This window comes from Alkalilimnicola sp. S0819 (assembly GCF_009295635.1).
In the GTDB taxonomy this organism is placed as follows: domain Bacteria; phylum Pseudomonadota; class Gammaproteobacteria; order Nitrococcales; family WHIW01; genus S0819.
This window is the reverse complement of record NZ_WHIW01000002.1, coordinates 115,344-171,776: the sequence shown is the minus strand read 5'-3', so window position 1 is coordinate 171,776 and position 56,433 is coordinate 115,344. Positions and strand designations below refer to the sequence as shown.

At 66.9% G+C, this 56,433-nt stretch carries 49 protein-coding genes and 2 pseudogenes (2 of these 51 running past the window's edge); 31 read left to right on the top strand and 20 right to left on the bottom strand.

Features of this window, described 5'->3' with window-relative positions:
• Together aroC and prmB are read right to left on the bottom strand one after the other, a co-directional pair.
• Positions 1-966, bottom strand: the 5' portion of a protein-coding gene (gene aroC / locus GBG68_RS02380; protein ID WP_152144723.1) for a chorismate synthase. It extends 138 nt beyond the left edge of the window; only the first 966 of its 1,104 coding nucleotides appear in the window; it begins with the start codon at positions 964-966; its stop codon lies off the left edge, out of view.
• 79 nt (positions 967-1,045) lie between these two features.
• Positions 1,046-1,960 (bottom strand): 50S ribosomal protein L3 N(5)-glutamine methyltransferase, encoded by a 915-nt coding sequence (prmB, locus tag GBG68_RS02375; RefSeq protein WP_152144720.1) that lies wholly within the window; start codon positions 1,958-1,960, stop codon positions 1,046-1,048.
• Between the two features lie 87 nt (positions 1,961-2,047).
• On the opposite strand from prmB, the gene GBG68_RS02370 reads away from it, so the two are divergent.
• A complete protein-coding gene (locus tag GBG68_RS02370; protein ID WP_152144718.1) occupies positions 2,048-2,704 on the top strand; it encodes an SCO family protein in 657 nt (218 codons plus the stop codon).
• A 5-nt stretch (positions 2,705-2,709) separates the two neighbouring features.
• On the top strand, positions 2,710-3,624 hold the full coding sequence (asd, locus tag GBG68_RS02365) for an archaetidylserine decarboxylase (RefSeq protein WP_319020488.1): 915 nt from the start codon (positions 2,710-2,712) through the stop codon (positions 3,622-3,624).
• Positions 3,625-3,656: 32 nt separating this feature from the next.
• Here the strand turns inward: asd and GBG68_RS02360 are convergent, their stop codons facing one another.
• The 3 genes and pseudogenes from GBG68_RS02360 to wrbA all read right to left on the bottom strand — a co-directional run bounded on the left by GBG68_RS02360 (position 3,657) and on the right by wrbA (position 5,627).
• Positions 3,657-3,911, bottom strand: coding sequence for a helix-turn-helix domain-containing protein (locus tag GBG68_RS02360; RefSeq protein ID WP_152144716.1), 255 nt, complete (start codon positions 3,909-3,911; stop codon positions 3,657-3,659).
• A gap of 174 nt (positions 3,912-4,085) precedes the next feature.
• Positions 4,086-5,023: pseudogene (locus GBG68_RS02355) on the bottom strand (glutathione S-transferase family protein).
• A 1-nt stretch (position 5,024) separates the two neighbouring features.
• The gene (wrbA, locus tag GBG68_RS02350) at positions 5,025-5,627 is read right to left on the bottom strand and encodes an NAD(P)H:quinone oxidoreductase (RefSeq protein ID WP_152144713.1); all 603 of its coding nucleotides are present in this window, start codon (positions 5,625-5,627) and stop codon (positions 5,025-5,027) included.
• Between the two features lie 120 nt (positions 5,628-5,747).
• On the opposite strand from wrbA, the gene GBG68_RS02345 reads away from it, so the two are divergent.
• Positions 5,748-6,662, top strand: a complete 915-nt coding sequence (locus tag GBG68_RS02345; RefSeq protein ID WP_152144711.1) for a LysR family transcriptional regulator — start codon at positions 5,748-5,750, stop codon at positions 6,660-6,662.
• A gap of 122 nt (positions 6,663-6,784) precedes the next feature.
• Here the strand turns inward: GBG68_RS02345 and GBG68_RS02340 are convergent, their stop codons facing one another.
• From GBG68_RS02340 to efp, 3 genes are all read right to left on the bottom strand, one after another.
• Positions 6,785-7,612 carry a M23 family metallopeptidase gene (locus tag GBG68_RS02340; protein ID WP_152144710.1) on the bottom strand — a complete coding sequence of 276 codons (828 nt, stop codon included), beginning with the start codon at positions 7,610-7,612 and terminating at the stop codon, positions 6,785-6,787.
• Between the two features lie 71 nt (positions 7,613-7,683).
• Entirely contained in the window at positions 7,684-8,652 is a 969-nt protein-coding gene (gene epmA / locus GBG68_RS02335) for an EF-P lysine aminoacylase EpmA (protein WP_152144708.1), read from the bottom strand.
• Positions 8,653-8,660: 8 nt separating this feature from the next.
• On the bottom strand, positions 8,661-9,230 hold the full coding sequence (gene efp / locus GBG68_RS02330) for an elongation factor P (protein WP_152144706.1): 570 nt from the start codon (positions 9,228-9,230) through the stop codon (positions 8,661-8,663).
• Between the two features lie 77 nt (positions 9,231-9,307).
• Here efp and epmB point away from each other — a divergent pair, with 77 nt between their 5' ends.
• The 5 genes and pseudogenes from epmB to GBG68_RS14270 form a co-directional block, all read left to right on the top strand.
• Positions 9,308-10,339, top strand: coding sequence for an EF-P beta-lysylation protein EpmB (epmB, locus tag GBG68_RS02325; RefSeq protein WP_152144704.1), 1,032 nt, complete (start codon positions 9,308-9,310; stop codon positions 10,337-10,339).
• A gap of 68 nt (positions 10,340-10,407) precedes the next feature.
• On the top strand, positions 10,408-12,141 hold the full coding sequence (locus GBG68_RS02320; RefSeq protein ID WP_152144702.1) for a hypothetical protein: 1,734 nt from the start codon (positions 10,408-10,410) through the stop codon (positions 12,139-12,141).
• Between the two features lie 10 nt (positions 12,142-12,151).
• The gene (locus GBG68_RS02315) at positions 12,152-14,233 is read left to right on the top strand and encodes an EAL domain-containing protein (protein ID WP_152144700.1); all 2,082 of its coding nucleotides are present in this window, start codon (positions 12,152-12,154) and stop codon (positions 14,231-14,233) included.
• Between the two features lie 47 nt (positions 14,234-14,280).
• Positions 14,281-16,161: a hypothetical protein gene (locus tag GBG68_RS02310; protein ID WP_152144697.1), complete on the top strand. Its 1,881-nt coding sequence runs from the start codon at positions 14,281-14,283 to the stop codon at positions 16,159-16,161.
• A gap of 165 nt (positions 16,162-16,326) precedes the next feature.
• A pseudogene (locus GBG68_RS14270) lies at positions 16,327-16,580 on the top strand (IS5/IS1182 family transposase); the annotation flags it as partial.
• Positions 16,581-16,633: 53 nt separating this feature from the next.
• Here GBG68_RS14270 and htpX read toward each other — a convergent pair.
• The 3 genes from htpX to parE form a co-directional block, all read right to left on the bottom strand.
• Positions 16,634-17,512: a protease HtpX gene (htpX, locus tag GBG68_RS02305; protein ID WP_152144695.1), complete on the bottom strand. Its 879-nt coding sequence runs from the start codon at positions 17,510-17,512 to the stop codon at positions 16,634-16,636.
• Positions 17,513-17,723: 211 nt separating this feature from the next.
• Positions 17,724-19,973, bottom strand: a complete 2,250-nt coding sequence (gene parC, locus GBG68_RS02300; RefSeq protein WP_152144693.1) for a DNA topoisomerase IV subunit A — start codon at positions 19,971-19,973, stop codon at positions 17,724-17,726.
• A gap of 227 nt (positions 19,974-20,200) precedes the next feature.
• On the bottom strand, positions 20,201-22,093 hold the full coding sequence (gene parE / locus GBG68_RS02295; protein ID WP_152144691.1) for a DNA topoisomerase IV subunit B: 1,893 nt from the start codon (positions 22,091-22,093) through the stop codon (positions 20,201-20,203).
• A 216-nt stretch (positions 22,094-22,309) separates the two neighbouring features.
• Here parE and GBG68_RS02290 point away from each other — a divergent pair, with 216 nt between their 5' ends.
• From GBG68_RS02290 to folE2, 3 genes are all read left to right on the top strand, one after another.
• Positions 22,310-22,549 (top strand): exodeoxyribonuclease VII small subunit, encoded by a 240-nt coding sequence (locus GBG68_RS02290; protein ID WP_152144689.1) that lies wholly within the window; start codon positions 22,310-22,312, stop codon positions 22,547-22,549.
• Complete coding sequence (gene ispA / locus GBG68_RS02285; RefSeq protein WP_226801553.1) at positions 22,518-23,438, top strand: (2E,6E)-farnesyl diphosphate synthase; 921 nt, start codon at positions 22,518-22,520, stop codon at positions 23,436-23,438. The genes GBG68_RS02290 and ispA overlap by 32 nt, the downstream gene beginning before the upstream one ends.
• Before the next feature lie 104 nt (positions 23,439-23,542).
• Entirely contained in the window at positions 23,543-24,343 is an 801-nt protein-coding gene (gene folE2 / locus GBG68_RS02280) for a GTP cyclohydrolase FolE2 (protein ID WP_152144687.1), read from the top strand.
• A 60-nt stretch (positions 24,344-24,403) separates the two neighbouring features.
• Here the strand turns inward: folE2 and GBG68_RS02275 are convergent, their stop codons facing one another.
• A complete protein-coding gene (locus tag GBG68_RS02275) occupies positions 24,404-25,030 on the bottom strand; it encodes a TIGR02281 family clan AA aspartic protease (protein ID WP_226801551.1) in 627 nt (208 codons plus the stop codon).
• A gap of 112 nt (positions 25,031-25,142) precedes the next feature.
• On the opposite strand from GBG68_RS02275, the gene GBG68_RS02270 reads away from it, so the two are divergent.
• The 9 genes from GBG68_RS02270 to GBG68_RS02235 all read left to right on the top strand — a co-directional run bounded on the left by GBG68_RS02270 (position 25,143) and on the right by GBG68_RS02235 (position 34,620).
• Positions 25,143-25,532: a BON domain-containing protein gene (locus GBG68_RS02270; protein ID WP_193222183.1), complete on the top strand. Its 390-nt coding sequence runs from the start codon at positions 25,143-25,145 to the stop codon at positions 25,530-25,532.
• 151 nt (positions 25,533-25,683) lie between these two features.
• The gene (locus GBG68_RS02265) at positions 25,684-26,310 is read left to right on the top strand and encodes a TetR/AcrR family transcriptional regulator (RefSeq protein ID WP_152144683.1); all 627 of its coding nucleotides are present in this window, start codon (positions 25,684-25,686) and stop codon (positions 26,308-26,310) included.
• A gap of 19 nt (positions 26,311-26,329) precedes the next feature.
• Entirely contained in the window at positions 26,330-27,412 is a 1,083-nt protein-coding gene (locus GBG68_RS02260; protein WP_152144681.1) for an efflux RND transporter periplasmic adaptor subunit, read from the top strand.
• The gene (locus tag GBG68_RS02255; RefSeq protein WP_152144679.1) at positions 27,409-30,489 is read left to right on the top strand and encodes an efflux RND transporter permease subunit; all 3,081 of its coding nucleotides are present in this window, start codon (positions 27,409-27,411) and stop codon (positions 30,487-30,489) included. Before GBG68_RS02260 ends, GBG68_RS02255 begins: the two co-directional genes overlap by 4 nt.
• Positions 30,486-31,829 (top strand): TolC family outer membrane protein, encoded by a 1,344-nt coding sequence (locus GBG68_RS02250; protein ID WP_152144677.1) that lies wholly within the window; start codon positions 30,486-30,488, stop codon positions 31,827-31,829. The genes GBG68_RS02255 and GBG68_RS02250 overlap by 4 nt, the downstream gene beginning before the upstream one ends.
• On the top strand, positions 31,826-32,239 hold the full coding sequence (locus tag GBG68_RS02245; protein WP_152144675.1) for an acyl-CoA thioesterase: 414 nt from the start codon (positions 31,826-31,828) through the stop codon (positions 32,237-32,239). Before GBG68_RS02250 ends, GBG68_RS02245 begins: the two co-directional genes overlap by 4 nt.
• A 234-nt stretch (positions 32,240-32,473) precedes the next feature.
• A complete protein-coding gene (locus GBG68_RS14520) occupies positions 32,474-32,599 on the top strand; it encodes a hypothetical protein (protein WP_264297972.1) in 126 nt (41 codons plus the stop codon).
• Between the two features lie 103 nt (positions 32,600-32,702).
• The gene (gene rimO, locus GBG68_RS02240; RefSeq protein WP_152144673.1) at positions 32,703-34,037 is read left to right on the top strand and encodes a 30S ribosomal protein S12 methylthiotransferase RimO; all 1,335 of its coding nucleotides are present in this window, start codon (positions 32,703-32,705) and stop codon (positions 34,035-34,037) included.
• Position 34,038: 1 nt separating this feature from the next.
• A complete protein-coding gene (locus tag GBG68_RS02235; RefSeq protein ID WP_152144671.1) occupies positions 34,039-34,620 on the top strand; it encodes a GNAT family N-acetyltransferase in 582 nt (193 codons plus the stop codon).
• Positions 34,621-34,742: 122 nt separating this feature from the next.
• Here the strand turns inward: GBG68_RS02235 and GBG68_RS02230 are convergent, their stop codons facing one another.
• The 3 genes from GBG68_RS02230 to GBG68_RS02220 form a co-directional block, all read right to left on the bottom strand.
• Complete coding sequence (locus tag GBG68_RS02230; protein WP_152144669.1) at positions 34,743-35,462, bottom strand: uracil-DNA glycosylase family protein; 720 nt, start codon at positions 35,460-35,462, stop codon at positions 34,743-34,745.
• Positions 35,463-35,473: 11 nt separating this feature from the next.
• Positions 35,474-35,851, bottom strand: a complete 378-nt coding sequence (locus tag GBG68_RS02225; protein ID WP_152144667.1) for a DUF423 domain-containing protein — start codon at positions 35,849-35,851, stop codon at positions 35,474-35,476.
• A 65-nt stretch (positions 35,852-35,916) separates the two neighbouring features.
• Positions 35,917-36,558 carry an MBL fold metallo-hydrolase gene (locus GBG68_RS02220; protein ID WP_152144665.1) on the bottom strand — a complete coding sequence of 214 codons (642 nt, stop codon included), beginning with the start codon at positions 36,556-36,558 and terminating at the stop codon, positions 35,917-35,919.
• 271 nt (positions 36,559-36,829) lie between these two features.
• Between GBG68_RS02220 and GBG68_RS02215 the strand changes: the two genes are divergently transcribed.
• The 4 genes from GBG68_RS02215 to GBG68_RS02200 all read left to right on the top strand — a co-directional run bounded on the left by GBG68_RS02215 (position 36,830) and on the right by GBG68_RS02200 (position 44,742).
• Positions 36,830-37,195, top strand: coding sequence for a phasin family protein (locus GBG68_RS02215; RefSeq protein WP_152144663.1), 366 nt, complete (start codon positions 36,830-36,832; stop codon positions 37,193-37,195).
• Positions 37,196-37,587: 392 nt separating this feature from the next.
• The gene (gene uvrA / locus GBG68_RS02210) at positions 37,588-43,110 is read left to right on the top strand and encodes an excinuclease ABC subunit UvrA (RefSeq protein WP_152144661.1); all 5,523 of its coding nucleotides are present in this window, start codon (positions 37,588-37,590) and stop codon (positions 43,108-43,110) included.
• Between the two features lie 152 nt (positions 43,111-43,262).
• Positions 43,263-43,670 carry a hypothetical protein gene (locus GBG68_RS02205; RefSeq protein WP_152144659.1) on the top strand — a complete coding sequence of 136 codons (408 nt, stop codon included), beginning with the start codon at positions 43,263-43,265 and terminating at the stop codon, positions 43,668-43,670.
• 85 nt (positions 43,671-43,755) lie between these two features.
• Positions 43,756-44,742 (top strand): calcium/sodium antiporter, encoded by a 987-nt coding sequence (locus tag GBG68_RS02200; RefSeq protein ID WP_152765383.1) that lies wholly within the window; start codon positions 43,756-43,758, stop codon positions 44,740-44,742.
• A 41-nt stretch (positions 44,743-44,783) separates the two neighbouring features.
• On the opposite strand, the gene GBG68_RS02195 is transcribed toward GBG68_RS02200, so the two are convergent.
• Positions 44,784-45,317, bottom strand: a complete 534-nt coding sequence (locus tag GBG68_RS02195; protein WP_152144657.1) for an elongation factor P hydroxylase — start codon at positions 45,315-45,317, stop codon at positions 44,784-44,786.
• Positions 45,318-45,655: 338 nt separating this feature from the next.
• On the opposite strand from GBG68_RS02195, the gene GBG68_RS02190 reads away from it, so the two are divergent.
• From GBG68_RS02190 to GBG68_RS02165, 6 genes are all read left to right on the top strand, one after another.
• On the top strand, positions 45,656-46,267 hold the full coding sequence (locus GBG68_RS02190; RefSeq protein ID WP_152144655.1) for a hypothetical protein: 612 nt from the start codon (positions 45,656-45,658) through the stop codon (positions 46,265-46,267).
• 406 nt (positions 46,268-46,673) lie between these two features.
• Complete coding sequence (leuA, locus tag GBG68_RS02185) at positions 46,674-48,380, top strand: 2-isopropylmalate synthase (RefSeq protein ID WP_152144653.1); 1,707 nt, start codon at positions 46,674-46,676, stop codon at positions 48,378-48,380.
• Between the two features lie 176 nt (positions 48,381-48,556).
• Positions 48,557-49,033 carry a hypothetical protein gene (locus tag GBG68_RS02180; protein ID WP_152144651.1) on the top strand — a complete coding sequence of 159 codons (477 nt, stop codon included), beginning with the start codon at positions 48,557-48,559 and terminating at the stop codon, positions 49,031-49,033.
• Positions 49,034-49,423: 390 nt separating this feature from the next.
• Entirely contained in the window at positions 49,424-49,702 is a 279-nt protein-coding gene (locus tag GBG68_RS02175) for a type II toxin-antitoxin system RelE/ParE family toxin (RefSeq protein WP_152144649.1), read from the top strand.
• Positions 49,702-50,019, top strand: a complete 318-nt coding sequence (locus GBG68_RS02170) for a HigA family addiction module antitoxin (protein WP_152144646.1) — start codon at positions 49,702-49,704, stop codon at positions 50,017-50,019. Before GBG68_RS02175 ends, GBG68_RS02170 begins: the two co-directional genes overlap by 1 nt.
• A 254-nt stretch (positions 50,020-50,273) precedes the next feature.
• Positions 50,274-52,538, top strand: a complete 2,265-nt coding sequence (locus GBG68_RS02165; protein WP_152144644.1) for a LemA family protein — start codon at positions 50,274-50,276, stop codon at positions 52,536-52,538.
• A gap of 32 nt (positions 52,539-52,570) precedes the next feature.
• Here GBG68_RS02165 and GBG68_RS02160 read toward each other — a convergent pair whose 3' ends face one another.
• Together GBG68_RS02160 and GBG68_RS02155 are read right to left on the bottom strand one after the other, a co-directional pair.
• On the bottom strand, positions 52,571-53,053 hold the full coding sequence (locus tag GBG68_RS02160) for an FKBP-type peptidyl-prolyl cis-trans isomerase (RefSeq protein WP_152144642.1): 483 nt from the start codon (positions 53,051-53,053) through the stop codon (positions 52,571-52,573).
• Positions 53,054-53,495: 442 nt separating this feature from the next.
• On the bottom strand, positions 53,496-54,728 hold the full coding sequence (locus GBG68_RS02155) for a DEAD/DEAH box helicase (RefSeq protein ID WP_152144640.1): 1,233 nt from the start codon (positions 54,726-54,728) through the stop codon (positions 53,496-53,498).
• Positions 54,729-55,047: 319 nt separating this feature from the next.
• Between GBG68_RS02155 and GBG68_RS02150 the strand changes: the two genes are divergently transcribed.
• Positions 55,048-55,329 (top strand): DUF3634 family protein, encoded by a 282-nt coding sequence (locus GBG68_RS02150; RefSeq protein ID WP_152144638.1) that lies wholly within the window; start codon positions 55,048-55,050, stop codon positions 55,327-55,329.
• A 100-nt stretch (positions 55,330-55,429) separates the two neighbouring features.
• Here the strand turns inward: GBG68_RS02150 and GBG68_RS02145 are convergent, their stop codons facing one another.
• Both GBG68_RS02145 and GBG68_RS02140 read right to left on the bottom strand, forming a co-directional pair.
• A complete protein-coding gene (locus GBG68_RS02145; RefSeq protein ID WP_152144636.1) occupies positions 55,430-56,221 on the bottom strand; it encodes a hydroxypyruvate isomerase family protein in 792 nt (263 codons plus the stop codon).
• Positions 56,222-56,362: 141 nt separating this feature from the next.
• Positions 56,363-56,433: the final stretch of a DEAD/DEAH box helicase gene (locus tag GBG68_RS02140; RefSeq protein WP_152144634.1), read on the bottom strand. The gene runs 1,951 nt beyond the window's last position; the window shows 71 of its 2,022 coding nt (coding positions 1,952-2,022); its start codon lies beyond the right edge, outside the window — the gene reads right to left on this strand; its stop codon occupies positions 56,363-56,365.

The window sequence follows — 56,433 nt, the reverse complement described above, 5'->3', positions numbered from 1 at the left end:
GGGATCGTGGCGCCCGGTGGTGATCACCTCGGTGGGCTCGCCCCGCAGATTCACCGAACGCCCCGGCGTGGTAATGCTGGAGGTGGGTTTCAGGGCCAGATGGGCCACCAGATCCTGCCCGGTGGAGATCCCGCCCAGCACGCCGCCGGCGTTATTGGAGAGAAAGCCCTCCGGGGTGATCTCGTCCCGGTGCTCGGTGCCCCGCTGGCGCGCCGACGCGAAGCCCGCGCCGATCTCGACCCCCTTGACCGCGTTGATGCTCATCAGCGCCTTGGCGATGTCCGCATCCAGCCGATCGAACACCGGCTCGCCCCAGCCGGGCGGCAGCCCCTCGGCGATCACGCTGACCTTCGCACCCACCGAGTCGCCGTCCCGGCGCAGCTGGGTGATCATCGCCTCCAGCTCCGGCACCCGCTCGGCATCCGCGCAGAAGAAGGGATTGGTCTCCACCACGGCCCAGTCCTTGAGCGCCAGCTCCAGCTCGCCCATCTGCGAGAGCCAGGCGCGGATACGCAGCCCGTAGCGCTCGGCCAGCCACTTCTTGGCGATGGCCCCGGCGGCCACCCGCATGGCGGTCTCCCGGGCCGAGGAGCGCCCGCCGCCGCGGTAGTCCCGCAGCCCGAACTTCTGCTGGTAGCTGTAATCGGCATGGCCCGGGCGGAAGGTTTCGGCGATCTTGCCGTAATCCCGGGAGCGCTGGTCGGTGTTCTCGATCAGCAGACCGATGGGGGTGCCGGTGGTGCGCCCCTCGAAAACGCCGGAGAGGATGCGCACCTGGTCCGGCTCCTTGCGCTGGGTGGCATATTTGGAAGTGCCCGGGCGGCGGCGGTCCAGATCGTGCTGCAGATCGGCCTCGGTGAGCGCCAGGCCCGGGGGGCAGCCGTCGACAATGGCGCCCAGCGCCGGGCCGTGGCTCTCGCCGAAGGTGGTGACGGTGAAGAGGGTGCCGAAGGTGTTACCGGACATGGGCTTGCAGGTCCTGAATGTTGGAAGCGCGAAAGAACGCAGTTTAACTCGTATGCCACCGCCCCTGCAGGAGGCGCTCCTACAGGGAAGGAAGGCTGCGCAGTTGCTCGGCGCTGAGTACGCACACGCCGTCGCCGCCGCGCTCGAATTCCAGCCAGGTGAAGGCAAGCCGCGGATAGGCGGCCTCCAGGGCGGGCATGCTGTTGCCCACCTCCAGCACCAGCACGCCGTGCTCGGTGAGGCGCTCGGCGGCGCCGGCGAGAATGCGCCGGGCACAGTCCAGGCCGTCGTCCCCGGAGGCCAGGCCCAGTTCCGGCTCGCGGCGGAACTCCTCGGCCAGCACCGCCATGTCCTCGGCATCCACATAGGGCGGGTTGCTGACGATCAGATCGTAACGCCGCTCCGCGGGCAACCCCTGGTAGATATCCCCTTGGTGCAGCTGCACCTGCGCCTGCAGGCCGTGGCGTTCCACATTGATGCGCGCGACCTCCAGGGCATCGGCCGATATATCCACCGCGTCCACCTCGGCCTGGGGGAAGGCGTGGGCGCAGGCAATGGCGATGCACGCACTGCCGGTGCCTATGTCCAGCACCCGCTCCACCCGCTGCGGGTCCAGCCAGGGCTGGAAGCCCTGCTCGATCAGCTCGGCGATGGGCGAGCGCGGCACCAGCACCCGTTCGTCCACGTAGAAGGACAGGCCGCAGAACCAGGCTTCGTGGATGAGGTAACTGAGCGGCAAGCGCTCTTCGATCCGCCGGCGCACCCGGGCGAACAGGGCCTCGGCCTCGGGCCGGGTCAGACGCGCCTCCCAGTACTGGGGGTGCAGGTCCAGCGGCAGGTGCAGGGTGTGCAAGGCCAGCGCGGCGGCCTCGTCCAGGGCGTTGTCGGTGCCGTGGCCGAAGACCAGACCGGCCTGGTTGAAGCGGCTGGCGGACCAGCGTATCCAGTCCCGCAGGGTAAGCAGTTCTTCGGGCAGCTGCTGCAGCGCGTCCATGGTGTTCCTTAGAAGACGTGGCTGGTTCGAGGCGGCCCATGATACCCAATTCCCCGCCCGCTGCCTGCTGTGCGATACTCCGGCACCATGAACATGCAAGGCAAGTCTTCCCTCTCCCTCGTGCTCGGTATCCTGGCCCTGGGGCTGCTCGCCCTGCTCACCGGGCTGTGGACGGGCGGCGCGCTGCGTGGTGGCCCCAGCGGCAGCCCGGCGGGCCTGGACGCCACCTACATCCCCGGCGGCAAGCCCATCGCCGATTTCCGCCTGGTGGATCACCACGGCAAGCCCTACACCCCCGAGCGGCTGCGGGGCCAGTGGACGCTGATCTTCTTCGGCTACACCTATTGCCCGGACATCTGCCCCACCACCCTGCTGGAACTGGGCGGCGCCTGGCCCCAGTGGCAGGCCGAGGGGCTCACCGAGGACACCCAGGTGGTCTTCGTCTCGGTGGACCCGGCGCGGGACACCCCCGAGCGGCTCGCCGAGTACGTGCCCTACTTCCACCCGGACTTTCTCGGCGTGACCGGGCCGGATGCACAGCTGGAACCGTTCACCCGCAGCATGGGCATTCTCTACGTGCGTCATGAGCCGAAGACAGGGAACGATGCTTACCTGGTGGATCACAGCTCCGCGGTGCTGCTGATCAACCCGCAGGGCCAGCTGCAGGCCCTCTTCGGCGGCCCGCACAAGGCCGATACCCTGGCGCGGGATTACCGCCTGATACGCGAACACCACGGACACTGAAACTCTTGGCCGAACACCCCGATATCCACCCCGCCGAAGGGGCCTGCGCCGCCGACCGGCGCAAGTACCGGCTGCTCGCCGCCCTGCCCCATCACGCCATCTCGCGCCTGGTGGGCGCGGCCACCCGCTGGCGCTGGGCGCCGTGGAAAAATGGCCTTATCCGCTGGTTCATCAGCCGCTACGGCGTGGACATGAGCGAGGCGCTGGAGACCGCTCCGGAGCATTACGAGCACTTCAACGCCTTCTTCACCCGCGCGCTCAAGCACGACGCCCGCCCCCTGCCCCCGGCCCCCGAGGCGGTGCTCTGCCCGGCGGACGGCTACATCAGCGCCCTGGGCCCGATCCGCGAAGGCCGGACCCTGATCCAGGCCAAGGGCCATGCCTACGACGTGGGCGAGCTGCTGGGCGACCAGGCCGAGGCCGCCGCCTTCGAGCGGGGCCGCTACACCACGGTGTATCTCTCGCCCAGCGACTATCACCGGGTGCACATGCCCGTGGCGGGCAGCCTGCGGCGCATGATCCACGTGCCCGGGCGCCTGTTCAGCGTGCAGCCCGCCACCGTGCGCTCGGTGCCGAATCTGTTCGCCCGCAACGAGCGGGTGGTCTGCCTGTTCGACACCGCCCACGGCCCCATGGCGCTGGTGCTGGTGGGCGCGATCAACGTGGCCAGCATCGAAACCCGCTGGGCCGGCGTGATCACCCCGCCCCGGGGCCGCGCGATACGCCATTGGGACTACCCCCCCTCCGAGGCGCCGCGCTTCGAGCGGGGCGAGGAGATGGGCCGTTTCAACATGGGCTCCACCGCCATCGTGCTGTTCGGCGAGGCGCAGATGGAATGGGACGCGGGCTTCAAGGTGGAACAGAAAGTGCGCATGGGCCAGCGTCTGGGGCGACTGCTGGAACCCGCCGACCCGGCCTGAGCGCGCGACCGGGGGCTCCGTACTGTGGCCGCTCAGGCCACCTGGCGCCGCGCGGCCGGGGCCTGCGCGCGCCGGCGCTCGGGCTCCCAATAGACCACCGTGCCCCAGGCGGAAAGGTACATGCCCTCGCTGCCCTCGTAGAGCAGCCGTACGCCCAGCCGGCGCTCCAGGTGCCGGACGTACTCACGCACCGACTCTTCCGCCATCCCCAGACGCTGGGCGGCGTGGGCAAAACTGCCCACGCTGACGACGGCGGCGAAGACTTCTTGCTGGTTCACGGGCTTCATGGCGTTGCCTCCTGCCTGATGACTGGCGCCATGTTAGAGCCTGTTTATTGCTGGACCATGACGCCGCTTCCCCCTCCCCCAGGGGAAGCAGCGACCCCTGGGGGAGTGGGAAGCCAGGCGAGCGGCAACGCCCCCTGCTCCCACGGGCGGCCGGGGCCGCCCTCATCGCCGCTCTCAGACCGGCTGGTCGAAATCCACCACCGGCCCGGCCGGAATCACCCCGGTGGGGTTGATCTGCGGATGACTGGTGAAGTAGTGCCGCTTGATGTGGTCCAGATTCACCGTCTCGGCCACGCCGGGCACCTGATACAGCCGCCGGGTGTAGGCCCAGAGCCGCGGGTAATCCACCAGCCGGCGCAGATTGCACTTGAAGTGGCTCACGTACACCGGGTCGAAGCGCACCAGGGTGGTGAACAAGCGCCAATCGGCCTCGGTGATCCGCTCACCGGCCAGCCAGGGCTGCTTCCCCAGTCGCGCCTCCAGTTCATCCAGCGCCTCGAACAAGGCCGTCACCGCCTCCTCGTAGGCGTCCTGGCTGGTGGCGAAACCGGCCTTGTACACGCCGTTGTTCACCCGGTCGTAGACGAAGGCGTTGACCCGGTCGATCTCCTCGCGCAGAGGCTCGGGGTACAGGTCCACGTCCGCATTGCCCCATGGGTCGAAGGCGCTGTTGAGGATGCGCAGCAACTCGGAGGACTCGTTATTGACGATGCTCCGCGTCTGCTTGTCCCAGAGCACCGGCACCGTCACCCGCCCGGTGTAATCGGGTTTCGCCAGGGTATAGAGCTGGTGCATGTAGTCCATGCCGTTGACCGGGTCGCCGGTGGCGCCGGGGTACGCCGCGAAGGACCAGCCCTGCTCGCCCATGTAGGGATGCACCACGGACACGCCGATCACATCCTCCAGCCCCTTCAACTTGCGCGCGATCAGCGTGCGGTGGGCCCAGGGGCAGGCGAGCGAAACGTAGAGGTGATAGCGCCCCGGTTGGGCGGAAAACGCGCTTCCTCCCCCACCCGGCCGTGGAAGGCGGTGTCCGGTCGGACGAAACGCCCGCCGGTGCTCTCGGTGTCATACCACTGGTCGCGCCAGCGGCCTTCTACCAGCAGGCCCATCTCAGCGCACCAGCCTGGCGGCGATCTGGGCCACGTGCCTGCCCTGGAAGCGGGCAATGCGCAGCTCCAGCTCGCTGGGCCGGCGGCTGCCGTCACCCGCGGCGATGGTGCTGGCGCCATAGGGCGTGCCGCCGGCCACTTCGCCCAACTCGGTCAGATCCGGCGTGGTGTAGGGCACGCCGACGATGACCATGCCGTGGTGCAGCAGCGTGGTGTGGAACGAGGTAAGGGTGGTCTCCTGGCCGCCATGCTGACTGGCGGTGGAGGTGAACACGCTGCCCACCTTGCCCACCAGTTTGCCGCCGGCCCAGAGCGCGCCGGTCTGGTCGAGGAAGTTGCGCATCTGGGCGGCCATGTTGCCGAAGCGGGTCGGGGTGCCGAAGATGATGGCGTCGTAGTTTTCCAGCTCCTCGGGGCTCGCCAGGGGGGCCGCCTGGTCCAGTTTCACACCGGCCCGCTTCGCCACGTCCTCCGGCATCAGCTCGGGCACCCGCTTGATATCCACCTGGGCGCCCTCCACCTCGCGCACGCCCTCCGCCACGGCCTGGGCCATGGTCTCCACGTGCCCGTAAGTGCTGTAGTAAAGAACGAGAACCTTGCTCATGGAAATTGCTCCTGTTTTGACGGGACTGCGATAAAGAAGACACTAGGCCCCCAGGACGTGGGAAACAATCCGCAATCAGATAAACTCATTGTTTCCATTTAAAGAACGAGGGCCAGGACCATGGATCGCATCGCCGCCATGCAGAGCTTCGTACAGGTGGTCAACCAGGGCAGCTTTTCGGCGGCGGCGCGCCAGCTGGGGATCTCCAAGTCCATGATCAGCAAGCAGGTGGCCGGGCTGGAGCAACACCTGCAGGCGCGCCTGCTCAACCGCAGCACTCGCCGACTCGCGCTCACCCAGGCGGGCAGCGAGTACTACGAGCGTTGTCAGGGCATTCTGGAGGAAGTGGCCGCGGCGGAAGCCTCGGTGAGCCGTCTGCAGCTAAGCCCCCGGGGCAAGCTGCGGCTGAACGCGCCGCTCTCTTTCGGGCTGCGGCATGTGGCGCCACGGCTGAGCGAGTTCCTGCATCGCTATCCGGAGCTGGAACTGGACGTGGACTACAACGACCGCTTCGTGGACCTGGTGGAGGAAGGCTATGATCTGGCCATCCGCGTCAGCCGCCAGCAGGATTCCAGCCTGCATGCGCGCCCCCTGGCCCGCACCCGCATCCTGCTCTGCGCCAGCCCCGAGTACCTGCGCCGCGCGGGCACACCGGCCACGCTGGCGGAGCTCAGCGAGCACAGCTGCCTGTGCTACAGCTACCAGCCCTACCAAAACCACTGGCGGCTCACCGACAGCCGCGGCGAGCAGCGACAGATCCCGGTCAGCGGGCGCATGCGCGCCAACAACGGCGGCGCGCTGCTCAGCGCCGCCATCGCCGGGGAAGGCATCATCCTGGCACCGGACTTCCTCGCCGCCGAGGCACTGGCCAGCGGGGAGTTGCTGAGCTTCATGCAGGACCACCGGCCGGAGGAGCTCGTGGTGCAGGCGGTGTATCCGCGCACCCGCCACGTGCCGGCCAAGGTGCGCGCCTTCGTGGATTTTCTGGTGGAGGTGTTCAAGGAACCGGAGTGGACGAGGACGAAGGCCCCGTAGCCGCGGCTCATGGCCGCGAGCCTCCCCTGGCAGAGCAGGTCCCTGGCAGAGCGGGAATCGCGGCTATCATCCGCGCCCTCGGGCCTGCTGCCGGTACGACCCGGTGCCGGGCCAGCGGGCGCTTACAGGGCCGGGGGCTCGCCTTCCACCAGTAGCCGCGGATCCAGCCGCCGGTCGAACCAGTTGATGCGCCAGTCCAGGTGCGGCCCGGTTACCCGCCCCGTGGCGCCCACGTCGGCGATGCGCTCGCCCTGCTCCACCCGCTGCCCCACTGCCACGTGCAGCTTGTCCAGATGCAGGAACGCGGAGCTCACCCCATGCCCATGGTCGATGAGCAGGGTGCCACCAGAGAAGAACATGTCCGGATGCGCCACGGTGACGATGCCCGCCGCCGGGGCCACCACCGGCGTGCCCGTGGGCGCGGCGATGTCGATGCCGTAATGGGGTCGGCGCGGCTCGCCGTTGAGAATCCGCTGGCTGCCGTAGACCCCGCTGATGCGCCCGGGCGCGGGCCAGACGAACTGTGCCGTGAAGTCCGTGCGCGCATCATCCCGCTGGCGCGCCTCGCGCACCAGCGCGCCATCGGCGCGAATCCGCCGCAGGTCCGACTCTTTCGGGGTCACCTTGCGCGGCGGCAGACCGTCGATGCGCTGAATTTGATACGCCCGCGGCGCCACCGCCAGCACCCGCCGCTCGCGCTCGCCGTTCGGGTAACGTAGTTCCAGCACCGCCTCCGGCCCATGATCGCGGCCCAGACCGAAGACAAAATGGCCGTCCTCGGACAGGCGCAGCGATTCGCCATCGAGCAGCACCTGGCTGCCCGCCGGCACCTGGCCGCGCAGCAGGCTGCCCTGGCTGAGTTCGCCGCGCAGTGTCAGGGAGCCGGCCTGGGCGGTGAGCAGGGGCAGCAGGCAGCAGGCGAAGAGCAGGCGGCGGGCGAAGCGGCGCATGTTGGCGATTACCTTTGGGTGCAGCGGTTGAACAGGGGCATCGCGGCCCTGAGCCGCGCCGACGCCGAAGTTCAGGCGTTCGGGAGGGTGAAGCTCATGACCTGGGCCAGACTATCGCCCCCCAAGGCCAGGGCAATCAAGCGATCCAGTCCCAGCGCGACGCCGGAGCAGTCCGGCAGGCCGTGCGCCAGCGCCGCCAGCAGGCGCTCATCCACCGCCGGGCAGTCCTCGCCGCGATCGATGCGCGCCGCGGCCTCGGCGCGAAACCGCCGTGCCTGCTCGGCGCTGTCGGCCAGCTCCTCGAAGCCGTTGGCGATCTCCAGCCCCTCGATGAACAACTCGAAGCGCCGGGCGGTGCGGGTATCCTCCGGGTCCAGCCGGGCGAGCGCGGCCTGGCTTGCCGGGAAGCCGTGCAGAAAGCAAAGCTCCCCGCGCCCCAGCGCCGGGCTGATGCACTGGGAAATGATCAGATCCAGCCAGCCGTCGCGCGCGAGCGTGAAGGCCTCATCCACCAGGCCCCTGCCCAGCGCATAGGCGCGCAACTCGTCCGTGCCCGCCTCCAGCGGGTCCGGGGCACCCGCCTCGGCGAAAGCCTCGCGGTAGCTCAGATGCCGCACCGGCCGCTCGCCGAGCAGCGCACAGGCCAGCGCGGCCACTTCGTCCATCAGCCGCCACTGATCGAAGCCGGGCCGATACCACTCCACCAGGGTGAATTCCGGGTTGTGCCAGCGGCCGCACTCATCGCGGCGAAAGGCCTTGCCGATCTGATAGATGCTGCCCGCCCCCGCGGCCAGCAGGCGCTTCATGTGGAACTCGGGAGAGGTCTGCAGCCACAGCCGCCCGGCGGCGGGCGCGCCGGGGCCGTCGTAGTGCACGACCAGGGATTCGACCTGGGGGTCGGTGCTGCCGGCGGCGGCGAGCAGGGGGGTTTCCACCTCCCACACGCCGCGCTCGGCGAAGAACGCCCGTATCCGGGCCAGCGCATCGGCCCGGCGGCGCAGGGCCTCCAGCGAGGCTTGCGGCCGCCAGTCCACCGCCACGGGGCCGCTCAGCCCTTGGCGCGGGAGACGTAGTCGCCGGTGCGGGTATCCACCCGGATGACCTCGCCCTCCTGGACGAACAGCGGCACACGCACCACCGCACCGGTCTCCAGGGTAGCCGGCTTGTTGCCGCCGCTGCTGGTATCACCCTTGAGGCCGGGATCGGTCTCGGTGATGGTCAGCTCCACGAAATTCGGCGCATCCACCGACAGCGGCGCCCCGTTCCACAGGATCACGGTGCAGAGGTCCTGCTCCTTGATCCACTTGCCGGCATCGGCCAGCGCCGCCGCCGGGGCGGCCACCTGCTCGAAGGAGGCCGGGTCCATGAAATGCCAGAACTCGCCGTCGTTGTAGAGATACTGCAGCTCGGTCTCCACCACGTCGGCGGCTTCCACCGAATCGCCGGACTTGAAGGTGCGGTCGATGACCTTGCCGGTCTTCAGGTTGCGGACCTTGACCCGGTTGAAGGCCTGGCCCTTGCCGGGCTTGACGAACTCGTTCTCGACGATGCTGTACGGGTCGCCGTCCAGCATGATCTTCAGGCCGCCCTTGAACTCGTTGGTGCTGAAAGTCGCCATTGATTTCCTCGATGCAGTGCGCAGACGCGGAATGCTAACGGAAATACCGCGCCGTTAGAACGGTTAGAATGCGCCCCATGAGTGTACATGCCAAAACCACCAGCCCCGCCCCCGCCTCCTGGCAGCGGCAATATGCCGAAGCCGTGCGCGACCCGCGGGAATTGCTGCAGCTGCTCGACCTGCCCGCCGATCTGCTGCCCGCCGCACGCCGCGCCGCCGGCCTCTTTCCCCTGCGCGTGCCGCGGGCCTTCATCGCCCGCATGCAGCCGGGCCGCAGCGACGACCCGCTGCTGCGCCAGGTGCTGCCCCTGGATGCGGAGTTCGACGAAGCACCGGGCTTCGTCGCCGACCCCGTGGGCGACCTGGCCGCCCACGGTGGCGCGGGGGTGCTGCACAAATACCACGGCCGCGCCCTGCTGATCACCACCGGTGCCTGCGCGGTGCACTGCCGCTACTGCTTTCGCCGCCACTACCCCTACCCCGAGGCCCAGAGCAGCCGCAGCCAGTGGCAGCCGGCGCTGGATTACCTGCGCACCCATCCGGAAATCCAGGAAATCATCCTCAGCGGCGGCGACCCCTTGAGCCTGAGCGATCAACGCTTCGGCGAACTGCTGCGGGAACTGGAGGCCCTGCCCCAGCTGCGCCGCCTGCGCATCCACAGCCGCCTGCCGGTGGTACTGCCCGATCGGGTCAACGAAACGCTGCTCGGGCAATTGCGCGAATCCCGCCTGCGCAGCGTGGTGGTCATCCACGCCAACCACGCGGCCGAACTGGACCCCAGCGTCGCCCGGGCCGTGGCGGCGCTGGGCGAGGCCGGGGCGATGCTGCTCAACCAGGCGGTCCTGCTGCAAGGCGTGAACGACACCCTGGAGGCCCAGTGCGCCTTGAGTGAAAGGCTCTTCGACATCGGCGTGCTGCCCTACTACCTGCACCTGCTGGACCGGGTGCGCGGCGCGCGCCATTTCGACCTGCCCGAGGCCCGTGCTGTCGCCCTCTGGCGACAGATGGCCGCAAGACTGCCGGGCTATCTGCTGCCCCGCCTGGTGCGGGAAATTTCCGGCGAGCCCAACAAAACCCTTCTCGCACCGACGCCTACGCCGCAAAGCTGAATTGGTTTTCAAACAACGCCTGTTATACTCGAACGATCCCCAGCCAAAATGAAAAAAACGATTCGGCCATGGACGATTACATCGGCGTAGACTGGGCCCTGCCCGCCCAGCACAAGGCGACACGCGAGAGCTTCGATTTCCGGCCCAAGGCAATGGAGGCCTGGCGCGCCAGCCTGCCCATGGCCAATGTCCGGGAAACCAGCCGTCTGCTCTATCAGGCGCTGGACGAAACCAACCATCTGCAGATCAAGCCACCGGCCCGCGCCGCGCTGCTGGAGCAACTTGCCGAGACCCTGAACTACATCAGCGAGGGGCTGCGGCGGGAGTATCTGGGCAGCGAGTTCCCCCTGCGCGAGGCCGCGCGCAAGCAGGCGGAGCTGGTGGCGGGCCTGCATGAACAGGCGGCCACCGCCTGGCGCATCGTCCTGCAGGACTGCCTGCGCGGTCACGGCCGCCTGGGCAGGAAGGCCCTGGCCCGGGCCGTGGAGCAGGCCCTGCACCACACGGCCACCGCCATCACCGAGCACTTCCTCGTCTATCAGCCGCCGACCCCGGGCAGCTGGCAGACCGTGCACGAACTCTATCGGCTGGCCGCGGCCCGCCAACTGCTGGACCTGGAAGTGGCCGCCCCCGGCGCCAAGAACCAGCAGACCGTGGCCCGGCGCTATTTGCGACTGGTGCTGCTGGCCGCCGCCGGCCCCTACCGCATGCGCCAGGACGAGATCCAGCACCTGGACCGGCTGCTGGAGCGTTGGGCGGGCCATGCCCGCCTGCGCCCCGGCGATGCCGGCATCGAGGCCATGTTCCGGGTGAATCTGCACGGCGACCAGGGCCCCCTGCCCGGCAGCCAGCGCGGCGAGCAACAGGCCAACACCCACCTTCTGGACACCACCGGCATGATGGAGGCCATGCAGCAGGAGCTCAGCCCTCCGCGTCGCTGGTGGCGCTTCTGGGCCCGGCCCCAGCCCCACCCGCAGGCGGCGCTGATCCAGCGGGCCATGCTGGCGCTGGGGGTGGTGCCGCGGCGCCAGTACAGCCGCAGCCACAGCAGCGGCCGCGCCGAAGTGGTGGCGGGCCTGTCGGCGGTGCATCGCGCGCTAGCCCACGAGCAGGGTGTGAGCGGGGAACAGCAGGCCTCGCGTTTCGTCGCCCGGGACGTCGCCCCGGCCGGCCAGGAAGAGGGCGAACGGAGCGATGTCTGGGAGCTGGTCTACCCCTCCGAACTGGAGCAAGCCCAAGCCGCCGACACCGGCAAGCCCGCCCCGGTGGCGCGCGCCAGCACCGCCCAGGCGCCGCGCTGGCGGCTGGTGAACATCAGCGCGGGCGGCTACTGCCTGCTCTCGGACCCCAGCCAATCCGCTCGGGTACAGGTGGGCGAGCTGATCGGCATCCGCGAACTGGGCGAGCACCAGGCCGCCAGTCTCTGGCATGTGGGCGTGGTGCGCTGGATGAAGCAGATCAAGGGCGAAGGGCTGCAGGTGGGCGTGCAGGTCATCGCCCCCAGCCCCGCCCCGGTGATGCTCAGCCCCGAACTGGACGATGGCCGCTTCGGCCCGGAAGAGCGCGGCCTGCTGCTGCCCGAGGTGCTGCCGCTGGATCAACCGGTAAGCCTCGCCACCCCCGGGCTGCATTTCCAGAGCGGGCGACGTGCGCGGATTCGCGGCATGGGCAGCGAAAGCACGGTACGCTTGGGCAAGGCCCTGGAATCCACCGACAACTTCAGCCAGTTCGATTTCCGCAACGCGGCCGCGGAGCAGACTGCCGGTGGGGAATTCGACCCGGTGTGGTCCACACCGGGCTAACGGATAGTACATGAGCAAGAACGACGACATCCTCCGCCTGCTGGTGGCCGAGGAATCCCTGAACGACGCCGAGATGCTGATCAGCGTGCTGCGCAACGCCGGCCAGGCGGTGCGCGCCAGCCAGGCGGAAGACGCCGAGGACCTGCAGCAGGCCCTGGCCGAGAAGACTTTCGATCTCTTCCTGTGCTCCACCGGCATGGCGGAGCTGAGCCTGGACGAGGCCGTCCGACAGATAAAGCACAGCGGCAAGGATCTGCCGCTGGTGGCCATCAACGACGTGGACGATGGCGATGTGCGCCGGGAGGCCATGCGCCTGGGCGCGGCCGACCTGGTGAGCAAGCAGGACCTGGAGCACCTCTCCCGGGTGCTGCAGCGGGAGCTGCGCAATCTGCGCGACCGGCGCCGCCTGCGCCGCCTGGAGGCCTCGCTGCGGGAAACCGAAAAACGCTGCTCGCTGCTGCTGGAAAGCTCCCGGGACGCCATCGCCTACGTCCACGAAGGCATGCACCTCTACGCCAACCGTGCCTATCTGGAGCGTTTCGGCGTGGACAGCTTCGAGGACATCGAGGGCACGCCCCTCCTCGACATGATCGCCCCGGACGACCAGGGCAGCATGAAAGACTTCCTGCGCCGCTACAACAAGGGCGATCACAGCCAGGACGAGCTGGAGCTGTCCATCATCAGCGACGATGTGCCCAGCCAGGTGACCCTGCACTTCTCGCCGGCCAGCATAGACGGCGAGCCCTGCACCCAGGTCCTGATCCGCGAACAGGCGGACAGCCGGGCGCTGGAGGCGCAGCTGGACACCCTGAGCAAACAGGACCTGCTCAGCGGGCTCTACAACCGCAGCTACTTCATGGAGCACCTGCAGCGGCTGATCAGCGAAAACGCCGAAGGCGCGGAACAGAGCCACGGCCTGCTCTACATCGCCCTGGACAACCTGGAGCAGATCCAGCTGACCCTGGGCATCACCGCCATCGACCAGCTGATCACCGATGTCGCCGGCCTGATCCGCGCCGAGCAGGCCGATCAGGGCCTGGCGGCCCGCTTCAGCGACGATGCCTTCACCGTGGTGCTGGAGCAGGCCGGCGTGCACGAGACCATCGCCCTGGGCGAAGCGATACGCCATGCCGTGGAAGCGCTGGTCACCGAGTCCGGCGGGCGCACCGTCACCAGCACCTGCTCCATCGGCGTGTCCATGGTGGCCGACGCTTCCAATGCCCAGCAAGCGCTGGACGCCGCCCACCAGGCCGCCGACACCGCGCGCGTGCAGGGTGGCAACCGGGTACACCTGCCGACGTCCAGCGATGAGGAAGAAGGCGGCGAAACCGGCGCCGGCGAGCAGCTGCGCGAACTGGTGGCCACCGCCGCCGAGGAAGACCGTTTCCACCTGGTGTTTCAGCCCGTGGCCAGCCTGCAGGGCGAGAGCGTGGAGCGCTACGAGGTGCGCCTGCGCATGCAGGACCGTGAGGGCAAGCTGGTCCTGCCCGGCCAGTTCATCCCGCAGTCGGAGAGCTGGGGCCTGCTGCCGCAGCTCGACCGCTGGGTGATGAGCGAAGCGGTGCGCGTGTTGCAACAGCGCAACGCCCAGGGCACCGAGCTGATGATCAAGCTCTCGGGCCCCACCCTGGAAGACGACAGCTTCCTCACCGATGTGGGCCAGGCGCTGAAGGACGCCGGGGTGGAGGGCCACCGGCTGATCTTCCAGCTCAACGAACCGGTGGCGGTCACCCAGCTCAACCAGGCCAAACAAGCCTTTCGCGGCATCAAGGAGCTCAACTGCGGCTTCTGTCTGGATCACTTCGGCAGCGGCCTGAACCCCTTCCAGCTGGTCAAGCACCTGCCGGCGGACTACCTCAAGCTGGACGCCACCCTCACCGCCGAGATCGGCAGCAATGCGGAAACCCAGCAGGCCTGCAAGCAGGTCATCGACAACGCGCAGCAGCTGCACAAGAAAGTCATCGCCGGCTATCTGGAAGACGTGAACAGCATGGCCACCCTATGGCAGTTCGGGGTCGACTATGTACAGGGCAATTTCCTGCAGGAGCCGGAGCGGGGCATGCATTACGACTTTTCGGGGATGGTGATTTAACTCAATTCGCATCCCAACGAACAACCAATGATAGACCACATAACAATGTGACCTCCGCCTTAGGAGACCTTGAGCCCCCTCAAGCGGCAAGAATAAAAAATCTCGGCTTAAAGAAACCCTCATTGGTATTTATATGCTATCTAGCGGGCCTCTATCAGTCAAAGAAAGCCGCAGCCGTCACAATAAATATTACAGCCAATAATAACCGAATCGAGCCTATGCCGCACAGCAAAAACCCAACGACAAAAACCACCAACAATAAACCCATAGAAGCCTTCAAGGGGCAAGCAATGCGGCGCTTTTTTCTCGCTTTACTTATCATGCTCAGCCTTCCTGGCTGTTTTGACAAATACAAACCAGGCGATGATATCGTAATTTATTTTGCAGGCAGCAATATCAGCCAACATGCCTATGCAAAGGGGACTATTATTGAGACAAACGGAGATATCGCGAAGGTTAGCATAGTCTCGTTATCAGGAACGTCCGATCACGAACTATGGCCACTCCTACAGCTTGGCAGAATCCATTACGTCCCCTTAAGCATGCTAATGGCCTCCTCAGAAGGGCTAGAAAAGTACGTAGCGATAAAAGACGCACATGACATAGCGAAAGAACGCGGCAGAAGAACGCCTCTAAGGATGGCTGAGGCAAATGGCCTCGCTAAAATACTGAGAGCCACAGGGTCACAATATGAAATATCGGAGCTTCTGAGCGCTGCCGACATCCTAGAGTCTCACTCTAGAAACATCAACCAAAGCTCAACACAGGAACTTAAGCCGGAAGACTTACTGTCGGCCGGGAAATCCTTATCGAAAGAAATTGCAGAAATACTAAAGCATCACAAAAGACAAAAGGCATTCTCCGCAGCTGATGAATCGTCCCTCGACTTCTTCATTCACGCGCGGCTACTTGAAAAGACGTTTTCAATCACCCAAAGCTGGATTAAAGATGCGGAACTGGGTGAAGTAAGACATCGTCAGAAACTATTGGTGGACTACATCAGAACCATAATGAGCCTGACTCCGGAATACCCCGACGGAAAGCTATATACCTACCTCGCGCGGGGGAGAAAAGAGATCACCGCCGACATAGACAAACAGGTAAGTCAAAAAATCCTCTTGCGGTTCCCTTTAGTTGAATTCGAATACAAAGCTCGCGATAATATTTTAAATGACTATGTTGCACAGATAGAGGACAAACTACCGCATCCCAAAGATGACCAAAAAAGCTCTCAGATCTTTAACGAGTCGGTCAGAAAGCATCTATCGGACGCAGTTCAGAAAGAAGAAATAAGAAGACACAACGAAGACGCTGCCTTCTTCAATAGTGCAGCAGCCGGGTTCAAGAAATATGGACGACCTACGCTACATGAGCGCCACATTGGCCTGTCTCGCTACTTAAAAGAGAGGCCTGAAGGTCGATTTTCCGACAAAGCACGATCAGAAATAAAACGCATTGAAAACGAATGGGATCGGCAACATAGCATAAACCAAGGAAAAGCGGAATTGGCCGCAGAATCCATCGCTGACCTAATGGAATCCCCAGGCATAAAAATCAGGTATAGATGGAAGGCCACGGGGTTCACCACCACGAGCAGCCTCACCGACATCTCATTCGATAGTTCCCGGCGAAAATTTAGCGGCACCCTAATCAGCAGACGACCTCTCGTTCACGGAAGAAGAGAGATCACTCATACTGCCGTTGAAGGCAGCATAGAAGAGATCCCCGAAAAATCCGGCGCAACGCTGGCTTTCAAAGAGACAAAAGTCATAAAGGGCGACCCAAAATCTTACCGGATAGGAATGGAATGGAGCTTAAAACGCTATAACAACCCAGTGATAAACAATAATAAAGAGTACCTATTCGACGGCGGGGCCACAAGAAAAACCGGCGAGGTGATTTATGGCGTAAATGTATTATCAAGATAGCACACAAAGCCTTTCCGGCCAGTAAAGCCCCACGTGGTTGCAACGCGAGCTGGCCTTTTACCTGCGGAAGGGCGCAAAAAACCTTTGTTTTTAGAGGCGGCCGTTTTGTGGGGGACTGTGGCTTGAGACAATCTCGCCAATACCCGGTTTAGAGTGAGCACACCCCTGATGCAGTCGAGCTTCTCTGATCTTGAATGCGACGCCAAGAAGAAGATCACTCGCCGGGACCGTGGTCTGGGCGAGATCGAACGGGTCACGCCTAGGGCGACGATGGAGGCGAAGCTCGAGCCATTCCATCTCAAGGAGGGCCACCGCGGACGGCCAACGATCGGGTTGGGGCGCATGCTACGGATATACATCGCGCAGCAGTGCTTCGGTCTCCCCGACGAAGGATTCAGGTCGTCATCTACGACAGCCAGACCACACCGTATGCCCCCCTTCGGGAGAGGCTTGACCAAGTTCACCCTTTCTCTCAACACCCCCCAGCCTGCAGCGCCGCGATCCGCTCATCCAGCGGCGGGTGCGACATGAACAGCCGCTTGATCCCCAGCGCCTTGCGCCCGCTGATGCCAAACGCCTCCAGCTGATCCGGCAACTGGCTCTCGGGGTTGCCCTTCAGCCGCTGCAGGGCGGCGATCATCTTGTGCCGACCCGCCAGCGCCGCCCCGCCCGCATCCGCCCGATACTCCCGGTAGCGGGAGAACCACATGACGATGATGGACGCCAGGATGCCGAGGAAGATCTCGGCGACGATCATGGTGACCCAGAAACCAATGCCGTGGCCGCGCTCGTTGCGGAACACCACCCGGTCCACCAGGGTGCCGATCAGCCGCGAGAGCACGATGACGAAGGTGTTCAACACTCCCTGTACCAGGGCGAGCGTGACCATATCGCCATTGGCCACGTGGCTCACCTCGTGGGCGAGCACCGCCTCCGCCTCGTCCCGGCTCATGCCCCGCAGCAGGCCGCTGCTCACCGCCACCAGGGCATCGTCGCGCTTCATGCCGGTGGCGAAGGCGTTGATCTCCGGGGCGTCGTAGATGGCCACCTCGGGCATGCCGATGCCGGCCTGCTTCGCCTGACGGCGCACGGTGTCCAGCAGCCAGGCCTCCAGCTCGTTGGCCGGGCGCTGGATCACCCGCGCGCCGGTGTAGCGCTTGGCCATCCACTTGGACAGCGCCAGGCTGACGAAGGAGCCGCCCATGCCGAAGATGGCGGCGAAGACCAGCCAGAAGCCGGTGTTCATATACACGCCCTGGGCGGCCAGCCAGGGTTCGAGCAGGTTCAGGGTAAGGCTGAGTACCAGCAGGATGCCCAGGTTGGTAGCCAGAAACAGACCGATACGGAACATCGTCGTGCTCGCTCCGGATTGTTTGTTGTTGGGTAGGGGTTTTCCGGTGGTTTAGATACGCGGTGTGCCGGGAAAGTTCAAGGCATGTCCTGCGGAGGTGTATTAACCACAGAGGCACAGAGATGCACAGAGGGGGATGGTGTGCGTTGCGCAGCCAAACCTGAAGCTGTCTCTGTGTAACTCTGTGTCCTCCGTGCCTCTGTGGTTCACTTCATTCCGCCAGCGCCATCCGCTCCACCCGCTGGAAGCCCCGGGGCAGCATCCCGCCCCGCTGGCCGCGCTCGCCGCGGTAGGCCTCCAGGTCGGCCGGTTTCAGGGTGATATGCCGCTTGCCCGCATGCAGCACCAGATTGTGCCCCTGGGGCACGCAGATCACCCCCATCAGGGTTTCCTCCCGGCTTTTGAGCTTCGCCGCGGGGATGCCCATGATCTTGTTGCCCTTGCCCCGGGCCATCACCGGCAGCTCGGCGGCGGGGAAGACCAGCAGACGCCCGGCGCTGGAGACGGCTACCAGCAGGTCGCTGTCCAGGTCGTAGACCCGGGCCGGGGCAAGGCTTTGCGCGCCGGCGGGCAGGGTCAGCACGGCCTTGCCGGCCTTGTTCTTGGCGTAGAGCTCATCGAGCCGGGCGATGAAGCCGTAACCCGCGTCGGAGGCCAGCAGATAACGGTAGTCCTCCCGCCCGCCGATCACATGGCGGAAGGCCGCCCCCGCGGGCGGGCTGAGCCGCCCGGTAAGCGGCTCGCCCTGGCCCCGCGCCGAGGGCAGGCTGTGGGCGGGCAGTGAGTAGCCGCGCCCGGTGGAATCCAGGAACACGGCCTGCTGGTTGGTGCGACCGGGGGCGGCATCCAGATAGGCATCGCCGGCCTTGTAGGACAGGTTCTCGGCATCCACGTCGTGGCCCTTGGCCGCGCGCACCCAGCCCTTCTCGGAGAGCACGATGGTGATGGGCTCGCTGGGCACCAGGTCGGCCTCGGACAAGGCCCGGGCGGCCTGGCGCTCGCGCAGCGGCGAGCGGCGCTGGTCGCCGTATTTCTCGGCGTCCTCGGTGAGTTCCTTGCGGATGAGCTTCGCCAGGCGCTTGGGCGAATTGAGGGTCGCGGTAAGGCTGTCGCGCTCTTTGGCCAGCTCGTCCTGCTCGCCGCGGATCTTCATCTCCTCGAGCTTGGCCAGGTGGCGCAGTTTCAGCTCCAGGATGGCTTCCGCCTGCTTGTCGGACAGGCCGAAGCGCTGCATCAGCACCGGCTTGGGCTCGTCCTCCTGGCGGATGATGGCGATCACCTCGTCGATGTTCAGATAGGCGATCAGCAGGCCTTCGAGGATGTGCAGCCGGGCCTCCACCTTGTCCAGCCGCCACTGCAGCCGCCGACGCACGGTGCGGGTGCGGAATTCCAGCCATTCCACCAGGATCTCGCGCAGGTTGCGCACCCGGGGGCGGCCGTCCAGGCCGATGAGGTTCAGGTTGGCCCGGTAGTTCTTCTCCAGATCGGTGGTGGCGAACAGATGATTCATCAGATCATCCAGGTTCACCCGGTTGGAGCGCGGGGTGATGACCAGGCGGGTGGGGTTCTCGTGGTCGGATTCATCGCGCAGGTCTTCCACCATGGGCAGTTTCTTCGCCTGCATCTGGGCGGCGATCTGCTCCAGCACCTTGTTGCCCGAGACCTGGTAGGGCAGCGCGGTGATGACCACGTCCTGCTCTTCCCGCTCCCAGCGGGCGCGCATCTTCACCGAACCGTGGCCGGTCGCGTAGAGCTTGCGCAGATCCGCCCGCGGGGTGATGACCTCGGCCTCGGTGGGGTAATCGGGGCCCTGGATGTGCTCCAGCAGCTGGTCCAGATCCGCCTCGGGCTCGTCGATCAGGCGGGTTACCGCCGCCACCACTTCGCGCAGATTGTGGGGCGGGATGTCGGTGGCCATGCCCACGGCGATGCCGGTGCCGCCGTTGAGCAGCACATTGGGGACGCGGGCGGGCAGCAGCGCCGGCTCGTCCATGGTGCCGTCGAAGTTCGGCGTCCAGTCCACCGTGCCCTGACCGAGCTCGGCGAGCAGGGTCTGGGCGTAGGGGGCGAGGCGCGCCTCGGTGTAGCGCATGGCGGCGAAGGATTTGGGGTCGTCGGAGGAACCCCAGTTGCCCTGCCCGTCCACCAGCGGGTAGCGGTAGGAGAAGGGCTGGGCCATGAGCACCATGGCCTCGTAGCAGGCGGAATCCCCGTGGGGGTGGTACTTGCCCAGCACATCGCCCACGGTGCGGGCGGATTTCTTGTATTTGGCCAGGTTCGACAGGCCCAGCTCGGACATGGCGTAGACGATGCGCCGCTGCACCGGCTTGAGTCCGTCGCCGATGTGCGGCAGGGCCCGGTCGAGAATGACGTACATGGAGTAATCCAGGTACGCCTTCTCGGTGAACTCCCGCAGCGGGCGGGATTCGTAGTCGGTGTAGTTGGTGGCGTTATCGCTCATCGATCAGCTTCCAGTGGATGCTCGGTTGGTATACGGGACGGGGGTCTGTAACCACAGAGGCACAGAGTACACAGAGCAAGTCAAACGGGGGACGCCAGGAGGTTCTTGTGCCCGCCTGGTGGCCCCTGCGCCTTTGTACGGGCAAGCGCTTTTCTCCGTGAGCCTCCGTGCTCTCTGTGTCTCTGTGGTCAAACACAGCCATGCAGGAGGCGCCCCGCGGCCGTCGCTCAGGCACTCACCTCGGCCAGATCGCCCTTGCTCTCCAGCCAGCTCTTGCGGGCGGCGGCGGCTTTCTTGGCCAGCAGCATGTTCATCAGGCTGTGGGTCTCGTCGGCATCGTCCACGGTGAGCTGCACCAGGCGCCGGGTGTCCGGGTCCATGGTGGTCTCGCGCAGCTGCAGGGGGTTCATCTCGCCCAGGCCCTTGAAGCGGGTGGTGGACACCTTGCCCCGCAGCTTCTCGGCGGCGATGCGGTCGAGGACCCCCTGGCGCTCATGCTCGTCCAGGGCGTAGAAGGTCTGCTTGCCCACGTCCACCCGGTAGAGCGGCGGCATGGCGACGAACACGTGGCCCGCGGCCACCAGCGCCGGGAAGTGGCGCAGGAACAGCGCGCACAACAGGGTGGCGATATGGGCGCCGTCCGGGTCGGCGTCGGCGAGGATGCAGACCTTGCCGTAGCGCAGCCCCGACAGGTCCTCGGAGCCGGGCTCTATGCCCAGCGCCACGGCGATGTCGTGCACTTCCTGGGAGGCCATGACCTCGGCCGGGTCCACCTCCCAGGTGTTCAGGATCTTGCCGCGCAGGGGCATCACCGCCTGGTTGTCCCGGGTGCGGGCCTGCTTGGCGGAGCCGCCGGCGGAGTCGCCCTCCACCAGGAACAGCTCGCTGCGGGCCGGGTCCTGGCTGGCGCAGTCGGCGAGCTTCCCCGGCAGCGCCGGGCCGCTGGTGACCCGCTTGCGGGCGACCTTCTTCGCCGAGCGCAGGCGCTTTTGCGCGCTCTGCAGCACCAGGGCGACGATGGCCTCGGCGGGCTCGGTGTGCTGGTTCAGCCACAGGCTGAAGGCGTCCTTGACCACGCCGGAGACGAAAGGCGCGCATTCGCGCGAGCTCAGCCGCTCCTTGGTCTGGCCGGAGAACTGGGGGTCTTCGAGCTTGACCGAGAGCACGTAGCTGATGTGCTCCCAGCAGTCATCCGGGGTGATGCGCACGCCCCGGGGCAGCAGATTGCGAAACTCGCAGAACTCCCGAATGGCCTCGGTGAGCCCGGTGCGCAGGCCGTTCACATGGGTGCCGCCCTGGGCGGTGGGCACCAGGTTCACATAACTCTCGGTCACGCCCTCGCCGCCCTCGGGCAGCCAGGCCACGGCCCATTCGGCCGCCTCGTGGTCGGCGTTCATGCGCCCCACGAAGGGCTCCTCGGGCAGCCGGGGCAGATCCTGCAGCGCGGTGGTGAGGTAGTCCTTCAGACCGTCCTCGTAGTACCAGCTCGCCCGCTCCTCGCTGCCCTCGTCGAAGAAGTTCACCCGCAGGCCCGGACAGAGCACGGCCTTGGCCCGCAGCACGTGTTTCAGGCGCGGCACGGAGAATTTCGCCGAATCGAAGTAACGGGCGTCGGGCCAGAAGTGCAGCCGGGTGCCGGTGTTGCGCTTGCCCACGGTGCCGGTCTGCTCCAGCTCCGAGAGCTTGTTGCCGTCGCCGAACACCATTCGGTATTCGCCCCCGTCCCGGCGCACGGTGACTTCCAGCCGCCGTGACAGGGCGTTGACCACCGACACACCTACCCCGTGCAGGCCGCCGGAGAACTGGTAGTTCTTGCCGGAGAACTTGCCGCCGGCATGCAGGGTGGAGAGAATCACCTCCACGCCCGGCTTGCCCTGCTCCGGGTGGATGTCCACGGGCATGCCGCGGCCATCGTCCTGCACGGCCAGCGAGCCGTCCCGGTACAGGGTGACCTCGATTTGCTTCGCGTGACCGGCCACGGCCTCGTCGACGCTGTTGTCAATGACCTCCTGGGCCAGGTGATTGGGCCGGGCGGTGTCGGTGTACATGCCCGGGCGCTTGCGCACCGGGTCCAGCCCGGTGAGCACTTCGATGGCGGCGGCGTCGTAACGTGCGCTCATAAGTAAAGCGTGCAGACCTTAGTGCGTGACGTGCAGGAGCACCGGCCCGTCCTCTGGCCGGGGCGGTTGCGGTATGGCACGGGAGTGTACCGCGCACCCGGGAACAGCGCGAGCGAGCCGTTGCCATTGGGCGTGCAAAGCGCCACGGCGCGGTGTTTCAAGCGACAGGGGGACAAGGTAGACTCGTCCCCCTGCGAGCAGGCAGGAGGTCCCGCCATGGCGAACGCCGAAGAACCCGTCGATTTCGAAAAGTCCCTCAAGGAGCTGGAGGCGCTGGTCGAGCGCATGGAGCAGGGTGATCTGAGCCTGGAGGATTCGCTGAAATCCTTCGAGCGCGGCATCGTGCTCACCCGCGAGTGTCAGGAAGCCCTGAAAGAGGCCGAGCAGAAAGTACAGATTTTGGTCGAGCAAGGAACCGAAACCCGTGCCCTCCCCTTCGACGAGCAAGCTGACTGAGGCCTTCAGCCAGGCCCTGCCCCGCTACCAGGCGCGGGTGGAGAAGGCGCTGGACCGCTGGCTGCCCGACGCCCACCGGCCGCCGGCGCGGCTGCACGAGGCCATGCGCTACGCCACCCTGCAGGGCGGCAAGCGCATACGCCCGTTGCTGGTCTACGCCACCGGTGAGGCGCTGGGGCTCCAGCCCGCCCGGCTGGACGGGCCGGCGGCCGCGGTGGAACTGATCCACGCCTACTCGCTGGTGCACGACGACCTGCCGGCCATGGACGACGACGCCCTGCGCCGGGGCCGCCCCACCTGCCACCGGGCCTATGACGAGGCCACCGCGATACTCGCCGGCGACGCCTTGCAGACCCTGGCCTTCCGGGTGCTGGCCGGGGATGCGGCGATGGAGGCCGCGCCGGAGACGCGCCTGCGCATGATCGCCACGCTGACGGAAGCCGCGGGCAGCCGGGGCATGGTGGGCGGCCAGGCGATGGACCTGGCGGCGGTGGGCCGGGCGCTCAGCGAACCGGAACTGGAGGCCATGCACATCCACAAGACCGGCGCGCTGATCCGCGCCAGCGTGCTGCTGGGTGCGCTGGGCGCGACGGAGGCGGAAGAGCGCCGCCTGGAGCGGCTGGACCATTACGGCAAGTGCCTGGGGCTCGCCTTTCAGGTGCAGGACGACATCCTGGACGTGGAAGGCGATACCGAGGCGCTGGGCAAGCAATGCGGCGCCGATGCCCGGCTCAACAAACCCACCTACCCCGCGCTGATGGGCCTGGAGCCGGCCCGGGCGCTCGCCCGCGAGCTGGTGGACGACGCCCTGGAGAGCCTGGCGGGGCTGGACAGCCGCGCCGACGTGCTGCGCGGCCTGGCTCGCTACGTGATCAGCCGCGACTCCTGACCCCCGCCCGCCGGCCCGCGCCGTGCGGGAACCGTTTTTCTTGTACCGTCATCCATGGCATTCTGGCGCCCGCTCCAGGCGCGCCCCGCAAACGAGGAACGAACATGTCCAATCAGGCCGTGACCACCATCGAAGACGTGCAGAGTCGGGAAGACACCCGCCGCATCGCCATCAACAAGGTGGGCATCAAGGACATCCGCCACCCGGTGCGGGTGAAGGACCGAGCTGGCCAGGAACAGCACACCGTGGCCAACTTCAACATGTATGTGAACCTGCCCCACAATTTCAAGGGCACCCACATGTCCCGCTTCGTGGCGGTACTGGAGAGCCACGAGAGCGAAATCACCGTGCAATCCTTCAAGGACGTGCTGGCGGAGATGACGGAGCTGCTGGAGGCGGAATCCGGTCACATCGAAATGACCTTCCCCTACTTCGTGCGCAAGACCGCGCCGGTCTCCGGCGTGAAGAGCCTGCTGGATTACGAGGTGACCTTCATCGGGGAGATCCACGGCGCGGAGCCGGAGCTGACCATCCGCGTGGTGGTGCCGGTCACCAGCCTCTGCCCCTGCTCCAAGCAGATCTCCGATTACGGCGCGCATAACCAGCGCTCCCACGTCACGGTCACCGCTCGCATCCAGGGCTTCGTCTGGATCGAGGAGTTGATCGACCTGGTGGAGGCCGAGGCCAGCTGCGAGCTCTACGGCCTGCTCAAGCGCCCGGACGAGAAGTACGTCACCGAGCGTGCCTACGACAACCCCAAGTTCGTCGAGGACATGGTGCGCGACGTGGCCGCGCGGCTGAACGCCGAAGAGCGGGTGGTGGCCTACACGGTGGAATCGGAGAACTTCGAGTCCATCCACAACCACTCCGCCTACGCGCTCATCGAGCACGACAAGGGGAAATAAGGCAGCCGCCCCGCGCAATGCAGCCGAAGGCGGAATCGAGGGTCTCCCCCGCTTCCGCCTTCAGTAAATCGCCTCCAGCACCAACAGGCGCCCCTCGTGACTCATCTTCAGCCGGCCGAGATAGGACATCCCCAACAGCGGCACCCTCGGTGAACTGCCGTCCATCACCACAGCGGCCACCTTGCGCACCACGATCCCGCCCACGGCCACCGACTCCAGCGTGACCCGCCAGGCCCGTGCCGTGCCCGAGGCGGTGTTCACCTGCACCGGCAGGCCGTCGCGGCGAAAATCGATGCCCAGGCGCCGGGCATGCTCCGCATTGAAGGCCACCACCGTCGCGCCGGTATCCACCAGCCAGCTCACCGGCGTGCCGTTGATACTGCCGGTGGTGGTGAACATGCCGTGGCGATCCCGGGCGATGCTCACCGTGTTGCGGCTGGGCGCGGCGTAGCTGCCGCCCACGCTGCGGCTCATTGGCAAGCGCCGCTGTTGGCCGGCGAAACTGACCCAGGCCGCCTGCCCCTCCACGCGGACCAGCCGCACCCCTTCCGGGCTGCGCTCCCCTTCGGCGAGCACATGCCGCCGCCCGTCCACCGTCAGCACCGCCCTGCCCGGGAACAGCCCCACCAACTCCAGCCGCGGCGCGGCCTGCACCAGCCCGGCGCACAGACACAGTAAAAGCATCATCCAGCGCATGATTCCCGCCCCCATTCTCCTGCCGTCACTCTAACGCAGGTCTTTGCCGCCGCGCACGCCGCCCATACACATGAAAGACGTGCCCTCAGCCAACAACCGGACCATGCCGCCGATGCCGCGCCACCACCCCGCCACCCGCCGCCGTTTCGCCCGACGGGCCCTCGCCGGCCTGCTGCCGGCGCTGTTACTGCTGCCGGCAACCGCCCACAGCGCCTCGGACCGCGAGAGCGCCGACCCCACCCAACTCGCGCGGGTCACCGAATCCCTCATGCCCCCGGCCGACGACCTGGCGCTGGTACGCCGGGTAAAGGCCCGCCTGCTCGCCGACGAGCGGCTGGACGGCAAACGCATCACCGTGGACAGCCTGGGCGGGCGCATCACCCTGTACGGCACCGTGGCGGAGAGCGCCCATGGTGAGCGGGCACTGCAGTTGGCGCAAAGCGTGGACGGCGTTCAGGACGTCAGCTCACGCCTGCAAAGCCTGGCGCGATAGAACGCGGAAACTCCCGAATGCCGGCTCGCATCACCGGGCGGGCGCCCCCGCCCGGTGACGGTACCCCGACAGGTTTTTTCTCCTGGGCATTTACACCCCGCCAAAGCACCCTCATAATTCCTGACCGATCGGTTAGTCAGCAAGCCAGGTCATGACCCGGAACAGCCCTCAGGAACAACGCACCGACGCCGCCCGGCGCATGCTGGAAGCGGCCAAGCGCCTGTTCGCCGAGCGCGGCTACGACGGCGTGTCCATCCGCGATATCGCCGAGGCCGCCGAAGTGAGCAAGGCCAACGTCTTTCACCACTACGCCAGCAAGTGGGCGCTGTACCAGGCGGTGATGGAACACTGCGCCGCCGACTTCAGCGCTCTGCTCGCCGAGCAGCCCCGTGCCGACCAGGGCACCGCCCAGGTGCTGGCCTGCTACACCGCCGCGCACCTGCGCTGCCTGCTCGAAGACCCGGACGCCGCGCGGCTGTTCACCCGCCAGCTCATCGATCAGGCCGACGGCGAAGGCCGGGCCCTGGCCGAGAACCTGGTAGCGCAGAACTACCAACAGGCGCTGGCGCGCATTCAGGAGCTGCAGGCCGACGGCCGCCTGCGCGGCGATACGGACCCGGCGCTGCTGGCGCTGCTGTTGGGTGGCGTGAACATGGCGATCTTCCAGCTGCGCAACGTGTTGCCCCGGCTGGCCGAACACGACCCCCTTGAAGACCCGGACGCCTTCGCCGAAGGCATCGTCAAACTACTGATCGACGGCATCCTGCCCCGCGAATAACCCAAAGAAGGTAGCGCTCATGCGTATCCGTGCCCTGTTGATTTCCCTGCTGATGAGCGGCCTGCTGGCGGGCTGCGGCAACGAGCCCGGCGAGTCGGCCCAGCCCGCCGCCGCCGAGGCACGGAAGACCCCGGTGCAGGTGGAGAAGGCGCGCCTGGAAGCGGTGGAGCGCACCGAATCGGCGGTGGGCCGGCTGGAATCGGCCACATCGCCCATGCTTACCGCCGAAGTGGCCGGGCGCATCACCCGCCTGCTGGTGGACACCGGCGAGCGCATCGAAGCCGGCCAATTACTCGCGGAACTGGACGATGAACCCTACCGCCTGGCGGTACAGGCCGCCGAAGCCGAGATGGGCCGACTACGCTCTCTCATCGCCAACGGCGAGCGGCAACTGCAACGCCAGCGGCAGATGCTCGCCGAGAACTTCATCACCCAGTCCGCCTTCGACGAATCCGAGGCGCAACTCGCCGCCCTGCGCCAGCAACTACAGGGGGCGCGGGCGCAACTGGCGCGTGCCCGGCGGGACCTGGGCAAGAGCCGCATCGAAGCCCCCCGCGCCGGCGTGATCGACGAGCGCCTGGTGGCCGAGGGGGATTTCATCGCCGCCGGCCAGCCCCTGTTCCGGCTGATCGGCGGCGGCGGCCTGCGCGCCCGGCTGCCCTTCCCGGAAACCGTGGCGGCCCGCCTGCGGGTGGGCCAGACCGTGCGCCTGCGCACGCCCCTGGAGCCGGGCACCGTGCAAGAGGCGCGCATCGACGAACTGCGCCCGGGGCTGAACCAGGGCCGCGCGATGGAGGCCATCGTCAACCTGCCCGCCGACACCGACTGGCGCAGCGGCGCCAGCGTGCGCGGCACCGTGGTACTGGCGCGCCGCGAAGCGGTCACCGTGCCGGAAATCGCCCTGGTGCGCCGTCCCGCGGGCAATGTGGTGTACGTGCTCGAGGGTGAGCAGGCGCGCGCCCGCACCGTGCAGACCGATGGCCAGCAGGCGCATCGCGCGGTGATCAGCGCCGGCCTGGAAGGCGGCGAGACGGTGATCACCGACGGGGCGGGCTTTCTCACCGACGGCGCGCCTGTGAGCGTGCAGGAGCGTGCGGAATGAGCCTGCCCGGCCTTTCCATCAAGCGCCCGGTGCTGGCGCTGATGCTCAATCTGGTGCTGGTGCTGTTCGGCTACATCGCCTTCAATCAGGTGGGCGTGGACCGCTTCCCCACGGTGGAATTCCCCATCGTCGCCATCAGCACCACCATGCCCGGCGCCAACCCCGAGATCATCGACGCCTCCATCACCAATGTGATCGAGACCAAGATCAACTCCATTCCCGGCATCGAGCATGTGCAGTCCACCTCCTCGCCCAGCCTCTCGGTGGTGGTGATCACCTTCGGCCTGGACGAGAACGTGGACGTGGCCTTCAACGATGTGCAGGCCAAGATCAACCAGGTGCTGAACGATCTGCCCGACGAGGCGGATACTCCGGTGGTGGCCAAGGTCGAGACCAATGCCCAGCCCATCATGTGGCTGTCGCTGCAGGGGGATCGCACCCTGCAGCAGCTCAACCAGTATGCGCGCAACACGGTGAAGAAGCGCCTGGAGACCATCGACGGCGTGGGCGAGGTGCAGCTCGGTGGGCGGCGCGACCGGACCATCCGCGTGGAGCTGGACCCGCAGCGCCTGAGCGCCTACGGCCTCACCGTCACCGACCTGCTGGGCGCCTTCCAGCGCGAGCACGTACAGCTGCCCGGCGGCTTTCTGGTCAGCGAGCGGCGTGAGCGTCTGATCAAGCTGGACCTGGAGTTCCACAGCCCCGAGGCCCTCGCCGAGATGGTGGTGGGCCTGCGCGGCGGCACCCCGGTGCAACTGCGCGATGTGGCCACCGTGCGCGACGCCCTGGGCGACTACCGCGCCGTCGCCCGCTACAACCGCGAGCCCGCCGTGGGCCTGGGCATCGTCAAGATCGCCAACACCAATACGGTGCAGATCATCGACGCGGTCAAGCAGCGCCTGGACGAGGAAATTCGCCCCCAGCTCCCCCCGGGCATGACGATCAGCATCGCCTCGGACAGCTCCAGCTTCATCCTGGAGATGGTGGCCGCGCTGGAGGAGCACCTGATCCTGGGCACCCTGCTGGCGGCCCTGGTGGTGTGGCTGTTCCTGAAGAGCTTCCGCTCCACCCTGATCATCGCCACCGCCATTCCGGTATCGCTGTTCGGCGCCGTGGCGGTGATGTTCTTCTTCGGCTACACCATCAACGTGCTCACCCTGCTCGCCCTGCTGCTGCTCATCGGCGTGGTGGTGGATGACGCCATCGTGGTGCTGGAGAACATCTATCGTCACCGCGAGGAGATCGACCCCGACCCGCGGCGCGCCGCCCTGCACGGCACCAATCAGGTGGTGTTCGCGGTGCTGGCCGCCACCCTCACCCTGGTGGCGATCTTCGCCCCGGTGGTGTTCATGGGCGGGATCATCGGCAAGTTCTTCGCCTCCTTCGGGGTGGTGGTGAGCTTCGGCGTGCTGGTGTCCTGGCTGGTGTCCATGACCCTCACCCCCATGCTCGCCTCGCGCTATCTGGTGGTCAGCGAGCAGCATGGGCGGGTCTGGCACGCGCTGGAGAACAGCTTCCGGGCCCTGGAGCGCGGTTATGGCCACGTCATCCGCGGCGCCCTGCGCTTTCGCTGGACGGTGCTGGCGTTGGCCTCGCTGGTGGTGCTCTCCAGCGGCTACTTCTTCGCCGAGGTGGGCAAGACCTTCGTGCCCGAGGAGGACGAGGGCATCTTCCTGGTCACCGCCAGGACCCCGTTGGGCTCCAGCGTGGCCTACACCAATGAGCGCCTGAAAGCCATCGAGGCGGTGCTCGCCGAACAGCCCGAGGTGCGCAGCTTCTTCGCCACCGTGGGCGGCGAGAACGCCACCGGCAACAGCGCCCAGGTGTTCGTGCGCCTGCAGCCGCGGGCGCAGCGCGAGGCCCGCCAGAGCGAGGTCATCGCCCGACTGGAGCGGGAGCTCTCGCAGCTTCCCGGCGTGCGCGCCTTCCCCAGCCAGATCCCCATCGTCGGTGGCGCCCGGGGCGAGCCGCTGCAGTTCGTGGTCGCCGGGCCGGATCTGGATACCGTGGCGGCGCTGGCGCAACAGCTGCACGGGCGTCTGTCCGGGCGCCCGCAGCTGGGTCGGCTGGATCTGGACCTGGAACTGGATCTGCCGCAGCTGGAGCTGCGGGTGGACCGGGAACGGGCCGCCGCCCTGGGGCTTTCCAGCCGGGATCTGGCCATGGCGGTGAACGTGCTGGCCGGTGGCCTGGATGTGGCCAAGTTCTCCGACGCCGAAAGCGATGGCGAGCGTTACGATATCCGCCTGAAGGCCGCCGAGGGCAGCTTCACGACGCCGGCGGATCTGCGCGGCATCTATCTGCGCGGCGCCGGCGGCGAGATGGTGCGCCTGGACACGGTGGTGGATTTCCAGGACAGCATCGGCCCGGCGGTGATCTCCCGCTACGACCTGCAGTACGCGGCCAACTTCTTCGGCACCCCGGAGATCCCCCTGGCCGAGGCGCTGGGCATCGTGGAGGACGCCGCGGCCGACATCCTGCCGCTGGGCTATGAGGTGAAATTCCTCGGCGAAGCGGAGGAGTTCGGCAAGACCGCGGGCTACATCAGCTTCGCCTTCATGCTCGCCATCGTGCTCGTGTACATGGTGCTGGCCAGCCAGTTCAACAGCTTCGCCCAGCCGGTCATCATCATGGTGGCGCAGCCGCTGGCCATGATCGGCGGGGTGGCGGCCTTGTGGCTTACCGGCCATACGCTCAACATCTTCTCCATGATCGGGCTGGTGCTGCTGGTGGGGCTGGTGGCGAAGAACTCCATCCTGCTGGTGGACATGACCAACCAGTTGCGGGAGCAGGGCAAGAGCATCGACCAGGCCCTGCTGGAGGCCTGCCCGGTGCGACTGCGCCCGGTGCTGATGACCTCGCTGACCGTGATCCTCGCCCTGCTGCCCGCCGCCCTGGGCCTGGGGGCCGGCGCGGACACCAACGGGCCGCTGTCGGTGGCGGTGATCGGCGGCATGCTCACCTCCACCGCCCTCACCCTGGTGGTGGTGCCGGCGGTGTACTCGCTGATGGAGAACGGCCTGGAGCGCCTGCGCGCCCGGGGCCGGAACAAGCAACAACCGGGAGCCGGCGCATGAAACATCTGGCAACGATCAGCCTGAGCCTCGCCCTGCTCCTGCCCGGCGCCGCCGCTGCCGGGCAGGATCTGCGGGACGTCATGGCACTGGCCCTGGAGCGGGACAGCCAACTGGCCGCCGCCCGCTGGCAGCGGGAAGCCGACCGGGAGCGCCTGCCCCAGGCCCGCTCCCTGTTCCTGCCGCGCATACAGCTGGAAGCCGGCGCGGAGCGGGTGCGCACCGTCAATGAATACAGCCCCAACCTGCCCCAGGTGGCGGAAGACCGGGACTACCTCAGCGACAATCTGCGCTATGGCGTGGGCCTGGTGCAGCCGCTGTTCCGCGCCGAGAGCTTCACCCTCTTCGGTCAGGCCAAGACCATCATCCGCCAGGCCGATCTGCAGTATGCCGCCGCCGAGCAGAACCTGCTGCTGCGGGTCTCCCAGGCGTATTTCGCGGTGCTGCAGGCCCGGGACAACCTTCGCGCCTTCGACAGCGAGGCCCGGGCGGCGCGGGAACTGCGTGACCGGGCGCAACGGGCCCTGGAGGTGGGCTCGGGCACCATCACCGATCTGCACAATGCCCAGGCCCGGCTGGACCTGACCGAGGCCCAGGGCCTGAACGCCCGCAACGAACTCACCCTGGCCGGCGAGCGGCTGCGCCGGCTCACCGGCACCGCCGCCGACAACATCGTCGGCCTGCGCCCGGCGTTCGTCACCCTGGCGCCCGAGCCCGCCGCCCCCGAGCCCTGGGCGGAGCAGGCCCGCGAAGGCAGCTTGCGGGTGCGGCTGCGGCAAGCCGACTGGGAACTGGCCCGGGAAGAGGTACAGCGCCAACGCGCCCAACGTTATCCCAAGGTGGACCTGGTGGCCCGCTACGGCGAAGAAAGCCAGGAGCGCACCGCCTTCGGCCCGGAGCTGCGGGCCGAGCAACGCAGTATCGGCGTGGAGCTGAGCGTACCGCTGTACACCGGCGGCGCGGTGAGCTCACAGATCCGCCAGGCCAGCTACCAGCGGGAAGCGGCCCTGGAACAGTTGCAGGATGCTCGCCGGGAGGCCTCGCTGGAGGCCGAGTCGGCGTTCCTCACGCTGCAATCCAGCGCCCTGCAATTGAAGGCCCTGAGCCAGGCCTTGCAATCCACCCGCAGCACCGAGGCGTCCACGCGGCGTGGCCAGGAGCTGGGCCTGCAGACCGCGCTGGACGTGCTCAACGCCCAGCGCGAACGCTACGCCACCGAGCGTGATCTGGCCATCGCCCGCTACCGCCACCTGCAGGCCTTCCTGCAGCTGAAGGCGGCGGTGGGGCAACTGGACGCCGAGGCCATTGCCCGCGTCAACGCCTATCTGGAGCAGGACCAATGAGCGAACCGGTAGAGATCAAGGTCCGGGGCTATCACCTGGACGTCTACAACCATGTGAACAACGCCCGGTATCTGGAATTCCTGGAAGAGGCGCGCTGGCACTACTTCGAGGGTTACCTGGACCTGCCCCGCTGGCGTCGCGAGCACGGCCTGGTATTCGTGCTGGTGAACGTGAACATCGATTACCTGCTGCCGGCGAACCTGGACGACGTGCTGGAAGTCACCGCCGAGATCAAGCGCATCGGCCGCTCCAGCGTGGTGATGGAGCAGCTGGTGCGCTTCAAGGGTACGGACAAGCTCGCCGCCCGGGCGGACATCACCTTCGTGATGGCGGATGAGAAGGCCGGCAAGGCCGTGCCGGTGGACGGTGAGCTGCGGGCGAGGCTGGAAGGGCTGATCGCCCAGAGCTGACCGCCGACACGGGCACGACACAAGCCGCGATGCAGCGGGGAGTGTCCTGAATTCTGTGTGTGAGCCTCTTGGGCGAACTCGCTCGTTCAGGATAAACCGCTCGCCGAATCGTCTCGCCGGTTGCGCCCTGGCCGCCCGCCACCCCTTCGGCGGGCCTTTCCACCTGCCCTGGATCTGGCGCAGCGACAGGTGGATCGGCTTGATCGCCGCCTCGCCGCCGGAAAAGCGCCGGGCATGCGTGGGAATCAGCGTTGGATCGAACTGGCCGTTGCAGTGCTTGCCCGCTGCCTGCTGTTCCCCATCGTCGAGGCGCACATCAAGCTCGGCGGCCAGGATCCGCTCCGCCAGGCGCTTACTTGAGCTCGCCCATCAGGCCATCGTTGCTGAACAGGCGGGCGCCGTGCTCACGCCCTGCTATAATCCGCCCCCTTCGCCCCAAACCCGTACCCGGTAAGCACCCCCTATGTCCCAAGCAAACCCCAAAGTCGGCTTCATCAGTCTCGGCTGCCCCAAGGCGCTGGTGGATTCCGAGCGCATCCTCACCCAACTGCGCACCGACGGTTACGACATCGTCCCCACCTACGACGATGCCGACGTGGTGGTGGTGAACACCTGCGGCTTCATCGACGCGGCCAAGGCCGAGTCGCTGGACGCCATCGGCGAGGCCATCGCCGAGAACGGCAAGGTGATCGTCACCGGCTGCCTGGGGGTGGAGGAGGATCAGATCCGCGAGCTGCACCCCCAGGTGCTCTCGGTGACCGGCCCGCAGCAGTACGAGCAGGTGGTGGGCGCGGTGCACAATTACGCCCCGCCCCGGCGCGAGCACGACCCCTTCACGGACCTGGTGCCGCCCCAGGGCATCAAGCTCACCCCACGGCATTACGCCTATCTGAAGATCTCCGAGGGCTGCAATCACCGCTGCACCTTCTGCATCATCCCCTCCATGCGCGGCGACCTGGTCAGCCGCGGCGCGGGGGATGTGATGGGCGAGGCCGAGCGGCTGGTGCAGGCCGGGGTCAAGGAGCTGCTGGTGGTTTCCCAGGACACCAGCGCCTACGGGGTGGATATCAAGTACCGCACGGATTTCTGGGGCGGCCGCCCGGTGAAAAGCCGCATGACCGAGCTGTGCAAGGCGCTGGGCAGCCTCGGCGTCTGGGTGCGGCTGCACTACGTCTACCCCTACCCCCATGTGGACGAAGTGATCCCGCTGATGAACCAGGGCCTGGTGCTGCCCTATCTGGACATTCCCTTCCAGCACGCCAGCCCCCGCATTCTGAAGCTCATGAAGCGCCCGGGGGATGTGGAAAAGACCCTGGAGCGGGTGCAGCGCTGGCGCGCCCAGTGCCCGGAGCTGACCATCCGCAGCACCTTCATCGTCGGCTTCCCCGGCGAAACGGAAGAAGATTTTCAGATCCTGCTGGACTTTCTGGAAGAGGCGCAGCTGGACCGGGTGGGCTGCTTCACCTACTCGCCGGTGGAAGGCGCGCGGGCCAACGAACTGCCCGACCCGGTGCCCGAGGACGTGAAGGAAGAGCGCCTGGCCCGTTTCATGGCAGTGCAGGCCCGCATCTCCGCCCAGCGCCTGCAGGCGAAGATCGGCCGCACCCTGCCGGTGATCATCGATGCCGTGGGTGAGGACGGCGCCGTGGGCCGCAGCCAGGCGGACGCGCCGGAGATCGACGGCCTGGTGTATCTCAATGACGAGCTCGATGTGCAGCCCGGCGACATCGTGCCGGTGCTGATCGAGCACGCCGACGACCACGACCTGTGGGGGCGGGTGGTACGCGAGGGGGCCTGATATGCGCACCGAGGTGCTGATCGGCGAACAGCTCGCACCGCACTTGAATGCGCTGGCGGAACTGCGCATCACCGTGTTCCGGGAATGGCCGTATCTGTATGACGGCGAGCGGCGCTACGAGGAAGCGTACCTGCGCAAGTTTCTCGCCTGCCCCGAAAGCATCATGGTGCTGGCCTGGGATGGCGACCGGGTGGTGGGCGCATCCAGCGGTCTGCCCCTCGCCGCCGAGGACGCCGCGCTGCGCCGGCCCTTCGAGGATGAAGGCTGGGATGTGGCGCAGCTGTTCTACTGCGGGGAGTCGGTACTGCTGAGCGAGTACCGCGGCCGCGGCCTGGGGCGTGTCTTTTTCGACGAACGCGAAGCTCATGCCCGGCGGCTGGGGTATTCGTGGATCTGTTTCGCCGGAGTGCGGCGCCCGGCGGAGCACCCGAGGCGGCCGGCGGCATATGTGCCGCTGGATGGCTTCTGGCAGCGGCGCGGATACGAGAAGCGCCCGGAGCTGAGCACGGAGTTTTCGTGGCGGGATCTGGATGAAGCGCAGGAATCACCGAAACCCATGACCTTCTGGGTGCGCCGCCTTTGACCTCCCCGGGCAATCGCCTCCCCTGTGGGAGTGGCTCATGGCCGCGATTCCTTTCTCCTTGAAAGGCATATCGCGGCCATGAGCCGCTCCTGCAGGGAGGCGGACCGGCGCACCGTTTCACGTCAGCGCAGGTAAGTCGCCCGCGCCTCATCCATATACGGCCCCCAACCCTCGCCCTGGTTGGAACGCGGGTTCGCAGGGCTGGGGTGGGTCACGGTGCCGATTCGCACGTCCCTGCCCGCCAGCGCCGCGGCCGCCTGCTGCTCGGCGAAACGCCCTACCCCGATCACGCATGGCACCTGCAGCGCCGTCACCACCGCCTGCAGGGCCTTGTCGCACACGGGGAACAGGGCCTCCCGATCAGCCTTCTTCAGCTTGTCCGGGGTCACATTGCGGCCTTGGGTGTCGTAGAGCAGCAGCGGGCAGTAGTTCCAGATGAAGAAATCATCGAAGAAGGCCCTTGGACTCTCATAACGCGCCTTGGCCCAGCCCCAGACCCGGCGCCCGCTCACTTCGGCCCGATGGCAGTCGAACCCCTGGATGGGTCGCTTGGGATGCACCTTCGGCGGCTGATCCACCGCATCCTCGATCCCCAGCCAGTCCCGCACCGAGGGGATCTCGCCGAAAGGTACACCGGTCTGGCCCATGCCGAAGGGGCCGGGGTTCATGCCCAGCAACAAGGCCCTGGGCGCCGGCCTCGCCAGCGCCAGATACCGCTGCAGGGGCCGCCAGGCATAGACCAGGGGGTTGTAGACGATGTCCACCGGCGCGCCCAGCGACAGGGCATCGCACTCGGCGGCCAATTGGCGGGTGATTCGTTCCAGTTCCTGCTGCAAACCCATGAGACGCTTCCTTAAACCGCGCGCCACACCACCAGCGCCAGCAACAGCCAGGCGGCAATGAAGGCGACACCGCCCAGCGGCGTCACCGGCCCCAGCCAGCGCGGTCCGCCCAGGCACATCAGGTAAAGACTGCCGGAGAACAGCACCACGCCCGCCAGCATCAAACCGCCGGACCAGCGCAACAAGCCGCCCTGCCCCAGCTGCAACATGAGCAGCCCCACCGCCATCAGGCCCAGGGCGTGGACCAGCTGGTACTGCACGGCGGTTTCCCAGACGGCCAGCATGCGCTCGGACAAGCGGGCTCGCAGGGCGTGGGCACCGAAGGCGCCCAGGGCCACACCCAGGGCGGCGAGCAGGGCACCGGCGGTGAGAAGGAGTCTGGCGGTCATCGGTGGTTTGCTCCGCAGAAACTTCGCGGCAAGAAGCCGCTCCTACAAGGGCTTGTGGCTCGGGGTCAGCCGTAGCGGCCGCCGACGAAGGGGTTGCTGGCACGCTCCTCGCCGAAAGTAGACATGGGGCCGTGACCCGGCACGAAGCGCACATCGTCCCCCAAGGGGAAGAGCTTTTCACGGATGGAGCGGACCAGGGTCTCGTGGTCACCCAGCGGGAAATCGGTACGCCCGATGGACCCCTTGAACAGCACATCCCCCACCCAGGCGAGCCGCCCGGCCCGGTCGAAGAACACCACATGGCCCGGCGTGTGGCCGGGGCAATGCAGCACCTCCAGGGTGGTCTCGCCCACGGTGACCGTGTCGCCATCGTTCAGCCAGCGGTCCGGCGTGAAGCCCGGCACCTGGGCGAAGCCGAACATGCGCCCCTGCTCATCCAGCCGGTCCAGCCAGAAGCGTTCTTCTTCCTGGGGGCCTTCCACCGCCAGCCCGGTACGGGCCACCAACTCACCCACCGCGCCTACATGGTCGATGTGCCCGTGGGTGAGCAGAATCTTCTCCAGCTCCGCGCCGGTCTGCGCCACCGCCGCGAGAATGCGCTCCAGGTCGCCGCCCGGGTCGATCACCGCCGCCTTGTTGCTGGCCTCGTCCACCACAATGGAGCAGTTCTGCTGGAAGGGCGTGACGGGAACCACCGTCAGCTTCATGTCCGGACCTCCTGTGAAAACGGCGGATACACCGATGGGTGCCATTGGACCGTTCGTTCTACCCGCGGCCTTGCCACGGGCCGCGGCCTGGCGCAGAGTCCCTGTGGGATCAGTCTGGGCACCCCCTTTCGCGGTAGCCTAACGGAAGCACCCATTGTCCGCAGCGAAAAAATTGTTGCAATGCGTCAAACGAAGCTGCTATTGTGCATCGCAACAAGGGCGGACATACCGATCCCTTGGAACAGCAAGAACCCAAAGCGGAGGTTTTATTATGAACGAGCAGATCATGAAGAGCTGGGCCGAGCAGGTCGAGAAGATGACCCAGGGCTTTGGCCCGGCCCGCGACGCCGCCAAGTTCGGTGTGGACACCCTGGAGAAGATGATCAGCGCGCAGCTGGAATCCGCTCGCGCCTACTCCGAGCTGGCCGTGACCGAAGCGCGCGCCGCGCTGGAAGTGAAGGACCCCAAGGACCTGCAGAGCTACATCGAGCGTCAGCGCCAGCTGGTTGAGACTATCAACAGCCGCGTGAAGAATGACGCCGAGAAGGCCGTGTCCCTGAACCAGGACTTCGCCGCCAAGATCCGCGAGCTGGCCGAAGCCAACATCGCCGCTGCCACCAAGGCCTCCAAGGCCTGAGCAGCACCGGCACCCGGCGGGCCCCGGCCCGCTGAGCGCTGAGACAGAACGGCCCGAGAGCACAGGCTCCCGGGCCGTTTTTTTATGCCCCGCTCTTGCTCTCCGAGAAGAACCACGACCTGGACGCCGGGCGCTGTGGCCGGTGCCGGCTCCGGCGGACGTCGATGCAGCCGAGCATCGCAGCCGGAAGGGGATCAGCGAGCAGCCTGTTTGAGCGAAGCGAGTTTGGCTGCTCGCCCCCTTCCGGCGAGACGCGCAGGGAAGCCCCGGGCGCAGCCCGGGGCCAAATCGTGGGCCGCCGGAGCCGGCACCGGCCACAGCGCCCGGCACTCCACCAAGGGAATCTGGAAGCACTAATCCCAAGCTTCCAAAGGGCGCGTATAATCCCGCCCATGTCAGACGATTCCATCCGCATCCGTGGCGCCCGCCAGAACAACCTGAAAAACCTGGACCTGGACATTCCGCTGGGCGAACTGGTGGTGGTCACCGGGGTCTCCGGCTCGGGCAAGTCTTCACTGGCCTTCGACACCGTCTACTCCGAAGGCCAACGGCGCTACGTGGAGACCTTCTCCCCCTACGCCCGCCAGTTCCTGGACCGCATGGACAAGCCCGCGGTGGACCGCATCGAGGGCATCCCCCCGGCCATCGCCATCGACCAGACCAACCCGGTGCGCTCCTCCCGCTCCACCGTGGGCACCATGACCGAGCTCGACGACCACCTGAAGCTCCTCTACGCCCGTGCCGCCCGCCTCTACTGCCACGGCTGCGGGCGCCAGGTGCAACGGGAATCCGCCGACAGCATCTATGCCCGTCTGCTGCACCGGGCCGAAGGCGAGCGTGCCCACATCACCTTCCGCGCGCCCATCCCGGCGCGCATGGACGAGGAGCAACTGCGCGCCGAACTGGGCAAGCAGGGCTACAGCCGCATCCAGGCCCGGGAGGGCGACGCGTTGATCGTCGTGCAGGACCGTCTGCGCCTGGCGGCCGAGCGCCGCGAGCGGCTGATCGAGGCACTGGAAACCGCCCTGCGCCATGGTCGCGGCCGGCTGGCCGTCTACCCCCTGGATGAAAACCGCGAGCCCGGCGAACCCTGGCGCTTCTCCGCCGACCTGCACTGCGCCGACTGCGACATCGCCTACGCCGAGCCGGTCCCCAGCCTGTTCTCCTTCAACTCCCCCATGGGAGCCTGCGAGAGCTGCCGCGGCTTCGGCCGCACCATGGGCATCGACTATCGGCTGGTGATCCCCGACGAAACGAAGACCCTGGCCGAAGGCGCCATCAAGCCCTTCCAGACCCAGAGCAACAAGGAATACCAGGACGATCTGCTGCGCTATGCCCGCCTGCGTGGTGTGGCCACCGACATCCCCTGGCGGGACCTGCCGGAAGAAGACCGGGACTGGGTGGTCCGCGGCGAGGGCTCCCGCCGGCGCAAGGTCTGGTGGGGGGTGAAGCGCTACTTCGACTGGCTGGAATCCAAGAGCTACAAGATGCACGTGCGGGTGCAGCTCTCCAAGTACCGCAGCTACGACACCTGCGAAACCTGCCAGGGCGCACGCCTGAAACCCGAAGCCCTGGCCTGGCGGCTGGGCAGTCACGAGGACAGCGACGGAGTGCTGGAGCGCGACGCGCGCTTTCGCCCCGCCGGTCAGCGCCTGAGCAAACAGGCCTTCCTCGGCCTGCCGGGGCTGACCCTGCACGATGTCATGCTGCTGCCCATCGCCCGCGCCCGCCAGCTCTTCGAGCACGTGGAACTGCCCAAACCCCTGGACGAGGCCGCCGAGATCCTGCTCACCGAGATGCGCAACCGCCTGCGCTATCTGGACAGCGTGGGACTGGGCTACCTGACCCTGGACCGGCAGTCCCGCACCCTTTCCGGCGGCGAGGTGCAGCGCATCAACCTCACCACCGCCCTGGGCACCTCCCTGGTGAACACCCTGTTCGTGCTGGACGAGCCCAGCATCGGGCTGCACCCGCGGGACATGGACCGGATCAACCAGGTCATGCTGCGCCTGCGCGACGCCGGCAACACCCTGCTGGTGGTGGAGCACGACCCGGCGGTGATGCAGGCCGCCGATCGTATCCTCGACATAGGCCCCGGGCCCGGCGAGCACGGCGGCAATATCGTCTTCCATGACCGCCCCCAGGCCCTGCTGGAAGCACAGGACAGCGCCACCGCGGATTACCTCACCGGTCGGCGCCGGGTGGGCGAGCAGCGCGAGGCCATGCCTCCCGCCGAGCGCTGGCTGGAGGTGCGGGGCGCGGCCGAGCACAATCTCAAGCACCTCGATGTAAGCATTCCGCTCAATCGGCTCGCCTGCCTCACCGGCGTTTCCGGCTCCGGCAAGTCCACCCTGATGCGCGAGGTGCTGTTCAACGCCCTGGCCAAGCTCAAGGGCCACCCGGAGGAGCCCGCCGGGGCGCATGAGACGATCATCGGCCATGAGCACATCGACGATGTGGTGCTGGTGGACCAATCCGCCATAGGCCGCACCACCCGCTCCAACCCGGCCAGCTACGTGGGCGCCTTCGACACCGTGCGCAAGGCCTTCGCCGCCGAGCCCCTGAGCATCGAGCGGGGCTACAAGCCCGGCACCTTCAGCTTCAATGCCGGCAACGGCCGCTGCCCCACCTGCTCCGGCAACGGCTTCGAGCACGTGGAGATGCAATTCCTGAGCGATGTGTACATCCGCTGCCCGGACTGCGACGGCACCCGTTACCGCCCGGAAATTCTGGAGGTGAAGCTCGCCCCCGCCGCGGGGCTGGACGCGCCGCCGGCCTCCATCGCCGATGTGCTGGCCATGACCGTCACCGAGGCCTGCGCCTTCTTCGCCGACTACCCCGAGCTGCAGCGCAGCCTGGAGCCGCTGCAGGCGGTGGGGCTGGGTTACCTGACCCTGGGCCAGCCGGTACCCACCCTTTCCGGCGGCGAGGCCCAGCGGCTCAAGCTCGCCGGGCACCTGGCGAAAAGTGCGGGCAAGCGCCGCCGCCAGAAGTTGCTGTTCCTGTTCGACGAACCCACCACCGGCCTGCACTTCCAGGACGTGGAGGTGCTGCTGCAGGCCTTCCAGCGGCTGTTGGACGAGGGGCACTCGCTGCTGATCATCGAACACAACCTGGACCTGATCCGTGCCGCCGACTGGCTGATCGACCTGGGGCCGGAAGGCGGCGAAGCCGGCGGGGAGTTGCTGGCGGCGGGCACGCCGGCGGATCTGATGCAGGTGGAAAGCAGCCACACCGGGCAGGCCTTGAAGGCGGAGATCGCCCGGATCGCGGCCATGCGCCGCCCTCACAGCGAGGAGCCATCGCCCATAGGCGCGGCGCATGGCCGCGAATCCCCGATCCGCGAACCCACGAGCACCCAACAGGCCATCGCCATCCACGGCGCCCGCGAGCACAACCTCAAAAACGTGGATGTGCGCATTCCCCGCAACAAGCTCACGGTGATCACCGGCCTGTCCGGCTCCGGCAAGTCCACCCTGGCCTTCGACATCCTCTTCAACGAGGGCCAGCGTCGGTACCTGGAATCGCTGAACGCCTACGCGCGCCAGTTCGTGCAGCCCGCCGCCCGCCCGGACCTGGACGCCATCGAGGGTATCCCGCCCACCGTGGCCATCGAGCAGCGCACCAGCCGCGGCGGACGCAAGAGCACCGTGGCGACACTGACCGAGCTGCACCATTACCTGCGCCTGATGTTCGTGAAGCTGGGCACCCAGCACTGCCCCGACTGTGAAGTGCCCATAGAGGCCCAGAGCGCCGAGGCGATCCTGGCCCGCATCCTGCGCGAGCACCGGGGCCGGGAGATCACCCTGCTCGCCCCGCTGGTGCAGGCCCGCAAGGGCTACTACACCGATCTGGCGAAATGGGCGGCGAACAAGGGCTTCGAACAGCTGCGCGTGGACGGCGAGTATCTGCCCACCGCGGATTGGCCGCGCCTGGACCGCTACCAGGAGCACGATATCGAGTTGCCGGTGGCGACACTCGCCGTCAGCGCCCAGGCCGAAGCCGTCTTGCGCGAACAACTGCACCGCGCCCTGGACTATGGCAAGGGTCTGGTGAAACTGGCCGGGGGCGAGCGCGAACAACTGCTCTCCACCGAACGGGCCTGCCCCGGCTGCGGGCGCAGCTTCCCCGAACTGGATCCGCGCCTGTTCTCCTACAACTCCAAGCACGGCTGGTGCGAGCGCTGCTACGGCACCGGCGAACAGCTACCCGGCTTCGACGCCGAACAATCCGGCGAGGAAGCCGCCTGGGAAGACGCCGAGGCGGGCGCCTGCCCGGCCTGTGACGGCCGCCGCCTGAACCCCACCGCTCTTGCCGTGCGCTTTCAGGGCCGCAGCATCGCCGACTACACCGCCCGCTCGGTCAGCGAGGCCGGCGCCTTCTTCGGCGAACTGCAGCTGCAGGGCCGCGAGGCCGCCGTGGCCCGGGACATACTGCCGGAACTGCGCGCACGGCTCGCCTTCCTGGAAGAAGTGGGGCTGGGCTATCTCAGCCTGGACCGGGCGGCCCCTACGCTGTCCGGCGGCGAAGCCCAGCGCATCCGCCTGGCCGCCCAGCTGGGCTCCAACCTGCAAGGCGTGTGCTATGTGATGGACGAGCCCACCATCGGCCTGCACCCGCGGGACAACCGCATGCTGCTGGACACCCTGGCCCGCCTGGAGGGCAAGGGGAATACCATCGTGGTGGTGGAGCACGACGAGGACACCATCCGGCGCGCCGAGCATGTGATCGATCTCGGCCCCGGCGCCGGCCGGCGCGGCGGCCAGGTGATCGCCGCCGGCGATGTGGACGCCCTGCTCGCCAACCCCGATTCGGTCACCGGCCGTTATCTGGCCAGGCCGCTGAAACACCCCCTGCTGGAACAGCGCCGCCCCGCGGCGGAGCAAAGCCTGCGCATCCGCGACGCCCGGCTCCACAATCTGCGGGGTCTGGACGTGGACATCCCCCTGCAGCGTCTGGTCTGCGCCACCGGGGTCTCCGGCTCCGGCAAATCGTCGTTGATCCGCGGCGTGCTGCACGCCAATCTGCGCCGCGCCCTGCAAGCAAAGAAAGGCGATACCGTGGACTGGCAGGCCTGCGCGGCGCTGGAAGGTTTCCAGGCCGTGGACCGGGTGCTGGAGGTGGACCAGACCCCCATCGGCAAGACGCCGCGCTCCTGCCCGGCTACCTACGTGGGTTTCTGGGACGAGATCCGCAAGCTCTTCGCCCAGACCCAGGAGGCGCGTCTGCGCGGCTACGCCCCGGGGCGCTTCTCCTTCAACACCGCCGATGGCCGCTGCCCCGGCTGCGAGGGCCAGGGCATGAAGAAGATCGAGATGAGCTTCCTGCCCGATGTGGCCGTGCCCTGCGAGCTCTGCCACGGCCAGCGTTTCACCCCGGAAACCCTGTCCGCCCTGTACAAGGACCGCTCGGTGGGCGAAGTGCTGCAGATGAACGTGGACGAGGCGGTGGAGTTCTTCGCCCCGGTGCCCAAGGTGCACCACCCGCTGGCCTTGCTGCAGGACGTGGGCCTGGGCTATCTCACCCTGGGCCAGCCCAGCCCGACGCTGTCCGGCGGCGAGGCCCAGCGAATCAAACTGGTCACCGAGCTGGCCAAGGCCCGGCCCAATCTGCGTGCCCGACGCTCACCCCACACCCTGTACGTGCTGGACGAGCCCAGCGTGGGGCTGCACATGGCCGACGTGGAGAAACTGATCCGCGTGCTGCACCGGCTGGTGGACGCGGGCAACACCGTGGTGCTGGTGGAGCACAACCTGGACCTGATCGCGGAAGCCGATCATCTGCTGGACCTGGGCCCGGAAGGCGGCGATGCCGGCGGGCAGCTGGTGGCGGCCGGCACGCCGGAGGAAGTGGCCGCGGGTGACGGTCACACGGCGCGGGTTTTGAAGGAATTCCTGAACCATCACGGTTTGTGAGGTAGTGGTCGGGGAACCGGACCCCGGGGACAACCGTGCAGCGCCGCGTAGCCGGGATGCAGCCGAAGGCGGACTCGAGGATCCCCCTACGCCCCGACCGGCTTTTTGATACCATCCCGCCATCGCAATACGAGCTCCGGAGGCACAGAGCAATGGCAGAGCAAGGCATGGACATCAAGATGGACCCCAACAGCCTGTATCGGGAAGAGGTCTTCACCGATCGCACCATGGGCACCATCATGCGCATGACCCCGGTAGACGCCGAGGGCAACCGCGACGATAGCCGCGACGTGGTCTACGTGGGCCAGACCCAGGTGATGACCCCGGCCGGCGCCCTGCCCCTGAGCTTCGAGCTGCGGGGCAAGGACCTGGCGGAAGCCGCCGAAGGATTCGGCCCGGCGGCGGAAAAGGCGCTGGAAGAAACCATGGAGAAGCTCAAGGAGATGCGCCGCGAACAGGCCAGTGGTCTGGTGATCCCCGGCGCCGAGGGCGTGGACCCCTTCGGCGGCCAGGGCGGCCCCGGCGGCATGCCGGGCGGCGGCAAGATCCAGCTGCGCTGATTTTCCCGCGCCGCCCGGTGCCCGACAAGCACCGTCGGGCACCGGGCGCGAGCCGGACCCGCCCCTCACCGCGCGGAGGCACCGCATGCCGAGCATCCTGCTGTCCCTGGTGGCCGTCGTCGGCGGCATCGTGCTGCTGATCTGGAGCGCGGACCGCTTCGTCGAAGGCTCCGCCGGCACGGCGCGGCACTTCAATGTCTCGCCCCTGTTGATCGGCATGCTCATCGTCGGCTTCGGCACTTCGGCCCCGGAGGTACTGGTGTCGGTGCTCGCCGCCTGGCAGGGCAATCCGGGCCTGGGCCTGGGCAACGCCTTCGGCTCCAACATCACCAATATCGCGCTGATCCTCGGCGTCACGGCCCTGCTCTACCCGGTGGCGGTGCACTCGCGCATCATCCGCAAGGAACTGCCCGTACTCATCGGCATCACCGCGCTGGCCATCGGGCTGGCCTGGGACGGGCATTATTCCCGGCTGGACGCGGCCGCGCTGCTGCTGGTGTTCCTGGCGCTGATGGGCTGGTCGGTATGGGAAGGTCTGCATCAGCGGGAGGACGCCCTGGCCGCGGAGCTCGCCAGCGAATACGCCGGCCAGCAAGACGCGGCCAAGCTGGGGCGCAACGTGTTCTGGCTGCTGCTGGGGCTGGTGCTGTTGATCGCCAGCTCCCGGGTATTGGTCTGGGGGGCGGTGAACATCGCCCAGTGGCTGGGGGTGAGTGATCTGGTCATCGGCCTCACGGTGATCGCCGTCGGCACCAGCCTGCCGGAACTGGCCTCGACCCTGAGCGCGGTGCGCAAGCAGGAACACGACATCGCCCTGGGCAACATCATCGGCTCGAACTTCTTCAACACCCTGCTGGTGGTGGGTCTGGCGATCATGGTCCAGCCCACGGCCCTGCCGCCGGAACTGTTGAGCCGAGACCTGCCGGTGATGGGCGCGCTGACCCTGCTGCTGTTCGTGATGGCCTACGGCATCCGCGGACCCGGGCGGGTCAACCGGGTGGAAGGGGGAGCCCTGGTGGGGATTTACGTGGCGTATACCGCGTATCTGCTTGTCAGCAATATGCCGGGGTGAGGGCTGAGCAATCGCGGCCATGAGCCGCTCCTGAATCGCCTTCAAAGTGCCGGCAAAGAAAACCGCCGACCATAAAACCCCTCCAGCGCCTCGATGAAACACTGCGCCCGGGGCGGGAAGTCCCGCTGCGCATATGCCGTCAAGGCCTCGTGCACCCGCCGGGCGAAGGCCTCCCGATCCACCGGCGCGCCGTCCAGATTGTCCACGCTCACCCGGAACCGAAAGCCGGCGGCAATGGAAAACGCCCATTCCAGCGCCTGGGGCCGGGCCTCCACCTGCTCGAACAGCGCCTGCTGCTCGGCGTCTCGCCCGTCCGGCGCGTACCAGTAACCGTAATCCACCCGCGTCCGGCGATCTGCCCCGGCAATGCACCAGTGGGCCGTCTCGTGCAAGGCGCTGGCATAGAACCCGTGGGCGAAGATCACCCGATGGCGCGGATGATCGTGGTCGGCCGGCAGATACAAGGGCTCGCCCCCGCCACGCAGCAGCACGGTATTGTGGCTGTGCTCGAAGCAGGCGGCGAACAGGCGGATCAGGTCATCGGGGTCGTGCGTTGTCGCGGACAGGGCGGCCATGGGGGCTCCGGCGAAACTGGGAAGCCGCCATGATAACAAGCCACCGACACTCACCCACGAAAAAGACCAGCGCCCATCAGCAGTGTCCGCGACGCTTACTGATGGTACTCGGGGAGATGTTTCCATCGCCGCGAGGAGGCTGGTCTGTCACCTGTGTGGAACTCCGCGGCGAAGGCGGTATCAAAACCGACGTTCCGTCAGCGAAGCCACTCAGGCTATAAAGTTTACTAGGGGCAGCGTCAGAACTCTTCAAGGGTGTTGTCGCCCTTTGCACACAACTTGTTAGGCCCTGGCCACGCTGGCAGACTGAGCCCCACATGCAAAGCAGAGGTTGACTGATGCCCCAACGCGTTATCGCTAGCACCCTGATTCTCGCCCTGGCGCTCATCGCGGCGCCCGCCCTCGCCCAGCAGGGCGGCCAGGCCCCGCAGCCCGGTGCCGCGCAACAGCAGCAGCAGCCGGACCCCCGTGAGCAGGAATTCATGCAGGCTCGTCAGAGGCTGCAGCAGCTGCAGCAGGAACTGGGCCAGATCCAGCGGCAGGCGGTGGAAGGCAGTGAGGTACTGCTGCAGCAGCAGGAAGAGCTGCAGAAGCTGATCGCCGACACCATGGAAGAGAACGGCTTCGATGCCCGCGCCCGCTGGGACGAGCTCAATGCCATGGTCGAGGAACTGCAGAGCGGCGAACTGGCCGAGGAAGCCCAGCAGGAAATGGTGCAAGAGTTCCGCAGCAAGCAGCAGGCCTTCCAGCAGGCCCAGCAGCAGGCCCTGTCCACCGAGGCGGTGCAGCAGGCTGCCCGGGACTTCCAGCAGGACACCCTGGAAGCCATGAAGAAACTGGATCCGAAGACCGACCAGCTGATCGCCGACATCCGCGAACAGCAGCAGACCATGCAGCGGATCTTCCAGAGCATTCAGCAGGAGCGTCAGCAGAGCTCCACCGGCGGCTGATCGCCGCGCCGCCCCCCCGGGGTGGCACGCAAAGCCCAAACCGCCGCCGGCAGGCTTGACCCGCTTCCCGGCGGCGGCGTATGTTTGGGCCATGCCTATTCGAACCTGCGCACTACTACGACTGAGCAGCCCGGCCTCCTGAAGGAGCGTCGGGGCATTTCCGTTCAGTCGTTTTCGTAGTCAGGCAGGTTTTCTTCGATGCCACACCCGTTTTCCCCCAGCGTCCTCGTCCGTCATTCGAACGGCGGTTTCGCCTCGGCCTGCCGCCAGGCCAACATCTTCTGCGCGCTGCTGCTTTCTCTACTGCGACTGCCCCACGGTCATCGGGCCTAGTGGCCGCCTGATGGCCGTAACCGAGCCACGTCTCCACGTTTTCGGTTGACCAGCAGCTACCAAGGAGCGCGCCATGAGCCGCCGCAGTTTCGAGAAATACCGCCCCTACGCCCCCGTCGCCCTGCCCGATCGCCAGTGGCCGAGCCGGGTCATCGACCGCGCCCCCACCTGGTGCAGCGTGGACCTGCGCGACGGCAACCAGGCCCTGATCGAACCCATGAACGCCGAGCGCAAGCACCGCATGTTCGACATGCTGGTGAGCCTCGGCTTCAAGGAAATCGAGGTAGGCTTCCCCGCCGCCTCCCAGACCGACTACGACTTCGTGCGCGAACTCATCGAGCAGGAACGCATCCCCCGGGACGTCACCATCCAGGTGCTCACCCAGTCCCGGGAGCACCTGATCCGCCGCAGCTTCGAGGCCGTGCGCGGGGCGCGCCGGGTGATCATGCATCTCTACAATTCCACCTCCACGGTGCAGCGCCGGGTGGTGTTCGGCCTGGACCGGGCGGGAATCGTGCGGATCGCCGAGGAAGGCGCGCGCCTGGTCGCCGAGGAAGCCGCGGCCCAGCCCGATACCGACTGGGTGTTCCAGTACTCTCCCGAGAGCTTCACCGGCACCGAGCTGGATTTCGCCGTGGAGATCGTCGACGCGGTGAACGCCATCTGGCAACCCACGCCGGAACGGCCCAGCATCATCAACCTGCCGGCCACGGTGGAAATGGCCACCCCCAACGTCTATGCCGACCAGATCGAGTGGTTCGGCCGCCATGTGGCGAACCGCGAGAGCATCGTACTCAGCGTGCACCCGCACAATGACAGGGGCACTGGCGTGGCCGCCGCGGAGCTGGCGGTGATGGCCGGCGCGGACCGGGTGGAAGGCACCCTGTTCGGCAACGGCGAGCGCACCGGCAATGTGGACATCGTCACCCTGGCGATGAACCTGCACACCCAGGGCGTGGACCCGGAGCTGGATTTCTCCGACATCAACCCGGTGATCCGCTGCGCCGAGTACTGCAACCAGTTGCCGGTGCACCCGCGCCACCCTTACGCCGGGGAGCTGGTGTTCACCGCCTTCTCCGGCTCCCACCAGGACGCCATCAACAAGGGCTTCAAGGCCCGCGCCCAGGCGCCCGACGGCTACTGGGAGGTGCCCTACCTGCCCATCGACCCGCAGGATCTGGGCCGCAGCTACGAGGCGGTGATCCGCATCAACAGCCAATCCGGCAAGGGCGGCATCGCGTATGTGCTGGAACGAGACCACGGCCTGGAGATGCCCAGGCGCATGCAGATCGAGTTCAGCCAGGTGGTGCAGGCGGTGACCGACCGCAGCGGGCGGGAACTCACCGCCGAGGAGATCTGGCAGGCCTGTCGGCGGGAGTACCTGGAGAACGCCGAACCCCTGGTGTTGCTCGATTACCGTGAAGCCACCGAGGCCGACCGGCGGGACCGCCTCAGCGCCCGGGTGCGCTTCCAGGGCGAAGAGCACCTGATCAGCGCCCGGGGCAACGGGCCGCTGGAGGCCTTCGTCAACGCCCTGCGCGATGGTCTCGGTCTGGAGCTGGAGGTGGCCGACTACCGCGAGCACGCGGTGGGCCGGGGCGCGAAGGCCCAGGCCGTGGCCTACGTGGAAGTGCAGACCGGTGACGGCTTCAGCTTGTTCGGCATGGGCCGAGACGGAAACATCCTCACCGCGTCCCTGCAGGCGCTCACGAGCGCCGTGAACCGCGCAGACCGAGCCGGCCGCCTCGGCCGCGTGGAGTCCCGGGCGCGGGAGGCCTGATACGCGCAGAAGCTCCGCGTATACGCGATACATCCGCGGGCGGAATCGAGGATTCCCCTCGGACCTGGAACAAGAACGGCGCCTCAGGGCGCTGTTCTTCCTCCCACGCCCCGATCAGACGTCAGGAACAGGATGCACATGTTCATCATTCGACCGATCAGCCCTGCGGTGTGAAAATGAAGAAATTCCTCCTCACGGCGACCCCACTGCTCTGTGCCCTGCTGATGACAAAATTGGCGAGTGCCGCAGAGGCATGGCAACGCTACGAGTCCTATCAGATCACCGCGCGCAATGCTCCTCGCCAACTCGTTGATCCGGACTACCTGTCTCCACGGTTGATCGCCAACTACCGCGCGGCTTCGGACGAGACAAAGGAGCAGATGCTCGGCATGTTCGCGTTCCCCAACTGGTTCGCGCGCGTTGACAGTCACCATGAAGCAAGAACCGCGCGAGGCCATTGCCTGACGGTGAACGGCTACTCCGACGAGGCCGAATGGCTTACGGCGTCGCTGCTATATGTGCCGGCGCAAGCCGGACTCGTGCTGGATGATGCAGATATCGCTTTCCATGAGAGCCAGGCTGATCAACCTGATGGGGCTCAATGTCCGAAGGATGCTCGGGTTCCGCTTCCGCAGCCGGGTCGGGGTAGATGACACCACGTTTTAATGGGTTCATCGCGGGTTAGGCCTCGAATTCACCGAAGGTCATTGGACGATCAACTGATGGATTCAACCGAGGCTGAACGCAAAGCACATTTGAGGCGAGTAGCAGCGTACGGAGGTGCTCTCGCCCTATCCGCCCCCGCCTGGGCCATGCTGTTTTACGCCCCACCATTGGGAGACCACCTCACAGGGGTGCTAGCGTTGAAATACTGGCTGGTCGCGGTCTGCGCAACCACAGCAGCTTTAGGACGCATGTTCATGAAGCGCCTCACAGCCCACGACGCCAAGCAGGAAGACTGATAAACCAAGCCCCCCCAAACCAATCAGTCAAGCCGCCGTTGGGCATTTGTAGCGTAGTGCGCAACGCGCTACACTCCCCGCATGATCAAGTCGTTCCGACACAAGGGACTACGGCGCTTCTACCAGTCCGGAAGCCTTGCCGGGATCCAAGCGCAGCACGCCAAGCGGCTACGGATGCAGTTGGCGGCCCTCGACACTGCCGCTAGCGTGGACGACATGGACATCCCCGGCTTCCGTCTGCACCCATTGAAGGGCAGCGCCAGCGCACGCTGGTCGGTCTGGGTAAGCGGGAACTGGCGTTTGACGTTCGAGTTTCGTGATGGCAACGCCTACGTTTTGGATTACGAGGACTATCACTGATGGCTATGCACAATCCACCGCATCCGGGCGAGTTCATCCGCGAGGTCTACCTCGAGCCGTTCGGACTGAGCGCGCGGCACCTGGCGGCGAAGCTCAAGGTTTCGCCCTCTACCGTTGCGCGGGTCCTCCAGGGCCGGAGCGCGGTTAGCCCCGAGATGGCGTTGCGTCTTTCCAAGGCCGTGGGCCGCTCCCCGGAAAGCTGGCTTGCCATGCAGGACATGCACGATCTCTGGGCTGCGCGGTTGAGAGTGAACCTGGACGGCGTCGAGCAACTGCAGTTCGAAGAGCCCGAGAACGGGATGCAGCCGACGCGCTAAAGCGCGCGGCTGATCCCGAGCGGTTAGCGGGAAGCCACCAACTGCTTTGCCGATCCGGACAGCATGAAGATACGCGCCTGAGCATCTGTGGCGGCGGGCGTAGCCGGGCCGAATCGTGGACCGCCCCAGGCCGTACCCACCCCGGAGCCGGCGCCAGCGTCACACGCCTTGCCCTGGGGCCGTCTTCCTCTTTCCCCCCGCCTCCCAAGCCGCTAGCATCCCAGCCACCAGACCAATAACAACGTGGTACCCCCATGCTTCGCGCCGCCGTCCTGAGCCTGCTCTGGCTTTTCCTTGCCGCCGTCAGTGCCCTGCTGGGCGCCTGGGCTCTGCAGCAGGGCTTCGACACTCTCAAGGTGTTCCGCCAGATGGAGCTCATTCCCCGAGCCGAACTGGCCGCCGCCCTGCCCGGCGAATTGAACGGCGCCGGCTACGCACGCGTGTACCGGCGCACACTGAACGCCCCGGACACCGGCACTCGAAGCCTCTATTACCGCTATACGGTAGAGCGACGGGAGCGGGATGCCGAGGGCAACACCCGCTGGGTCACGGTACGAGACCAGCAGCAGGCGGTGCCCTTCACCCTGGAAGACGGCACCGGCGAGATACGCGTGCAACCCGGGAACCTGCGTGCCGACCTGGCCGCCGATCACGAAACCATCCGCGGCAACCGGCGATACCGAGAATACCGAATAGAACCCGGCGACCGCGTTCACGTACTCGGCTATGCCCGCGTGGCTACGGACGGCAGCCTGGAGCTGGGCTTCACGGCTCCCGGCAGCTACCAGCCCACGCTCTCCGATCGCACGGAAACGGAGACCCGCCGCCGGCATGCCTTCCACAGCCTGCTGCTGATGCTCGCCGGTATGAGCGGCCTGAGCCTGGCGGCCATGCTGCTGTGTTTCGCCCTGCGGGTGCACCAGACCGCACTGCTGCTGGGCGTCACCGCCAGCGTGCTGATCACTCTGATCGTCTCACTGGGGCTGCGCACCGCGCGTCAGGATGCGCAGGATGCGCTGGCCTACCAGCAACGCCTGGATGCTGTGGGCGAGCAGTTGGTGGGCCAGCTATTCCAGCAACACAATCTCTACTGGAATGGCGACTGGCAGGCACTGGCCGACGAGCAGCCGCGCCAGGCAGCCTTGCCGGAGTACGATCGCTACCGCGTGGACCGCATGCGCCTGTACCTGCACCGCGCCAGCCTGCGCAGCCAACAACTGGCCGAGCGCTGGCCGGAAGCCTGGTTCCTGCCCGCGGAACTGCCCGAGCCGCGGCCCCTGCACCCGCGGGAGCGGTCGGAGCTCCAGCGCCTGGAGGCGCAGTTCCAGCCCACCCGTCTCGCCCACTGGCAGGGTCTGCTGTTGGGGTTGGGCGGCCTGCTGGGGGCGGCGCTGCTGGGCGGCTGGGGCTTTCGCCATGTACGCCTCAAGCGCCTGATCGAGAACCTGCCCTTCACGCCACTGCAGGGTGTGAGCTACGGGCTGACCGAAGTGCAGGGCACGGTACGCGCCCCCGACGGCGAGCAGGCCCTCGCGGGGCCACTCACCGGACGGCCTTGCGTGAGCTATGAATACCGGGTGCAGGAGCGCCGCGGCAGTGGCAAGAACCAGCGCTGGGTGACCATCGAGAAACGCGCCCAGCGCATGCCGTTCATGCTCACGGACCGGGACGAGCGCCTGCGGGTGGACCCCGACGGCGCCGAGATCATCAGCCGCCACCGCGACAAACGGCGCCAGGGGCGCCTGCGCTACTTCGAGACCCGGCTGGAGCCCGGCGACTGGCTCTATGCGCTGGGCAACGCGCGGCTCAGTGAGGCGGATGACGCCCTGGAGCTCGCCGAGGGCGAGGCCGACAGCCCCTACCTGCTGAGCAACTACAGCGAACGGGAGGTGATGCTGCGCAAGGCCCGACTGGGCTTTCTGCTGCTGGTGCTGGGCATGAGCGGCGGCGCATCCCTGGCCCTGGGACTGGCCGGCGGCCTGGGCGCCTTCGGCGCACTGCCCTGGCTGCTCTGCGCCGCCGTGCCGTTGCTCTACGCGGTGCTGGTGCTGGCCGCCCTGATGTACAACGATCTGATCTTCCTTCGCCAACGCATTCGCGCCACCTGGGGCAATATCGAGGTCGCCCTGCGCAAACGCTTCGACCTGATCCCCAACCTGCAGGCGGCGGTGCGCGGCTACATGGACCATGAACGGGGCCTGCAGACTCAGCTGGTCAAGTTGCGCGGGCAGCTGGACCAGGCCCACTTCAGCGAAGCCGAGAGCGAGGCGGTGTTAAGCACGGAACACGCCGTCAAGCGCCACCTGATGGCACTGGTGGAGCGCTACCCGGAACTCAAGGCCGACGAGGGCCTGCGCCGCTTGATGCGCTCACTGAGCAGGCTGGAGCAGGAAGTGGCGGCCATGCGGGCAGGTTACTTCAACGCCCAGGAGCGCTACGACACCCGCCGGACACAATTCCCCGAGGTGCTCATCGCCCGCCTGTTCCGCTTCGGCAACCTGGAAGCCGGCCGAGTCTGAGCCTGCGCCCCGAAACGAAAGCCGGCGAGAACTCAGTGCTGGTGACCGCCCACGCCATGCGCATGACCGTGGGCGAGCTCTTCCGTGCTCGCCTCGCGCACGTCCAGAATATCCAGCTCGAAGGTCAGCGTCCGGCCCGCCATAGGGTGGTTGAAATCCACATCGGCATTGAAGCGGCCCAGCTTGACGATGACCACCTGGCGCGGCCCGCGCTCGGTCTGCACACTGGCGATCATCCCCACGCGCCAGCGCTTCGCCCCCTGCAGATGCTTTAGCGGGACCCGCTGCACCATGTCATCCCGGCGCGGGCCGTACCCCTTCTCCGGCGGTACGGTGACGCTCAGGCTCTCGCCCGCGCCCTTGCCCTCCAGTGCCTCTTCCAGCCCCGGAATGATGCCCCCATGGCCGTGGAGATAGGCCATGGGTTCCCCCTGGCGGGAGCTTTCCAGCTCGGCGCCGGCTTCATCCTTCAGCGTGTAATGGAATTGAATGACCCGATCTTTGGCAATATTCATGTGATGGAGTTCTCAAATTCTGAAACTAATGCGGGGGCGACATTCTGCCTTGCCCGGAACGCCCAAGCAATTGTCGCAAAAGCGGATTTTTATATATGGAAGAATCAGCGTTTTCTTACAGACAAGGCAAAGTCCGGCTGCCTATACTCATTCTCGTTGGAATAGGCGTTCACCGGGAAGTGAAAAGGAAGCGCGCCGCCAGGACTGGCACCCAGGGCAGGAAGCCCGCGACTGGATTTCTCCCCAGGGACGGGGCAGGAATCCGACCAGCCTTTGCTGACGATCTCCTCCTGCCTCCCCCTTGCGCGCCTCGCAGCGCGCCCTCTTTTGTCCAAAGAGGGCATACCCACCCTGGCCCCGGCGCCACCCCAGGCGGAATCGAGGGTTCCTGGCCATTGCGGCCGCTCAAACCCCGACCCCGCCGTGGAGAACGCCGGCAGGCTTAGGCCGTGGCCGCCGAACGGTGCGGCCGGCTCCGACGCCGGGCGCCCGGCTTGGGCCCGCGGCGGCTCGGTTCCTGACGCGCGGGCCGCACATCGAGCTTTTCCATGGGCTCGTAGCCCGGCACCACCACGCTGGGAATATCCTTCTTCAGCAGGCGCTGAATCCCCTGCAGCAACTTGGCCTCATCGGCGCTCACCAGCGACATGGCCTCGCCCTCGGCGCCGGCACGCCCGGTGCGGCCGATGCGGTGCACATAGTCTTCCGGCACATTGGGCAGCTCGAAGTTGACCACGTGGGGCAGCTGCTCGATATCCAGGCCGCGGGCGGCGATATCGGTGGCCACCAGCACCCGTACGGCGCCGCGCTTGAAGTCCGCCAGCGCCTTGGTGCGCGCCCCCTGGCTCTTGTTGCCGTGGATCGCCGCGGCGGTAAGCCCGTCACGCTCCAGCTGCTGGGCCAGACGGTTGGCGCCATGCTTGGTGCGGGTGAACACCAGTACCTGCTGCCAGTTGCCGGAGCCGATCAGGTAGGAAAGCAGCTCGCGCTTGCGCCCCTTGTCCACCGGATGCACGACCTGTTCGATGCGCTCGGCGGTAGTGTTACGCGGCGCCACGTCCACTGAAGCCGGGTTGTCCAGCAGTCCCTGGGCGAGCTTGCGGATTTCGCCGGAGAAGGTGGCGGAGAACAGCAGGTTCTGGCGCTGCGCGGGCAGCAGCTTCAACACCCGGCGAATGTCGTGGATGAAGCCCATGTCCAGCATGCGATCGGCCTCGTCCAGCACCAGCACCTCGATACCGGACAGATCCACCGTGCGCTGCTGGGCGTGATCCAGCAGACGCCCCGGGGTGGCCACCAGGATGTCCACGCCGCGGCGCAGAGTCTGGATCTGCGGGTTGATGCCCACGCCGCCGAAGACGGCGGTGGCGCGTACCGGCAAATGCTTGCCGTAATCACGCACGCTCTCCAGCACCTGGGCCGCCAGCTCCCGGGTGGGGGTCAGCACCAGGGCGCGGGGCGACTTGCGGTTGCTCGGTCGCTCGCTCAGACGCTGCAGCAGCGGCAGAGTGAAACCAGCGGTCTTGCCGGTGCCCGTCTGGGCGGCGGCGAGCAGATCACGACCCTGCAGAACCACGGGAATGGCCTGGGCCTGAATGGGGGTCGGTGTGGTGTAGCCCTGTTCGGACACGGCACGCAGCAGCTCGGCCGACAGGCCAAGATTCTCGAATGACATAAACAAGATATCTCCGGGCGCCGCTCATGGGCGGGCCCTAGAATCACCGGCCAAGCGCTGGGCGCCATGGCCCGGTCTCGGCGATGGGTATAGTGACGTCGAAATGATCGGGACGATACACGCGACGATGAGCGGAAGCCCGAAAAGACTTCCTGCGATTGCCTGGCCGGGAATGCCGGCGAGGGGGCGCAGACCGGTGTGCGCCGCAGCAATGCGTGACCCGGAGTATACGCCCCTGAGGCCGGCTGGCAAGCAAAAGCCACGCAGAGTCGCACTGGAGGGCGCTGCTCGCAGGCGCCAAACGCGGTACGCTTTGCCCATGACATTGAACCGATTCCGCTCTCAATGGCTGGTGGAAATCGACACCGGACGCGCCCGCGTGCGGCGCGGACGACCGCCGCCCGGCTTCGTCTCCGCCTGCGACGATATCGCTCGGCTGCACCGCATCGCCGCCGGCGCGGTGGAGTGCGTGGGCAGTGGTCGGCATGCGCGGCTGAAATTCTCGGGCAATTTCCCGGACCGAGGCCGCCAGGCCATTCGCAATGTCTGGACGCCGCCCACGACGCCGGGGCCCAAGGGCGGGCGACGGGCGGTGCGGTAAAGGGGGCGGGGCTGGTGGATGCCGTTGCCTGGGCAGCGGACGCCAGCTCGTTCGCACTGGTGACTACCGAGGATAGCCGCGGGCGTCCAATGAGCCGCTGCTACCGGGGCAAGGTTCCTCGGAGCTCAGCCATCCAGCCCAGGCCCGACAGGGTATCGCCGGCGGGCTGGTACTCACCGCCCACCCAACCTCGGTAAGCACCCTGCTCCAGGGCGGCGAAGACCGCCTGGAAATCGATCTCCCCGCTCCCGGGCTCACGCCGCCCGGGCTCATCGGAAACCTGCACATGGGCGATACGGGGCAGCCAGCGTCGCAGCATCGCCGCCGGGTCCTCGCCCGAGACATGGCTGTGGTAGACATCGAATTGCAGCCCGGTATTGGGCTCGGCCAGCTCATCCAGCAAGGCCAGCGCCTGCTCCGTGCGGTGGACGAAAAAGCCCGGCACATCGCGCTGGTTGATCGGCTCCAGCAGCAAGCGGATGCCATGGGGAGCCAGCTTGCGGGCGGCGTGGCGCAGATTGGCCAGCAGGGTCTCGCGGGCGGCCTCCTCGCTCAGGCTTGTCGGGCGTATCCCGGCCAGGCAGTTCAATTGACGGCAATGCAGCGCCCGGGCGTACTCCAGCGCCCGCTCCACCCCCGCATGGAACTCCGCCACACGCTCCGGCAAGCAGGCAATGCCCCGCTCCCCCGCCGCCCAGTCACCCGGGGGCAGATTGTGCAGCACCAGGGGTATGCCGGCGTCAGCCCGCGCCGCGGCCAGCGCCCGCGCCCCGAGCTGGTAGGGAAATTGGCATTCCACGCCCTGAAAACCCGCGGCGGCAGCGGCGGACAGGCGCTGGAGGAAGGGCTGTTCGGTGAACAGCAGGGAGATGTTGGCGGCGAATTTGGGCATGGGCCTTATGCTAAACGCAAAGCCCCCCGTTGCCACCTCTGCCGCTGCGGGAGCGGCTCCTGGCCGCGAATCCCCACGTGCGAGAGGCGGATTCGTGGCCAGGAGGCACCCCTGGCGGGAGGCAGGCTGGAACGCCGGGGCTCAGCCCTTGCCGGGCTTCTTCACCGAGGGGCGTTTCACCGCGGCGCGCTTTTCGGCCATGGCGCGCCCGG

What these genes read in the sequence shown, in the direction of transcription:
- prmB (WP_152144720.1), bottom strand. Translation starts at nt 1,960, where the DNA reads ATGGACGCGCTGCAGCAGCTGCCCGAAGAACTGCTTACCCTGCGGGAC.
- GBG68_RS02370 (WP_152144718.1), top strand. Translation starts at nt 2,048, where the DNA reads ATGAACATGCAAGGCAAGTCTTCCCTCTCCCTCGTGCTCGGTATCCTG.
- GBG68_RS02360 (WP_152144716.1), bottom strand. Translation starts at nt 3,911, where the DNA reads ATGAAGCCCGTGAACCAGCAAGAAGTCTTCGCCGCCGTCGTCAGCGTG.
- wrbA (WP_152144713.1), bottom strand. Translation starts at nt 5,627, where the DNA reads ATGAGCAAGGTTCTCGTTCTTTACTACAGCACTTACGGGCACGTGGAG.
- GBG68_RS02345 (WP_152144711.1), top strand. Translation starts at nt 5,748, where the DNA reads ATGGATCGCATCGCCGCCATGCAGAGCTTCGTACAGGTGGTCAACCAG.
- GBG68_RS02340 (WP_152144710.1), bottom strand. Translation starts at nt 7,612, where the DNA reads ATGCGCCGCTTCGCCCGCCGCCTGCTCTTCGCCTGCTGCCTGCTGCCC.
- efp (WP_152144706.1), bottom strand. Translation starts at nt 9,230, where the DNA reads ATGGCGACTTTCAGCACCAACGAGTTCAAGGGCGGCCTGAAGATCATG.
- epmB (WP_152144704.1), top strand. Translation starts at nt 9,308, where the DNA reads ATGAGTGTACATGCCAAAACCACCAGCCCCGCCCCCGCCTCCTGGCAG.
- GBG68_RS02320 (WP_152144702.1), top strand. Translation starts at nt 10,408, where the DNA reads ATGGACGATTACATCGGCGTAGACTGGGCCCTGCCCGCCCAGCACAAG.
- GBG68_RS02315 (WP_152144700.1), top strand. Translation starts at nt 12,152, where the DNA reads ATGAGCAAGAACGACGACATCCTCCGCCTGCTGGTGGCCGAGGAATCC.
- htpX (WP_152144695.1), bottom strand. Translation starts at nt 17,512, where the DNA reads ATGTTCCGTATCGGTCTGTTTCTGGCTACCAACCTGGGCATCCTGCTG.
- parC (WP_152144693.1), bottom strand. Translation starts at nt 19,973, where the DNA reads ATGAGCGATAACGCCACCAACTACACCGACTACGAATCCCGCCCGCTG.
- parE (WP_152144691.1), bottom strand. Translation starts at nt 22,093, where the DNA reads ATGAGCGCACGTTACGACGCCGCCGCCATCGAAGTGCTCACCGGGCTG.
- GBG68_RS02290 (WP_152144689.1), top strand. Translation starts at nt 22,310, where the DNA reads ATGGCGAACGCCGAAGAACCCGTCGATTTCGAAAAGTCCCTCAAGGAG.
- folE2 (WP_152144687.1), top strand. Translation starts at nt 23,543, where the DNA reads ATGTCCAATCAGGCCGTGACCACCATCGAAGACGTGCAGAGTCGGGAA.
- GBG68_RS02275 (WP_226801551.1), bottom strand. Translation starts at nt 25,030, where the DNA reads ATGATGCTTTTACTGTGTCTGTGCGCCGGGCTGGTGCAGGCCGCGCCG.
- GBG68_RS02270 (WP_193222183.1), top strand. Translation starts at nt 25,143, where the DNA reads ATGCCGCCGATGCCGCGCCACCACCCCGCCACCCGCCGCCGTTTCGCC.
- GBG68_RS02265 (WP_152144683.1), top strand. Translation starts at nt 25,684, where the DNA reads ATGACCCGGAACAGCCCTCAGGAACAACGCACCGACGCCGCCCGGCGC.
- GBG68_RS02260 (WP_152144681.1), top strand. Translation starts at nt 26,330, where the DNA reads ATGCGTATCCGTGCCCTGTTGATTTCCCTGCTGATGAGCGGCCTGCTG.
- GBG68_RS02255 (WP_152144679.1), top strand. Translation starts at nt 27,409, where the DNA reads ATGAGCCTGCCCGGCCTTTCCATCAAGCGCCCGGTGCTGGCGCTGATG.
- GBG68_RS02250 (WP_152144677.1), top strand. Translation starts at nt 30,486, where the DNA reads ATGAAACATCTGGCAACGATCAGCCTGAGCCTCGCCCTGCTCCTGCCC.
- GBG68_RS02245 (WP_152144675.1), top strand. Translation starts at nt 31,826, where the DNA reads ATGAGCGAACCGGTAGAGATCAAGGTCCGGGGCTATCACCTGGACGTC.
- GBG68_RS14520 (WP_264297972.1), top strand. Translation starts at nt 32,474, where the DNA reads ATGCGTGGGAATCAGCGTTGGATCGAACTGGCCGTTGCAGTGCTTGCC.
- rimO (WP_152144673.1), top strand. Translation starts at nt 32,703, where the DNA reads ATGTCCCAAGCAAACCCCAAAGTCGGCTTCATCAGTCTCGGCTGCCCC.
- GBG68_RS02235 (WP_152144671.1), top strand. Translation starts at nt 34,039, where the DNA reads ATGCGCACCGAGGTGCTGATCGGCGAACAGCTCGCACCGCACTTGAAT.
- GBG68_RS02230 (WP_152144669.1), bottom strand. Translation starts at nt 35,462, where the DNA reads ATGGGTTTGCAGCAGGAACTGGAACGAATCACCCGCCAATTGGCCGCC.
- GBG68_RS02225 (WP_152144667.1), bottom strand. Translation starts at nt 35,851, where the DNA reads ATGACCGCCAGACTCCTTCTCACCGCCGGTGCCCTGCTCGCCGCCCTG.
- GBG68_RS02220 (WP_152144665.1), bottom strand. Translation starts at nt 36,558, where the DNA reads ATGAAGCTGACGGTGGTTCCCGTCACGCCCTTCCAGCAGAACTGCTCC.
- GBG68_RS02215 (WP_152144663.1), top strand. Translation starts at nt 36,830, where the DNA reads ATGAACGAGCAGATCATGAAGAGCTGGGCCGAGCAGGTCGAGAAGATG.
- uvrA (WP_152144661.1), top strand. Translation starts at nt 37,588, where the DNA reads ATGTCAGACGATTCCATCCGCATCCGTGGCGCCCGCCAGAACAACCTG.
- GBG68_RS02205 (WP_152144659.1), top strand. Translation starts at nt 43,263, where the DNA reads ATGGCAGAGCAAGGCATGGACATCAAGATGGACCCCAACAGCCTGTAT.
- GBG68_RS02200 (WP_152765383.1), top strand. Translation starts at nt 43,756, where the DNA reads ATGCCGAGCATCCTGCTGTCCCTGGTGGCCGTCGTCGGCGGCATCGTG.
- GBG68_RS02195 (WP_152144657.1), bottom strand. Translation starts at nt 45,317, where the DNA reads ATGGCCGCCCTGTCCGCGACAACGCACGACCCCGATGACCTGATCCGC.
- GBG68_RS02190 (WP_152144655.1), top strand. Translation starts at nt 45,656, where the DNA reads ATGCCCCAACGCGTTATCGCTAGCACCCTGATTCTCGCCCTGGCGCTC.
- leuA (WP_152144653.1), top strand. Translation starts at nt 46,674, where the DNA reads ATGAGCCGCCGCAGTTTCGAGAAATACCGCCCCTACGCCCCCGTCGCC.
- GBG68_RS02180 (WP_152144651.1), top strand. Translation starts at nt 48,557, where the DNA reads ATGAAGAAATTCCTCCTCACGGCGACCCCACTGCTCTGTGCCCTGCTG.
- GBG68_RS02175 (WP_152144649.1), top strand. Translation starts at nt 49,424, where the DNA reads ATGATCAAGTCGTTCCGACACAAGGGACTACGGCGCTTCTACCAGTCC.
- GBG68_RS02170 (WP_152144646.1), top strand. Translation starts at nt 49,702, where the DNA reads ATGGCTATGCACAATCCACCGCATCCGGGCGAGTTCATCCGCGAGGTC.
- GBG68_RS02165 (WP_152144644.1), top strand. Translation starts at nt 50,274, where the DNA reads ATGCTTCGCGCCGCCGTCCTGAGCCTGCTCTGGCTTTTCCTTGCCGCC.
- GBG68_RS02160 (WP_152144642.1), bottom strand. Translation starts at nt 53,053, where the DNA reads ATGAATATTGCCAAAGATCGGGTCATTCAATTCCATTACACGCTGAAG.
- GBG68_RS02155 (WP_152144640.1), bottom strand. Translation starts at nt 54,728, where the DNA reads ATGTCATTCGAGAATCTTGGCCTGTCGGCCGAGCTGCTGCGTGCCGTG.
- GBG68_RS02150 (WP_152144638.1), top strand. Translation starts at nt 55,048, where the DNA reads ATGACATTGAACCGATTCCGCTCTCAATGGCTGGTGGAAATCGACACC.
- GBG68_RS02145 (WP_152144636.1), bottom strand. Translation starts at nt 56,221, where the DNA reads ATGCCCAAATTCGCCGCCAACATCTCCCTGCTGTTCACCGAACAGCCC.